51 protein-coding genes, 4 tRNA genes and 1 rRNA gene are annotated in these 43,181 nt (G+C 42.3%); 28 read left to right on the plus strand and 28 right to left on the minus strand.

What is annotated here, in order from left to right:
- Nucleotides 1-73: 73 nt before the first annotated feature.
- The 3 genes from rrf to B0184_RS08540 all read left to right on the plus strand — a co-directional run bounded on the left by rrf (nucleotide 74) and on the right by B0184_RS08540 (nucleotide 2,796).
- Nucleotides 74-189: ribosomal RNA gene (rrf, locus tag B0184_RS08530) — 5S ribosomal RNA — on the plus strand.
- 165 nt (nucleotides 190-354) lie between these two features.
- A complete protein-coding gene (tpiA, locus tag B0184_RS08535) occupies nucleotides 355-1,125 on the plus strand; it encodes a triose-phosphate isomerase (protein WP_005709110.1) in 771 nt (256 codons plus the stop codon).
- A 279-nt stretch (nucleotides 1,126-1,404) separates the two neighbouring features.
- Nucleotides 1,405-2,796 (plus strand): SLC13 family permease, encoded by a 1,392-nt coding sequence (locus B0184_RS08540; RefSeq protein WP_005709117.1) that lies wholly within the window; start codon nucleotides 1,405-1,407, stop codon nucleotides 2,794-2,796.
- Nucleotides 2,797-2,874: 78 nt separating this feature from the next.
- Here the strand turns inward: B0184_RS08540 and mutM are convergent, their stop codons facing one another.
- Both mutM and hemH read right to left on the minus strand, forming a co-directional pair.
- A complete protein-coding gene (gene mutM, locus B0184_RS08545; protein WP_005709142.1) occupies nucleotides 2,875-3,699 on the minus strand; it encodes a bifunctional DNA-formamidopyrimidine glycosylase/DNA-(apurinic or apyrimidinic site) lyase in 825 nt (274 codons plus the stop codon).
- 16 nt (nucleotides 3,700-3,715) lie between these two features.
- On the minus strand, nucleotides 3,716-4,675 hold the full coding sequence (gene hemH / locus B0184_RS08550; RefSeq protein WP_005709114.1) for a ferrochelatase: 960 nt from the start codon (nucleotides 4,673-4,675) through the stop codon (nucleotides 3,716-3,718).
- Nucleotides 4,676-4,881: 206 nt separating this feature from the next.
- Here hemH and rpmH point away from each other — a divergent pair, with 206 nt between their 5' ends.
- From rpmH to yidD, 3 genes are read left to right on the plus strand one after another with little or no spacing between them, the layout of a single operon-like run.
- A complete protein-coding gene (gene rpmH / locus B0184_RS08555) occupies nucleotides 4,882-5,016 on the plus strand; it encodes a 50S ribosomal protein L34 (protein ID WP_005599701.1) in 135 nt (44 codons plus the stop codon).
- Between the two features lie 38 nt (nucleotides 5,017-5,054).
- Entirely contained in the window at nucleotides 5,055-5,423 is a 369-nt protein-coding gene (gene rnpA / locus B0184_RS08560) for a ribonuclease P protein component (RefSeq protein ID WP_078177675.1), read from the plus strand.
- Nucleotides 5,378-5,722, plus strand: a complete 345-nt coding sequence (gene yidD, locus B0184_RS08565; RefSeq protein WP_078177673.1) for a membrane protein insertion efficiency factor YidD — start codon at nucleotides 5,378-5,380, stop codon at nucleotides 5,720-5,722. The genes rnpA and yidD overlap by 46 nt, the downstream gene beginning before the upstream one ends.
- Before the next feature lie 139 nt (nucleotides 5,723-5,861).
- Here the strand turns inward: yidD and B0184_RS08570 are convergent, their stop codons facing one another.
- The 4 genes from B0184_RS08570 to rplU form a co-directional block, all read right to left on the minus strand.
- Nucleotides 5,862-6,779 (minus strand): DMT family transporter, encoded by a 918-nt coding sequence (locus B0184_RS08570; protein ID WP_005709127.1) that lies wholly within the window; start codon nucleotides 6,777-6,779, stop codon nucleotides 5,862-5,864.
- Entirely contained in the window at nucleotides 6,776-7,708 is a 933-nt protein-coding gene (locus B0184_RS08575; RefSeq protein WP_005709101.1) for a DMT family transporter, read from the minus strand. Before B0184_RS08575 ends, B0184_RS08570 begins: the two co-directional genes overlap by 4 nt.
- A gap of 70 nt (nucleotides 7,709-7,778) precedes the next feature.
- Nucleotides 7,779-8,036, minus strand: a complete 258-nt coding sequence (gene rpmA, locus B0184_RS08580) for a 50S ribosomal protein L27 (protein ID WP_005705226.1) — start codon at nucleotides 8,034-8,036, stop codon at nucleotides 7,779-7,781.
- Between the two features lie 20 nt (nucleotides 8,037-8,056).
- Nucleotides 8,057-8,368: a 50S ribosomal protein L21 gene (rplU, locus tag B0184_RS08585; RefSeq protein WP_005709105.1), complete on the minus strand. Its 312-nt coding sequence runs from the start codon at nucleotides 8,366-8,368 to the stop codon at nucleotides 8,057-8,059.
- Between the two features lie 233 nt (nucleotides 8,369-8,601).
- Between rplU and ispB the strand changes: the two genes are divergently transcribed.
- The 5 genes from ispB to brnQ all read left to right on the plus strand — a co-directional run bounded on the left by ispB (nucleotide 8,602) and on the right by brnQ (nucleotide 13,629).
- The gene (gene ispB, locus B0184_RS08590; protein WP_005709124.1) at nucleotides 8,602-9,585 is read left to right on the plus strand and encodes an octaprenyl diphosphate synthase; all 984 of its coding nucleotides are present in this window, start codon (nucleotides 8,602-8,604) and stop codon (nucleotides 9,583-9,585) included.
- Between the two features lie 20 nt (nucleotides 9,586-9,605).
- Nucleotides 9,606-10,352 carry an epoxyqueuosine reductase QueH gene (locus B0184_RS08595; RefSeq protein WP_005709135.1) on the plus strand — a complete coding sequence of 249 codons (747 nt, stop codon included), beginning with the start codon at nucleotides 9,606-9,608 and terminating at the stop codon, nucleotides 10,350-10,352.
- 117 nt (nucleotides 10,353-10,469) lie between these two features.
- Entirely contained in the window at nucleotides 10,470-11,405 is a 936-nt protein-coding gene (fabD, locus tag B0184_RS08600) for an ACP S-malonyltransferase (protein ID WP_005709098.1), read from the plus strand.
- Between the two features lie 85 nt (nucleotides 11,406-11,490).
- Nucleotides 11,491-12,216 carry a 3-oxoacyl-ACP reductase FabG gene (gene fabG / locus B0184_RS08605; protein WP_005709139.1) on the plus strand — a complete coding sequence of 242 codons (726 nt, stop codon included), beginning with the start codon at nucleotides 11,491-11,493 and terminating at the stop codon, nucleotides 12,214-12,216.
- Nucleotides 12,217-12,336: 120 nt separating this feature from the next.
- Nucleotides 12,337-13,629: a branched-chain amino acid transport system II carrier protein gene (gene brnQ, locus B0184_RS08610; protein WP_005709116.1), complete on the plus strand. Its 1,293-nt coding sequence runs from the start codon at nucleotides 12,337-12,339 to the stop codon at nucleotides 13,627-13,629.
- Nucleotides 13,630-13,675: 46 nt separating this feature from the next.
- On the opposite strand, the gene B0184_RS08615 is transcribed toward brnQ, so the two are convergent.
- Genes B0184_RS08615 through metJ form a run of 4 tightly spaced genes read right to left on the minus strand, consistent with a single transcriptional unit; the run spans nucleotide 13,676 to nucleotide 16,129 of the window.
- Nucleotides 13,676-14,041, minus strand: coding sequence for a DUF4870 family protein (locus B0184_RS08615; RefSeq protein WP_005709112.1), 366 nt, complete (start codon nucleotides 14,039-14,041; stop codon nucleotides 13,676-13,678).
- A 28-nt stretch (nucleotides 14,042-14,069) separates the two neighbouring features.
- Nucleotides 14,070-15,512 carry a sodium/pantothenate symporter gene (panF, locus tag B0184_RS08620; RefSeq protein WP_005709119.1) on the minus strand — a complete coding sequence of 481 codons (1,443 nt, stop codon included), beginning with the start codon at nucleotides 15,510-15,512 and terminating at the stop codon, nucleotides 14,070-14,072.
- Nucleotides 15,513-15,515: 3 nt separating this feature from the next.
- Complete coding sequence (locus tag B0184_RS08625; protein WP_005709123.1) at nucleotides 15,516-15,752, minus strand: YhdT family protein; 237 nt, start codon at nucleotides 15,750-15,752, stop codon at nucleotides 15,516-15,518.
- Between the two features lie 59 nt (nucleotides 15,753-15,811).
- Nucleotides 15,812-16,129 carry a met regulon transcriptional regulator MetJ gene (gene metJ / locus B0184_RS08630; protein ID WP_005709104.1) on the minus strand — a complete coding sequence of 106 codons (318 nt, stop codon included), beginning with the start codon at nucleotides 16,127-16,129 and terminating at the stop codon, nucleotides 15,812-15,814.
- Nucleotides 16,130-16,286: 157 nt separating this feature from the next.
- On the opposite strand from metJ, the gene B0184_RS08635 reads away from it, so the two are divergent.
- A complete protein-coding gene (locus B0184_RS08635; RefSeq protein WP_005709130.1) occupies nucleotides 16,287-17,030 on the plus strand; it encodes an MlaA family lipoprotein in 744 nt (247 codons plus the stop codon).
- Between the two features lie 61 nt (nucleotides 17,031-17,091).
- Here the strand turns inward: B0184_RS08635 and ftsN are convergent, their stop codons facing one another.
- The 7 genes from ftsN to rluC form a co-directional block, all read right to left on the minus strand.
- Nucleotides 17,092-17,922, minus strand: a complete 831-nt coding sequence (gene ftsN / locus B0184_RS08640) for a cell division protein FtsN (protein WP_005709128.1) — start codon at nucleotides 17,920-17,922, stop codon at nucleotides 17,092-17,094.
- Between the two features lie 125 nt (nucleotides 17,923-18,047).
- Complete coding sequence (locus B0184_RS08645; protein ID WP_005709132.1) at nucleotides 18,048-18,812, minus strand: class I SAM-dependent methyltransferase; 765 nt, start codon at nucleotides 18,810-18,812, stop codon at nucleotides 18,048-18,050.
- A complete protein-coding gene (locus B0184_RS08650; protein WP_039851473.1) occupies nucleotides 18,812-19,504 on the minus strand; it encodes a M15 family metallopeptidase in 693 nt (230 codons plus the stop codon). The genes B0184_RS08645 and B0184_RS08650 overlap by 1 nt, the downstream gene beginning before the upstream one ends.
- Before the next feature lie 137 nt (nucleotides 19,505-19,641).
- Nucleotides 19,642-20,775, minus strand: coding sequence for a succinyl-diaminopimelate desuccinylase (gene dapE, locus B0184_RS08655; RefSeq protein ID WP_005709138.1), 1,134 nt, complete (start codon nucleotides 20,773-20,775; stop codon nucleotides 19,642-19,644).
- A 3-nt stretch (nucleotides 20,776-20,778) separates the two neighbouring features.
- Complete coding sequence (locus tag B0184_RS08660) at nucleotides 20,779-21,126, minus strand: ArsC family reductase (RefSeq protein WP_005709133.1); 348 nt, start codon at nucleotides 21,124-21,126, stop codon at nucleotides 20,779-20,781.
- 9 nt (nucleotides 21,127-21,135) lie between these two features.
- Nucleotides 21,136-21,981: a dihydropteroate synthase gene (folP, locus tag B0184_RS08665; protein WP_005709115.1), complete on the minus strand. Its 846-nt coding sequence runs from the start codon at nucleotides 21,979-21,981 to the stop codon at nucleotides 21,136-21,138.
- Nucleotides 21,982-22,002: 21 nt separating this feature from the next.
- Nucleotides 22,003-22,965 carry a 23S rRNA pseudouridine(955/2504/2580) synthase RluC gene (gene rluC, locus B0184_RS08670; RefSeq protein WP_005709106.1) on the minus strand — a complete coding sequence of 321 codons (963 nt, stop codon included), beginning with the start codon at nucleotides 22,963-22,965 and terminating at the stop codon, nucleotides 22,003-22,005.
- A gap of 86 nt (nucleotides 22,966-23,051) precedes the next feature.
- Between rluC and B0184_RS08675 the strand changes: the two genes are divergently transcribed.
- A complete protein-coding gene (locus B0184_RS08675; protein WP_005709121.1) occupies nucleotides 23,052-23,945 on the plus strand; it encodes a mechanosensitive ion channel family protein in 894 nt (297 codons plus the stop codon).
- A 52-nt stretch (nucleotides 23,946-23,997) separates the two neighbouring features.
- Here the strand turns inward: B0184_RS08675 and B0184_RS10565 are convergent, their stop codons facing one another.
- Nucleotides 23,998-24,138 (minus strand): hypothetical protein, encoded by a 141-nt coding sequence (locus B0184_RS10565; protein ID WP_005709134.1) that lies wholly within the window; start codon nucleotides 24,136-24,138, stop codon nucleotides 23,998-24,000.
- A gap of 133 nt (nucleotides 24,139-24,271) precedes the next feature.
- Here B0184_RS10565 and citC point away from each other — a divergent pair, with 133 nt between their 5' ends.
- The 7 genes from citC to B0184_RS08710 all read left to right on the plus strand — a co-directional run bounded on the left by citC (nucleotide 24,272) and on the right by B0184_RS08710 (nucleotide 27,026).
- The gene (citC, locus tag B0184_RS08680; protein ID WP_005709129.1) at nucleotides 24,272-25,327 is read left to right on the plus strand and encodes a [citrate (pro-3S)-lyase] ligase; all 1,056 of its coding nucleotides are present in this window, start codon (nucleotides 24,272-24,274) and stop codon (nucleotides 25,325-25,327) included.
- Nucleotides 25,328-25,344: 17 nt separating this feature from the next.
- Nucleotides 25,345-26,019 (plus strand): phosphoglycolate phosphatase, encoded by a 675-nt coding sequence (locus B0184_RS08685; protein ID WP_005709141.1) that lies wholly within the window; start codon nucleotides 25,345-25,347, stop codon nucleotides 26,017-26,019.
- A 169-nt stretch (nucleotides 26,020-26,188) separates the two neighbouring features.
- Nucleotides 26,189-26,275, plus strand: a tRNA-Leu gene (locus B0184_RS08690).
- An 18-nt stretch (nucleotides 26,276-26,293) separates the two neighbouring features.
- Nucleotides 26,294-26,369 (plus strand) — tRNA-Gly (locus B0184_RS08695).
- A gap of 11 nt (nucleotides 26,370-26,380) precedes the next feature.
- Nucleotides 26,381-26,467 (plus strand) — tRNA-Leu (locus B0184_RS08700).
- Nucleotides 26,468-26,487: 20 nt separating this feature from the next.
- A tRNA-Gly gene (locus tag B0184_RS08705) sits at nucleotides 26,488-26,563 on the plus strand.
- 169 nt (nucleotides 26,564-26,732) lie between these two features.
- On the plus strand, nucleotides 26,733-27,026 hold the full coding sequence (locus B0184_RS08710; protein WP_005707926.1) for a YfcZ/YiiS family protein: 294 nt from the start codon (nucleotides 26,733-26,735) through the stop codon (nucleotides 27,024-27,026).
- 55 nt (nucleotides 27,027-27,081) lie between these two features.
- Here B0184_RS08710 and B0184_RS08715 read toward each other — a convergent pair whose 3' ends face one another.
- The 3 genes from B0184_RS08715 to wecA all read right to left on the minus strand — a co-directional run bounded on the left by B0184_RS08715 (nucleotide 27,082) and on the right by wecA (nucleotide 30,284).
- Nucleotides 27,082-28,284 (minus strand): aromatic amino acid transporter, encoded by a 1,203-nt coding sequence (locus B0184_RS08715; RefSeq protein WP_005707921.1) that lies wholly within the window; start codon nucleotides 28,282-28,284, stop codon nucleotides 27,082-27,084.
- 83 nt (nucleotides 28,285-28,367) lie between these two features.
- Nucleotides 28,368-29,138, minus strand: a complete 771-nt coding sequence (locus tag B0184_RS08720; RefSeq protein WP_005707933.1) for a hypothetical protein — start codon at nucleotides 29,136-29,138, stop codon at nucleotides 28,368-28,370.
- A 75-nt stretch (nucleotides 29,139-29,213) separates the two neighbouring features.
- Nucleotides 29,214-30,284: a UDP-N-acetylglucosamine--undecaprenyl-phosphate N-acetylglucosaminephosphotransferase gene (gene wecA, locus B0184_RS08725; protein ID WP_005707915.1), complete on the minus strand. Its 1,071-nt coding sequence runs from the start codon at nucleotides 30,282-30,284 to the stop codon at nucleotides 29,214-29,216.
- A 170-nt stretch (nucleotides 30,285-30,454) separates the two neighbouring features.
- Between wecA and hemL the strand changes: the two genes are divergently transcribed.
- A complete protein-coding gene (gene hemL, locus B0184_RS08730; RefSeq protein ID WP_005707935.1) occupies nucleotides 30,455-31,735 on the plus strand; it encodes a glutamate-1-semialdehyde 2,1-aminomutase in 1,281 nt (426 codons plus the stop codon).
- 52 nt (nucleotides 31,736-31,787) lie between these two features.
- Here hemL and B0184_RS08735 read toward each other — a convergent pair whose 3' ends face one another.
- The 4 genes from B0184_RS08735 to argR all read right to left on the minus strand — a co-directional run bounded on the left by B0184_RS08735 (nucleotide 31,788) and on the right by argR (nucleotide 35,930).
- Nucleotides 31,788-33,515 (minus strand): protein-disulfide reductase DsbD, encoded by a 1,728-nt coding sequence (locus B0184_RS08735; RefSeq protein ID WP_005707923.1) that lies wholly within the window; start codon nucleotides 33,513-33,515, stop codon nucleotides 31,788-31,790.
- Between the two features lies 1 nt (nucleotide 33,516).
- The gene (locus tag B0184_RS08740) at nucleotides 33,517-34,473 is read right to left on the minus strand and encodes a calcium/sodium antiporter (RefSeq protein ID WP_005707928.1); all 957 of its coding nucleotides are present in this window, start codon (nucleotides 34,471-34,473) and stop codon (nucleotides 33,517-33,519) included.
- Between the two features lie 126 nt (nucleotides 34,474-34,599).
- Nucleotides 34,600-35,478 carry a TIGR01777 family oxidoreductase gene (locus B0184_RS08745; RefSeq protein WP_005707932.1) on the minus strand — a complete coding sequence of 293 codons (879 nt, stop codon included), beginning with the start codon at nucleotides 35,476-35,478 and terminating at the stop codon, nucleotides 34,600-34,602.
- Nucleotides 35,478-35,930 (minus strand): transcriptional regulator ArgR, encoded by a 453-nt coding sequence (gene argR / locus B0184_RS08750; protein WP_005707931.1) that lies wholly within the window; start codon nucleotides 35,928-35,930, stop codon nucleotides 35,478-35,480. The genes B0184_RS08745 and argR overlap by 1 nt, the downstream gene beginning before the upstream one ends.
- Nucleotides 35,931-36,155: 225 nt before the next feature.
- On the opposite strand from argR, the gene mdh reads away from it, so the two are divergent.
- From mdh to B0184_RS08790, 7 genes are all read left to right on the plus strand, one after another.
- The gene (gene mdh / locus B0184_RS08760; protein WP_005707924.1) at nucleotides 36,156-37,112 is read left to right on the plus strand and encodes a malate dehydrogenase; all 957 of its coding nucleotides are present in this window, start codon (nucleotides 36,156-36,158) and stop codon (nucleotides 37,110-37,112) included.
- Between the two features lie 73 nt (nucleotides 37,113-37,185).
- Nucleotides 37,186-37,518, plus strand: a complete 333-nt coding sequence (locus B0184_RS08765; RefSeq protein WP_005707930.1) for a hypothetical protein — start codon at nucleotides 37,186-37,188, stop codon at nucleotides 37,516-37,518.
- A 160-nt stretch (nucleotides 37,519-37,678) separates the two neighbouring features.
- Nucleotides 37,679-38,413 (plus strand): arginine ABC transporter ATP-binding protein ArtP, encoded by a 735-nt coding sequence (artP, locus tag B0184_RS08770; protein ID WP_005707913.1) that lies wholly within the window; start codon nucleotides 37,679-37,681, stop codon nucleotides 38,411-38,413.
- 29 nt (nucleotides 38,414-38,442) lie between these two features.
- The gene (locus B0184_RS08775; RefSeq protein WP_005707914.1) at nucleotides 38,443-39,165 is read left to right on the plus strand and encodes a transporter substrate-binding domain-containing protein; all 723 of its coding nucleotides are present in this window, start codon (nucleotides 38,443-38,445) and stop codon (nucleotides 39,163-39,165) included.
- Between the two features lie 3 nt (nucleotides 39,166-39,168).
- Entirely contained in the window at nucleotides 39,169-39,840 is a 672-nt protein-coding gene (gene artQ, locus B0184_RS08780; protein ID WP_039851003.1) for an arginine ABC transporter permease ArtQ, read from the plus strand.
- Nucleotides 39,840-40,505 (plus strand): arginine ABC transporter permease ArtM, encoded by a 666-nt coding sequence (gene artM, locus B0184_RS08785; RefSeq protein WP_005707918.1) that lies wholly within the window; start codon nucleotides 39,840-39,842, stop codon nucleotides 40,503-40,505. The genes artQ and artM overlap by 1 nt, the downstream gene beginning before the upstream one ends.
- Before the next feature lie 128 nt (nucleotides 40,506-40,633).
- Nucleotides 40,634-41,299, plus strand: a complete 666-nt coding sequence (locus B0184_RS08790) for a 7-cyano-7-deazaguanine/7-aminomethyl-7-deazaguanine transporter (RefSeq protein ID WP_005707916.1) — start codon at nucleotides 40,634-40,636, stop codon at nucleotides 41,297-41,299.
- 36 nt (nucleotides 41,300-41,335) lie between these two features.
- On the opposite strand, the gene B0184_RS08795 is transcribed toward B0184_RS08790, so the two are convergent.
- The 3 genes from B0184_RS08795 to aroQ form a co-directional block, all read right to left on the minus strand.
- Complete coding sequence (locus B0184_RS08795; protein WP_078177674.1) at nucleotides 41,336-41,563, minus strand: hypothetical protein; 228 nt, start codon at nucleotides 41,561-41,563, stop codon at nucleotides 41,336-41,338.
- Between the two features lie 244 nt (nucleotides 41,564-41,807).
- Entirely contained in the window at nucleotides 41,808-42,590 is a 783-nt protein-coding gene (locus B0184_RS08800; protein ID WP_005707925.1) for a glycosyltransferase family 32 protein, read from the minus strand.
- Nucleotides 42,591-42,663: 73 nt separating this feature from the next.
- Entirely contained in the window at nucleotides 42,664-43,101 is a 438-nt protein-coding gene (gene aroQ / locus B0184_RS08805; protein WP_005707922.1) for a type II 3-dehydroquinate dehydratase, read from the minus strand.
- Nucleotides 43,102-43,181: the final 80 nt, after the last annotated feature.

The raw sequence follows: 43,181 nt of genomic DNA on the forward strand, positions 1-43,181 counted from the left end.
AGCTTGTTTCGATTTTTAAGAATATTAAGTCAGAGCAGAGTAAGAAACGACGCTCAAGGCTAAAACAGAATATTCTGGCGACCATAGTGCGGTAGTTCTACCTGACTCCATTCCGAACTCAGAAGTAAAATGCCGTAATGCCGATGGTAGTGTGGGGCTTCCCCATGTGAGAGTAGGGCATCGCCAGATTGAATTTAAAGCGAAAGCAAAATAACCCCGTATCGTAAGGTACGGGGTTTTCGCTTTTGTAGCCAATAGAATTTTTCCAAGATAAATAAAATATCCTTATGCAAGGATACACAAAATTTGGTACACTTTCCTCGTTTGTATTTCTAATTTAACAGGAGAATAAAAATGGCACGTCGTCCACTTGTTATGGGTAACTGGAAATTAAACGGCAGCAAAGCATTCACAAAAGAATTAGTTGCAGGTTTAAAAGCAGAATTAGCAGATGTAAAAGGTTGTGATGTAGCAATCGCTCCACCAGTAATGTACTTGGCAGAAGCAGAAGTGGCATTAGCGGGGCAATCTGTGATTGCATTAGGAGCTCAAAACGTTGATGTAAATGTACAAGGTGCATTTACAGGTGATATTTCAACTGAAATGTTAAAAGATTTTGGGGCGAAATACATCATCATCGGTCACTCTGAGCGTCGTACTTACCACAAAGAGAGTGATGAATTTATTGCGAAAAAATTTGCTGCATTAAAAGCAGCAGGTTTAGTGCCTGTATTATGTATCGGTGAAACTGAAGCGGAAAACGAAGCTGGTCAAACTGAAGCTGTATGTGCACGTCAAATTGATGCAGTAATTGATGCATTAGGCGTAGAAGCATTTAACGGTGCGGTAATCGCTTACGAGCCAATCTGGGCAATCGGCACAGGTAAATCAGCAACTCCAGCGCAAGCGCAAGCGGTTCACGCTTTCATTCGTGGTCATATCGCAACGAAGTCTCAAGCAGTGGCTGATCAAGTGATCATCCAATACGGCGGTTCTGTAAATGATGCGAATGCAGCAGAGTTATTCACTCAACCAGATATTGATGGTGCGTTAGTAGGCGGTGCTTCATTAAAAGCACCTGCATTTGCGGTTATTGTAAAAGCCGCTGAAAAAACGAAAGCATAATAGACAATACGTTAGTAAAATTCTTTACTCTATATGTCATTTATCTAAGTAAGGTGGTTTTAAACCACCTTATTTTTTGGTCTAAAATTAAGCATTTTGAGAATTTTATCCCACTAACACCGCAAGTTCTTGCTTAGCATTCTGCATAGAAACTAGCTTATGGAAATAATACAAACGTTTACCCTAAATTTTCTAATGTTTGTTAAAAACTCTTTACATTTTTAAAATTTTTGTTATGTTCGAATTACATACAATTTTCTTTACTTATAGGAGCTTCGTATGTCAAGCACAACAAAAAAATCAACAAGAGGCTATATTATATTAGCCCTAGACTTTCTGCTGTTTTTAACCCTGATCAAGACGCTACCGTTCACCCCGATGGAAAATCGGGGCTTAGCGTTGTTGGTCTTTATTGGAATATTATGGCTCACGGAAGCTTTTAATATCACCGTTACATCTCTAATGGTACCCATTCTGGCAATTGGGCTGAATGTCTTGCCGACCAAAGCGGCGTTTGCGCCTTTCTCTGAACCCATCATTTTTATGTTCTTCGGTGGCTTCGTTTTGGCTGCGGTAATGAATATCCAAAAACTTGACCTCTGGATTGCCAACCATATTATCCGTCTCGCATCCGGAAATCTTAAACTCACAGTACTCTATCTTTTTGCCGCTACGGCAGGGCTTTCGCTGTTTATCAATAACACCGCGGTTGCCGCAATGATGTTACCTTTAACGCTCGGCATTTTGAAAAAAGTTGATCTTAAAACTAACCGAGATTTGTATGTCTTTGTGCTACTTGGTATTGCATTTAGCGCCAGCATCGGTGGTATTGGTACGCTTACAGGCTCTGCACCGAATGCCATTCTTGCTTCACAACTTAAAATTACCTTCTCAGAATGGCTCTTCTACGGAATGCCTGTCACAATTTTATTGATGATCGGAATGGTGTTTAGCCTACTGGTAATACTTCGCCCAAACTTCAACGTGCCGTTTGAAATTTCACTTGAAGAAATCCCAATGACGGGTAAACGCAAAATTACCCTTGCGGTGTTCGTGATCGCCGCTTTTTTCCTCGTTTTCGGCAGCTGGCTAGAACCAATGATCCGCTCGGCTTTAGAGCTTAGCCAACCCATCAAAAACTTCGATGCGGTAGTGGCAATGACCGCCGTCATCATCCTCTGCGTGACCCACACAGCAACTTGGTCAGAAATTCAAGACCGCACCGAATGGGGCGTGTTAATGCTTTTCGGTGGCGGCTTGGTGCTCGGCATCGTGCTTAAAGAAACAGGAGCAAGCAAAATTCTTGCCGATACTATCGTGAGTTACATCGGCGCGCAACATTGGCTTGTGATGACACTCGTGCTCACCGCATTTATTGTGTTCCTAACCGAATTTACCTCTAACACCGCAACGGCGGCATTGATGATCCCGATTTTTATCTCCGTTGCGGAAGGGGTGGGCTTGCCATCTGTTTCGCTTGCGGCAATCGTTGCGTGTAGTGCCTCTTGTGCCTTTATGCTTCCAATTGCCACCCCACCAAACGCAATTGTGTTCTCCACAGGCTACATTAAACAAAGCGAAATGGTAAAAGTCGGCTTCCTGCTGAATATCATCAGCACCCTTGTGATTGGTGGATTAACCTATTTCTTCTGGATCAATTGGGGCAAATAAATCGTAAAAAAACAAGCGGTGGTTTTTCTCTTAGAATTTGCAAATTCCAAGGAAAAAACACCGCTAGCTATTAGCTACCTATCTCGGCAATCGCTGACATTTCGGGCAGAAGTAAGTATTACGTTGTCCAACCATTTTCGCTTCAATCATTGTTCCGCAATCGTTGCATCCTTCGCCTTTACGTCCATAAACCTGTAGCACTTGCGTAAAGTAGCCTGGTTTGCCGTCGGGCTGGATAAAATCCTTGAGCGTAGTGCCACCTTGAATGATCGATTTAGTGAGCACCTCTTTAATGACCTTAACCAAGCGTTCGCACTGCTTCTGTGTGAGATTCTGGGCGGAAAGTTCAGGATGAATCCCTGCCATAAAAAGCGACTCGCAAGCGTAAATATTCCCCACGCCAACCACCACATCATTGTTCATAATAAAGTTTTTCACCGCTACGGTTTTTTTGCGACTTTTCTCGAATAAATAACTGATTGTGAATGTATCAGATAAGGGCTCAGGCCCAAGTTTTTGCAAAAGTTTGTGTTTGTCTGCCTTATCTGCCCAGAGCCAACAACCAAATTTGCGCGGGTCGGTGTAGCGTAAAATTATGCCTGATTCGGTGATTAAATCCACGTGGTCGTGCTTGCCAGCGTGCAGATTGTCACTCGTTTCTAAAATGCCTAGCGAGCCAGACATACCAAGATGCACGATAATATCGCCCTTGTCGGTATGTAAAATCAGATATTTAGCACGGCGAGAAAGTGAGAGAATTTTCGCCCCTTGCATTTGAGAAAGCTCTGCAGAAATTGTCCAGCGTAATTTAGGCGTGCGGGTGATAATCTGCTTGATGGTTTGCCCTTGTAAATAAGGCTCAACACCTCGTAGGCTAGTTTCTACCTCGGGAAGTTCTGGCATATTCGTTCCTTATGCGTTAGATTTTTTCTTCAATCAATTTCACCATCATTCTAATATGGTCGCCCGTCGCATTGAGTGCTGGAATATAGCGGTAGCTTTCCCCGCCTACATTGATGAAGTTTTCTTTATTCTCTTCGGCAATTTCTTCAAGCGTTTCTAAGCAATCGACCGAGAAACCGGCACAAATTACTGCCACTTTTTTAATGCCTTGACTTGGGAAGCTTTCGAGCGTTTCATCGGTGTAAGGCTGTAGCCACTCTTCATCGCCAAAACGAGATTGGAAAGTGAGTTTCCACTGTTCAGGCTTTAAGTTTAATTTTTGTGCGACTAATTCGGCTGTTTCTTGGCAATGCTGTGGGTAAAAATCGCCTTCGTCCGCATAGCGTTTTGGAATGCCGTGGAAAGAGAAAAGCAATAATTCATCTGCTTCAAGCGTAATGCTGTTTGCCAATGCTTCAATATAAAGTGGGTCGTTATGGTAGCTGTGGATAAACTCAAACGGCACCACACGGCGATGCTGTTTTAGGCTCTCTGCAAAGGCATCTAATACCGAGGCGGTCGTGGTGCTGCTATATTGTGGGTAGAGTGGTAATACGATGATTTTTTCGACAGCTTGTTTGATTAAGTTTTCGACCACTTGTGCCATACTTGGGTTGCCGTAGCTCATTCCAAGCTCCACGATGACATTTTTGCTTTTCACATTGAAATAATTTTGCAGAGCTTTTTGTTGTTCGCGTGAAATGGCAATCAGTGGCGAGCCTTCAGCTGTCCAGATCGCTTGATAAAGTTTTGCTACTTTAGGCGATCTTTTTGGCAATACGAAGCAATTTAAGATCGTTTGCCATTTTAGTTTGGGGAGATCGATCACTCGAGGATCGCTCAAGAATTGTTTTAAGTAACGTTTTACATCAGCAACGGTAGGGGCATCTGGTGTACCAAGGTTTGCGAGTAACACACCGATTTTTTTATTTTCCATATTTTTCTCTTCTTTTTCTCGTTATGAGCAAATAAAGTGTAGTTTGCTTGAATTTGTAGGGAATGACAAATAAAATTTGTGCAGATTTTAACATTTAACCGTGGTTTTCGCCTTGCCTTTTTATTTGTTTACCGTTAAAATGACGACCTCTTTTTATAGTCTTGAATTGGCATTTTGCCAATAACTTTTTATTAGGTAGATAAATAATGAAACGTACATTCCAACCTTCAGTATTAAAACGTGCTCGTACACACGGTTTCCGTGCTCGTATGGCTACTAAAAATGGTCGTCAAGTTTTAGCACGTCGCCGTGCTAAAGGTCGCAAATCTTTATCTGCATAATTTGCAGTTAAAGCAGCTAATCACCCACAATTGTGAAAGTGAAGACGCTAACTTTTTCTCGGGAGCTACGTTTGTTAGCTCCCGTTCAATTTAAAGCTGTGTTTGAAAACCCTTTTCGAGCCAGTACCCCTCAAATGACGCTGCTTGCTCGTTTAAATACAGCAGAAAATCCTCGTCTAGGCTTAACCGTTGCCAAAAAACACCTAAAACGTGCTCACGATCGCAATCGTATTAAACGTATTGTGCGAGAATCTTTTCGCTTAAAACAGCACGAGCTGCCAAATATGGATTTTGTGTTTGTGGCGAAAGGTGGCATTGGTAAATTGGATAACGTTACTCTTTTTGAAACGTTGGAAAAACTATGGGCAAGACACATTCGCCTATGCAAAACGGGCAAAAATCTGTAACCTCAAATGAAGTCTCAGACACAACCAACACAGGAAACGAAAAAATCAGCCTAGCATCTAAGATATTACTGCTGCCGATTTATTTCTATCGCTATTTTATTAGCCCTTTAATTGGTCCTCGCTGCCGATTTTATCCGAGTTGTTCCACTTATGCTGTTGAAGCAATTAAAATTCACGGAGCAATCAAAGGGGGATATTTAGCCTTCAAACGTATTTTGCGTTGTAATCCATTAAACGAAGGTGGCGAAGATCCTGTGCCAACAAAAGCGTGTTGTAAAAAATGTGAAAAAAATCATTAATTTTTTGAAATTTGGTGAACTTTCTTTTTTCCAATGAGTCTATTATTACGACCACTATTTATAGTCGTTATAAAGTTTTATTCATTATGTAGACCTCTCAAAATGGCTAGCAAACAAATTGCTAGCCATTTTTTCATCTCTATTTTCCAAAGATTTTATACCCTACCGTTGCCATCATCGCACCAAGCACTACTACAATTGCCCCCAAATAACTTATCCAGTTCATCTCTAAGCTGGCAAAAGTTTCCGGGAAAATCACGTGTCCTAAAATCGAAAAAAGCATCGTGAAAATGGGGATCATCGTGGTGACTACACTCACTTTGGAGGTGTCCCACAAATTCAGTGCCTCGCCATAAGAGCCATAGGCAATCAAGGTATTCAAACAGCAATAGATAAAGCAACCCCATACAAAAGGCGTGCTGATATTGCCAATTTGGGCGGGGTTCGCAAATGGGCTAAAGGAAATGCCACAGCAGAGATAAATCATCATCAGGATCTGTTGTGACTTAAATTGTTTGAGCAATAGTTTCTGAGCAATGCCATAGCAGACCCAAATCAGGCTGCCCGCCATACTTAATATCACACCTAGTGCATAAGTGTTCAGCTGCAAAAGTTCATTAAATTTATCGTTAAAAAATGCGATTAAGCCGATACTAAGCAATAGAAAGCCGACTTTTTGCGAAAGATTAAACGGTTCTTTAAACAAAACAACGCCTAAGAAAATCATCAAGAAAGGCGAAAATTGCCATAAAACTTGGGTTGTTGTGGGCGAAATATAATGTAATCCTTCTGCGACCAAAAAGAAATTGCCTGATAAACCAAGTGTGCCGAGCAACATTAAACCGAAATGTTTAGCATTACAAACGGTTAACTTTGGTAATTTTTTTGCAAAACCAAGCACAAGAAACAGCCCAATGCCTGCTACCCAAAATCTTGCCCAAACGAGGGTTTGAGCATCAAGCGAAACCAATACTTGTTGTGCTGCAATCGGTAGCGTACCCCACATCATCGTGGCAAGTAGTGCCAAACAAAAACCTAAGCCTGCATTTTTCTTCATTTTTTTACTCTTCTTCTATGTAATAATTTATGTCCTACGGCAGAGAATAACGCCCCAAAAACCACTAAACAAGCCCCTAAAACGGTTAAAAAGGTAAGATCTGGCGGTGTGAAACTTTCAGGTTTCCAGAAATATGCAATTTCTGAAAAAATCATCGTAGCAATGGGGATTAACGGCATCATAATACTCACTTTTGAAACATCCCAGCGGTTGAGTGCTTCAGCATAAGAGCCGTAGGCGATGATAGTATTCAAGCAGCAATAAACTAAACAGATTGCAGCAAAGGGGCTTAAATTGACCGCTTGTGAGAAATCAGAGAGGGGCGTGAACACAAGGCTACAACCGATATAAATCATAAACAGGATTTGTACTGAGTTGAAGCGTTTTAATAAGATTCGTTGTGAAAGCCCGTAGCCAATCCAGATAAAGCTGGCTAACGCCCCACATAAGATCCCGAAAGCGTAGCCATTCATTTGCGAAAAATCCGCAAAGCGATTATGGAAAAAGAGGATTAAGCCGATAATTACCACAATAAATCCTAATTTTTGGTTTAATCGGATGGTTTCTTTGAAGAGAAAAGCCCCGCATAAAATCATTGCAAAGGAAGAAAGAGGACTAATAACTTGGCTAGCTGTAGCAGGAATATAGCGTAATGCTACGTTAAAGAGGAAAAAATTGCCTGAAAGACCTAAGATCCCAATCACTAAAAGGGTAAGATCTTTCCGAGTTAAAGCGGCCGCTTTTGGTAATTTTTTTGCAAAGAAAAGCATAAAGAATACGCCAATCATCGCAACAATAAAACGAAACCAAACGATGGTTTGGGCGTTCATCTCTTTTAAGATAGGCTGTAGAGCTATTGGTAGTGTTCCCCACATCAATACTGCAAGAAGGGTGAAGAGGAAACCTGCTAGGGGTTGTTGTTTTTGCATAGGATTATTATAGATTTGAGGTATAAAAAAACCTCACATTTGTGAGGTTTTCTTGAAATTTTGCTTTAAATTACTCAGCAATGATACTTACGTATTGACGGTTTTTGTCGCCTTTTCTTTCGAATTTAACTTTACCATCTGCAGTTGCGAATAAAGTGTGGTCTTTACCCATACCTACGTTTGTACCTGCGTGGAATTTAGTACCACGTTGACGAACAATGATGCTACCTGCTAAAACAGACTCGCCACCGAAACGTTTAACACCAAGGCGTTTAGCTTCAGAATCACGACCGTTACGAGTTGAACCACCAGCTTTTTTAGTTGCCATCTACTTGATCTCCTCTGAAATTATGCTTGAATCCCAGTGATTTTCACTTCTGTGAACCACTGACGATGACCTTGTTGTTTACGGCTGTGTTTACGACGACGGAATTTAACGATTTTAACTTTCTCGCCACGACCGTGTGCTACTACTTCAGCCACTACTTTTGAACCAGCTACTACTGGTGTACCGATTTTAACATCTTCGCCATTAACGACCATTAACACTGAGTCGAATTCAACTTTCTCACCAGTTGCAACTTCAAGTTTTTCTAAACGAACTACTTGACCTTCGCTCACTCGGTGTTGTTTGCCGCCACTTTGGAAAACTGCGTACATATTTACTCCGCTAATTTGTGCCTTTTTCGCTCTGCGATAGGCACTTTTAAATTCATATAAAATAGGGTTGCAATTCTACGCAAAAAGAAAACAAAGAGCAAGAACGAATTTCAGAAAATTTGAAAAAATCTATTTTGTTCCTTTAAGGATCCTTTTCGATTTCTAACAAAATTTTGCAGCTTATCGAAAGTGCGGTAAAATCAACTCAATTTTTGGCTTTTAGATAAGAAAAGATGGCACAACAACTTACTCTCGACCAAATTCAAGCCTTAGCAGCCGACGATATGCAATTGGTGAATGCTGAAATTTTGGCTCAACTTAACTCGGAAGTACCGCTAATCAACCAGCTCGGTTTTTACATTATTAGTGGTGGTGGCAAACGCATTCGCCCACTCATTACTGTGCTTTCCGCACGTGCGTTAGGCTATCAAGGTAGCAAGCAAATCACCACTGCTGCATTTATTGAATTTGTGCATACAGCTACCCTTTTACACGATGACGTTGTGGATGAGTCCGATATGCGTCGCGGTCGTGAAACCGCTAATGCCGCTTTTGGCAATGCCGCAAGCGTATTGGTAGGGGACTACATCTATACCCGCTCTTTCCAAATGATGACCTCGGTAGATTCACTTGAAGTACTCAAGGTGATGTCGGCAGCTACAAATGCGTTAGCAGAGGGCGAAGTTCAACAGCTGATGAATGTGAACGATCCGAATACGACCGAAGAGAGCTATATGCGTGTAATTTACAACAAAACCGCCCGCTTGTTTGAAGCTGCGACCCAGTGTGTAGCGATCGTAGCCAATGCAGGCGAAGAAATTGAAACCGCACTCAAAAATTACGGCTGCTACTTAGGCACAGCATTCCAGTTAGTGGATGATATTCTTGACTACTCAGCCAATGCCCAAGCTCTCGGCAAAAATGTGGGCGACGACTATGTAGAAGGTAAACCAACTATGCCACTTCTGCACGCAATGCGTCACGGTAATGAAGAGCAAGCTAATTTGATCCGCCAAGCGATCGAAAATGGCGGGAATCGTGAAGATATCGATCAAGTGCTCTCTATTATGACTGAGCACAAATCGCTCGATTACACGATGGAAAAAGCTAAATCTGAAGCTCAAAAAGCAGTAGATGCGTTAGCGGTTTTACCTGAAAGCGAATATAAACAAGCGTTGATTTCATTGGCTTGGTTGTCTGTAGATCGGGATTATTAATAAAATAATAAGAATAAAAAATGACAGAACAAACATTCCAGCCTCAAGAACACAAAGAGGCATTACAACAAAAACGTAAACTCACCCGCAAAGGTAAAGATCCAAACGCTCCATTTGTGCGTCCAAAATTGGAACTACCAAACGGACATAATAAACTTCTGCTTCACTCTTGCTGTGCACCTTGTTCGGGCGAAGTGATGGAAGCGATCCTTGCCTCTGGGATCGAATTTACGATCTATTTTTATAACCCAAACATCCATCCGCTCAAAGAATATATGATCCGCAAAGAGGAAAATATCCGCTTTGCTGAAAAACATAACATTCCTTTTATTGATGTGGATGATGACTACGAAAATGACCGCAAAGAGTGGTTCAGAAAAGCGGAAGGGATGGAATGGGAACCCGAACGCGGTATTCGTTGCACAATGTGCTTTGATATGCGTTTTGAAAAAGCGGCACAATATGCCCATGAACATGGTTTTCCTGTATTCACGAGCTGTTTAGGCATCTCACGCTGGAAAGATATGAACCAAATTAACGATTGCGGACACCGTGCTGCCTCGCATTATGATGATGTGGTTTATTGGGATTATAACTGGCGTAAAGGTGGTGGCTCGCAACGTATGATTGAAATCAGCAAACGCGAACGTTTCTATCAACAAGAGTATTGTGGCTGCGTTTACTCTTTGCGTGACTCTAACAAATGGCGTTTAGAAACAGGTCGAAACCGCATTGAAATCGGCAAACTTTACTACTCACCTGATTAAATCTGCTCCGATGAGCCAAATTTCTCAAAACTGATACACTATTTCTATTTTCAAGCGGTTGAATTTCGCAAAATTTTTGCCAAATCTCACCGCTTCCATTTTACAAGAGGAACAACAATGTCTAATTTTGCAATGGTATTCCCAGGTCAAGGCTCACAAGCGGTTGGAATGCTTGCTGACCTTGCACCACAATATCCAATCGTGGAAGAAACTTTCAAACAAGCAAGCGATGTGCTTGGCTATGATTTGTGGGATTTAGTTCAAAACGGCACAGCAGAAGATCTTGGTCAAACGCAACGCACACAACCTGCGTTATTAGCTTCTTCTGTGGCACTTTTCCGCATTTGGCAGCAAAAATTCCCTGAAGCAAAACCATCTGTGATGGCGGGTCATAGCTTGGGTGAATACTCTGCGTTAGTGTGTGCAGGCGTGTTAGATTTCCAAGATGCAATCAAATTAGTTGAACTACGTGGCAATGCAATGCAACAAGCCGTGCCTGCAGGCACTGGTGCAATGTTTGCGATTATCGGCTTAGATAATGAAGCAATCATCAAGGCGTGCGAACAAGCAGCTAGCGAAACAAGTGAGATTGTTTCAGCAGTGAACTTCAACTCGCCTGGTCAAGTAGTGATTGCTGGTACGAAAACTGCTGCAACCCGTGCTGGTGAACTCTGCAAAGAAGCGGGTGCAAAACGTGCTTTACCATTAGCAGTGAGCGTGCCTTCGCACTGTGCGTTGATGAAACCTGCGGCAGAAGAACTTTCTAGAGCATTGCAAAACATCACACTAAATGCACCGCTTGTGCCCGTGATTAACAACGTGGATGTAGCAATCGAAACCGATGCAGATAAAATCTGCGATGCGTTAGTCCGCCAGCTTTACAGCCCTGTTCGTTGGACAGAAACCGTTGAAAAAATAGCAAAAGATGGCGTAACCACTTTATACGAAATCGGTCCCGGTAAAGTCTTAACCGGCTTAACCAGCCGTATCGTCAAAGAGCTTTCAGCAAAAGCGGTGAATGATGTGGAGTCGTTTGAGGCAGTCGAAGCGTAATTCGTAGGGTGGGATTTATCCCACCATTAATATAATTAAGATCTCAATTGGTGGGATAAATCCCACCCTACAAAAGGAAAACACAATGCAAGGCAAAATCGCATTAGTCACAGGGGCAACTCGTGGTATTGGACGTGCAATCGCAGAAGAATTAAGTGCAAAAGGTGCATTCGTAATCGGCACGGCAACCTCTGAAAAAGGGGCAGAAGCTATTTCAGCTTACTTAGGTGAGAAAGGCAAAGGCTTAGTATTAAACGTCACTGAGCCAGAATCTATTGATGCTGTTCTAGCCCAAATCAAAGCAGAAGTGGGCGACATCGACATTCTGGTAAACAATGCAGGCATTACCCGAGATGGTTTGTTAATGCGTATGAAAGACCAAGATTGGTTCGATATCATCCAAACTAACCTCACCTCGGTTTACCGCTTATCCAAAGCCGTGCTTCGCCCAATGATGAAAAAAGGTGGCCGCATTATCACTATCGGCTCGGTAGTTGGCTCAATGGGTAACCCAGGTCAAACCAATTATTGTGCAGCGAAAGCAGGCTTGATTGGCTTCTCAAAATCGTTGGCGAAAGAAGTGGCTTCACGTGGTATTACCGTGAACGTGGTTGCTCCAGGTTTTATCGCCACCGATATGACAGACGAGCTGAATGAAGCACAAAAAGAAGCAATCTTAAGTCAAATCCCAGCAGGTGAATTAGGTACGGCACAAGACATCGCCAAAGCCGTGGCATTCTTAGCCTCTGATGATGCCCGTTACATCAATGGCGAAACCCTCCACGTGAATGGTGGTTTATATATGAACTAATCGCTAAAAGCGGTTCAATTTCTACCGAATTTTGCTATTATTGTTCTCAATAAATGCAAAATTCGGTTTTTTTTGCTTTTATTCCCTTTTATTTTTTACTTTTTATTTGTGTGTGTAATTATGACTAAAAATACATTTGTTGTTGGCTTTATGCTCTTTGCCATCTTTTTCGGAGCTGGCAATCTTATTTTCCCACCTAAGCTTGGCTTTGAGAGTGGAGAACATTTCTTTCCGTCTATTTTGGGCTTTATCACTACGGGGGTAGGCTTACCTTTACTCGGGATTATTGTCAGTGCCTTTTACGAAGGTGGCTACAAAGCAGCACTAAACCGCATCCATCCTTGGTTCTCGCTAATTTTCTTGGCGGCAATTTATCTTTCTATTGGTCCATTCTTTGCTGGTCCCCGTACAGGTGCGACAGCTTATGAAATGGCGGTTGTGCCATTTTTAGGCGAAGATGTGGGCAATTTACCGCTGTTTATCTTCACGTTTATTTATTTTGCGATCACAATGTGGTTAAGCCTAAACCCATCAAAAATGGTAGATCGCGTGGGAGCAATTTTAACACCAGCGTTGATTTTAACCATTATCGCTTTGGTTATTCGTGCCTTTTTCTTATTCGATCAACCCCCTGTGGCGGTAACCGTACAAGAAGAGTCCTGGGTGTTTAAGGGGGTAATTGAAGGCTACTTCACAATGGATGCGCTGGCTTCATTAGCATTCTCGGTGATTGTATTAAATGCGATTAAAGCCAAAGGTGTTAGCCCATCAGCATTGATTAAACAGACCGTCTTTGCTGGTATTATTGCAGCGGTTGCATTAGGATTTATCTACTTTTCTATTGGTTGGATTGGCAACCACGCACAACTGAACCCAGAAACTTTGACCGCGCTTGCAGAACGCAAACAAGACCTCGGTACTTATATCCTCAATAACGCAGCCCAACAAGCCTTTGGCGAATACGGACGAATGGTGTTAGGGGTTATCGTTTCACTTGCGTGCTTAACCACTGCAGTGGGTTTATGTACCTCAGTCGGCGAATACTTCAGCGAAGTTTTCCCGAAAATTAGCTACCGTACTTACGTGATTCTGTTCTGTGTGATCAGCTTTGCCATTGCAAACCTTGGTTTAAAAGCGGTAATCGAAAAATCCGTACCGATGCTGTTAATCCTCTATCCAATTGCGATGACAGTGATCTTAGTGCTTGGTATTAACGCCTTACACCGCATCCCATTATTAGGGCAACGTTTAGCGTTGGGATTAGTAACCATCGTCTCAATTCTATCTGTTATCGGCACAGGCTTTACCGACAATCTACCGTTTAAATCTTACTCCATGGAATGGTTGCCATTTGCAGTGCTAGGTTTGATTGTGGGTTATATCGGACATTATTTGATTAAGAAAAAGCACTAATCATTTAAAAAGGGGATTGAATATTCAATCCCCTTTCTGTTATTAGCTACATAAACCAACCTGTTGTAGTGACGGATTTCTCATCCATCAATTTTACGAAGCCGTAAATCACACGGAAAAGATACCAAATTCCTACCGCAAAAAGTACCAAAATGCCAATGCCGATAAAGCTAAGGATAAATCCTATCACCGTACCCGCGACTGAGCCCCAGAAGGTTCGGATCAGAAAGGTAAGATGGTTATGGTAAAGTGAATTTGGCAACATATCTTGTCGTTTAATATAAGCCAAAATCACGCCTGCAATAGCGGGTAAGCCACCGAAAATCACACCTAATCCAAATAGCACATACACAACAATCATAATAGTACGTTGATTTGGGTCGTGCGGGGGTTGCAATAATGGTTCGTTCATCATCATTCCTATTTGTAAAAAAATCTGATTATTTGACCGCTTGGCTCTTAGATGGTTGCCCGAATCGATTCCCAATCAAGAACGCAATCAAGCCGAAAACAAGCGATGGCACAATGGCGTGGAAACCGAAAATGCTGATTTTAAAGCTGGCGATAATGACATAGCTGATTAAGCCCACGAGCATTGAGCTGATTGCGCCTGTCGCATTCGATTTATCCCAATAAAGCCCGAGCACGATTACCCATAAGAAGGTTGCCTCTAAACCACCGAGTGAGAGTAAGTTCAGCCAAATTAGCATATCTGGTGGATTAAGAGCAGCAAACACAAGCAAGAAAGTAAAGGTGAGCGTGGTGAGCGTTGAGAACAGTTTGAGTTTACTCTCGTTATGCACTGCACTTGGTTTTACCGCAAGGTATAAATCTTTAATCAATGTTGAGGAAGATTGAATAAGTAGTGAGTCGATGGAAGACATAATGGCTGCCATCGGTGCGGCTAAGAAAATCCCCGCAACTAGTGGTGGAAGCACTTGCACCATCAGCGTTGGAATCACTTGATCAGGAATTTTTAGATCGGGCACCACGGCACGTCCAATTACGCCTGTGAGGTGCATTCCCAGCACAAGAATCGAGACCACGAGTGTGCCGATGACCAAAGCACGATGAAGCGATTGACTATCTTTATACGCCATACTGCGCACTGCAAGCTGAGGTAAGCCAATCAATCCAAAGCAGACCAACACCCAAAATGAAGTCATAAAAGTGAAGTCGAGCGGACGCTCATCAATGCCATACGGGGCAAGCAACTGCGGGTTGATGTTGTTTAAGGTTTCCATCGCATTTTCTAGTCCGTTTGCGGCATAAATCACACCACCTAGCAAGAATAGCGTGCCAATAAGCATTACCAAGCCTTGCACAGTATCGGTCATTACCACAGCACGGAAGCCTCCGATGAAGGTATAAATACCCACGGTAACCGCAAAAATAATCACTGCCAGTTTGTAGTCCATTCCGAGTGTGGTTTCAAGAAGACGCCCCGCTCCGATAAATTGTACCGTCATCATCGCAAAGAAAGAGAGCAATAATGCAAGGCTTGCAATCCAAACCACAAAACGGTTTTGGTAGCGAGCAAGTAATAAATCGTTGATGGTTACGGCTTTATGTTTACGTGCGAAAATTGCGAATTTTTTGCCGAGTACGCCCAAAGCAAGCAACACCGCAGGCACTTGAATCATCGCGAGTAACACCCAGCCTAGCCCGTATTTGTAAGCTGCGCCAGGTCCGCCGATAAACGAACTTGCACCAAGATAGGTGGCTGCGGTAGTCATTGCCAATACAAAGCCAGACATTGAGCGGCTACCGACATAATATTCAGATAGGAAACTGCTGCCCTTACGTTGTCGGTAAGCATAATATGCCACGCCAAATACAAACAAAAGATAGGCAATCAGTGGGATAACCATTTCCATATTCATCGCTTATTCCTCCACGTTGCCGTCTAAGTCGATATTTTGATACACCTTTTTCACCACGATGTACACCAACAGGGTAAACAGAAGCGGTAGAAAAACGCAAGAAAGTTCGAACCAAATCGGTAAACCTAGAATGCCTAATTTCACAGGGAAAAAGTAGGCTAAGATAATCCAGCCGAACATATAGAGTACGGTTAAGCCCAAAGCCCATTGAGCCTCTCTCGTCAGTTGTTTTGTTTGCATAAAAACTCCTTTTGTGCTTTTGTCATAGTGATAAAAAACCCCACAAACGTGGGACTTGATTAGTATTGCCAATTCTCAGGATCAATGCCAAGCTCACGCATTTTTTCTTTTGCTTGCTCTGGAATCTCATCGCTGCGTTCTTTCATTAAATCCTCATCGGTTGGCAAAGGCTGCCCTGTGAACGCATGTAAAAAGGCTTCACAAAGTAGTTCGCTATTAGTGGCGTGACGCAGATTTTTAATCTGACGGCGCGTACGCTCATTGGTTAGAATTTCCAATACCTTAATTGGAATTGATACAGTGATCTTCTTCACTTGTTCACTTTTTTTGCCATGTTCTGCATAAGGGCTAATGTATTCGCCACGCCAATCTTTCATATATTTTCCCCGCTAAAAATGGCGTTATTGTAATCAAATCTGAACTATATCGCAATCTAGACGTCTAGATTTCTATTGTGATTTTATGCAGAAAGCTGTTGGTCTTTTAGGCGTCGAACAAGTATAATAACCGTATTGAATTTAACAAGGAAACATTATGAAATTAAAAGCAACTGCATTGGTAACTGCAAGTCTATTATTGACCGCTTGTTCATCTGCTATCGATCCGAACACGGGCGAACGTAAAGATTCACTCGAAGGGTTTAACCGTGCGATGTGGAATATAAATTACAACTATCTTGATCCTTATGTGGTTAAACCAGTGGCAAAAGGTTGGCGTGACTACGTGCCAAGCCCTGTTAAAACAGGTTTAGTGAATGTAGCGAATAACTTGGATGAGCCAGCGAGTTTCGTGAATCGCTTACTTGAAGGTGAAGTGAAAAAAGCGATGATTCACTTCAACCGTTTCTGGATTAACTCCGTATTCGGTATTGGCGGTTTAATCGACTGGGCAAGCAAAACACCAGACTTAAAACTTGATAACGGCAACCGTGAATTTGGCGAAACGCTTGGGCACTATGGCGTGGGCACAGGGGCATATATTATGGTGCCAGGCTACGGACCAACCACTCCACGACAAGCGGTCGGAAAAGTAGTAGATTCTGCATATCCTGTGCTTTCACTTTTAACTACCCCTTGGAGTATTGCAAAATTTAGCGTTCAAGGCATTAATACCCGTGCTAACTTACTTGACCAAGATGCGTTAATCAAACAATCGCTCGACCCTTATGTGACGTTCCGCGAAGCTTATTTCCAAAACTTGGAGTTTAAAGTAAACAACGGTAAAGCAAATGAAGAGAAAGAAACATTATCGAAAGATGAGTTGAAGGGGATTGATTAAACGAAAAATGGGTAAGAATAAACTTAATTATTCTTACCCATTTATTATTTAATATTCCTAATTACATCGCTACAATCACACATTCTGCCACACTTCTTGCATTAGATTGGGCAGTTGCAGCTGCTGTACGGTTTCCGATAGGGCCGACAAATACGCGATTCCAATCTGCTCCACTAACAATACGGGCATTGAAACCTGCCATAGCAAGGCGGGCTTGCATATTTTCAGCTTGTGCTTTGTTTTTGAATGCACCACATTGAAGCCCGAAACTACCTGCTTTAGGTTGTGAAGCGGTCGGTTTTTCTTCCACTTTTGCAGGCGTTGCTTTTACTTGTTCTGCTTTTTCTTTTGTTTTCTCGGCTTCCGCTTTTTTCGCTAATTCTTGCTGTTTTTTCAATTCTGCTTGTTTGCGTTTTTCTTCAGCTAGTTTTTGCTCATGAGCCTTTTTGGCTGCAATCTCAGCATCAGACGGTGCTACTGGTTGTTCTGCTACAATTTCTGGTTTAGCAGGTTGCTCTGTGGCAACTGGCTGTTCTGTTGTAAGGCGTGCGGTTTCTTCTTGTTTACGCTTTTCTTCTAATTGTGCCAATTGTTCTTTAGAAAGTTGAGCCGATTTGGGTTGCCCTTTGTTTGGATCAGTAACGACTTCGCGAGTTTCTAGATCACGAATATAACTGTAAACTTCTTCTGGGCGACTTGGTAATGTCGTATTTTGTGTTATAGGTTTTACTGCGACTTGGTTAGGTGCAGCAGTGGTAGGTGTTGGAGCGTTTTCCTTTAGTAACCATAATCCCAATCCTAGTGCTAAAAATAGCACAATTACGATAGATAATATGGTAGAAACACTCATTCCTTTACTTTTTTTAGGGCGAGCCATTGAGCTTCGAGACATATTTGTATAAACCTTAAAATAAAATAATCATAGTAGTAAATTCTACTGAAAAATATCTCGCTTGCCTATCAATTGGGCAAGTTCAATTTTAAAATTTTTGTAAATTTTTGTTAAATTTACTGATTTTAGTCTGATTTCGCTGATAAATGTGATAAATAGACGTCAAATCGGTGATTTTTGGTCGTTTGACTGAAATCAGGTTTTTGCTCTGCAATAAACGGTGCATAATCAGGGCGTTTGACTACCATGCGTTTGCGAGCCGCTTGTTTTGCAGGCTGGAAAAAATCATCCGAGTCTAAATCCGCTCCCACCAAGTGCTGGAACACACGCATCTCTTTTTTGACTAAAGCACTTTTTTGTTTGTGCGGAAACATTGGATCGAAATAAACCACATCAACAGTATCTTCATTTGCTGCAGCATATTCACTAATGGTATGAAATGGCAATAAAACCATCCGTGATTGCATAAATTCGCCAATCTCAGGATCTAGATAAGCCCGCTTTAAGCCATCTTCCAACAAAGCGGAAACCACGGGGTTACGCTCGATCAATTGTACTTTACAACCAATAGAGGCAAGTACGAACGCATCTCGCCCAAGCCCTGCGGTAGCATCAATTACAGTGGGTAAGTAGTCGCCTTTAATGCCAACCGCTTTCGCTATCGCTTCGCCCCGTCCACCGCCAAACTTACGGCGATGTGCCATCGTGCCATCCACAAAATTAACCGCAATTGCTCCTAATTTGGGTTCGTCTAATTTGCGTAATTCCAAGCGTTCAGCGGTTTGCACAAGGGCTAAAATCGCATCTGGATTGTGGCTTAATTGCCATTTTTCACAAACGGCTTGAAAGACGTTTTCATCGCCATTTTCGTTAATCAATTGAATTGTCATTACAAAATATAATCTTTAAAAAGTGTGTCAAAATGGGTAAGAAGCGTCTCTTTACCTGCAATCTCTTCCGCTTTCCATGCTTGTGTTAAGTGGTTTGCATCGAATTGTTGTTGATAGAGCTCCGCAATCGGAAAATAGCTGATATGCCAAGGCTCAACGCCAATTAGCTTGTCTTCTCTGTTTTCAGGGATAAACGGGAAGAAAAACCCAAACGTTTCAGCATTTGCCAACAACCAGTTGGTTAAACGCTGGAAGTAACCGCCTGTTTGGTATTCCCAAGGCTCAAGCATCAATTTTTTGCCCGCAGGCAGCACATCAGGATCGAAGAAATCGATCTCCGTGCCCCAATGATGGCGGCTTGCCCCTGGTACAGCAGACCAGCGTAAAATTGCTTGGCATTTTTGCCAATCACTTAGGCCTTCCAGCTCAATGGCATTGCCTTTATCATTGTGCACTTTACGCTCGCCATTAAATTTGGCGTTCCAAATCAGTTTCTGGCGTTCAAAATCGCGGAAAGTGCTGGCAGGTTGTAAATTAAAGCCTGCTTTTTGGGCGACTTGTTGCAGCTGTAAAAAAGCTTGCACAGCCTCAGGCTGCAAGGCGTGTTTGTTCGACAGTGGATTCGGCAGAGTAATTAAATGCTCACGGCTTTTGCCTGTAAGAATTTCCGTTAAATTTGCAAAGTTTGGCATTTTTTTGACCGCTTGTTGGTTATATAACAAGATTATAAATGTAGTAACTATGTTGCTCTAGCGTAGGGGCGAATTACATTAGTCCTGATATTCCTTTGATGTTTTAGGGTAAATGTGATTTGCCTCTACAATAAATGCTACTTTGAGAGCAACATCTCCGCAATCTGGTAATAAATCTCCCCACATTTGCCTAAATCGTCCACATTTACACATTCATTCACTTTGTGAATGGTAGCGTTGAGTGGACCGAACTCCACTACTTCTGCCCCCATTAAGGCGATAAAACGTCCGTCTGATGTGCCGCCGCTGGTGTCTAGGCAAGGTGTAATTTGAGTCACGTTTTCGATTGCTTGTTGGGCGGCTTGGACTAATTTTCCGTTACCTGCTAAAAACGGTTTTCCCGATAAATTCCAGCTAATTCGATGCGTTAAGCCGTGTTTTTGCAGCATTTCGGAAACTTTTGATTTAATGACTTCATCTGTTACTTCTGTGCAATAGCGTAAGTTGAATTGCACATAAAGCTCCCCTGGGATCACGTTATTGCTGCCTGTACCTGCTTTAATGTTGGCGATTTGCAGACTGGTCGGCGGGAAAAATTCGTTGCCTTTATCCCATTCATAGGTGGTGAGTTCGGTTAAGAATCCAAGCGAAGTATGCACAGGGTTTTCGGCAAGATGTGGATAAGCAACGTGTCCTTGCACGCCTTCAATGTAAAGCTCAGCAGTGATTGAACCGCGGCGGCCATTTTTAATTACATCTCCCAGCACTTTACCACTTGAAGGTTCGCCCACTACAGCATAATGGATGGGTTCATTGCGTGCCATTAAGGTTTCAACTACTTTTACTGTGCCATCTTTGGCGGCGGCTTCTTCGTCGGAGGTAATGAGCAAAGCAATTTTGCCAGCATGGTTTGGGTTATTTTTTACAAAATTTTCTGCGGCAACTACAAGGGCTGCGAGCGAGCCTTTCATATCGGCAGCACCTCTGCCATAGAGAATGTTATCCACAATACGTGACTCAAATGGGGGGTAAGTCCACGCATTTTCATCGCCTACAGGCACAACATCGGTGTGGCCTGCAAAGGCAAAGCAAGGTTCACCTTTACCGTGTGTTGCCCATAAATTGAGCGTGTCGCCAAATGGTAGCCATTCGATGTTGAATCCGACCGCTTGCAAGCGTTCCGCAATCACTTGTTGGCAGCCTTCATCTTTGGGGCTGGTGGAAGGGCGTTGGATTAAGTTTTGAGCAAGGGAGATGATTTGTTGTTTCATTTTTTATTTCCCAAAGGCTGCCTTATATTCTGCTTCATTAAACCCAATCAACGCTTTGCCATCTTGTAAGATAATCGGGCGTTTGATAAGGGTTGGTTGTTCGGTGAGTACTTTAAGCGCAGTGGTACGAGCGAAGTTCTCTTTAACCGCTTGATCGAGGTTGCGCCATGTAGTTGAGCGTTTATTAACTAACGCTTCCCAGCCAAAGGCTTGTTCTGCTTGTTCAAGCCAAACTGTGTCTAAACCATCGACACGATAATCGTGCAATTGATGTGCGATTTGGTTGTCTGCCAGCCATTTCAACGCTTTCTTAACGGTGTCGCAATTTTTAATGCCATATACTTTAATCATTTTTCTTCCTTATTCTACGCTATTCATCGCTTGCCAAATACTCAAAGCTTCAGCCGTTTCGGCAACATCGTGCACGCGGACGATCTTTGCTCCGTTTTGAACCGAGAGTAATGCCCCCGTTACGCTGCCAATTACGCGCTGATCCACAGGTTTGCCCGTAATTGCCCCAATCATTGATTTTCTGGAAAGCCCTGCTAACACAGGGAAGCCAGAATCAACAAAGGCTTTGAGATGTTTCAATAATTGGTAATTATGTTCAACAGTTTTGCCAAAGCCAAAGCCAACATCTAAAATAATATGCTCTTTAGGAATACCCGCAAGCGTACATTCTAAAATGCGGTGGTTCAAAAAATCTGCCACTTCTTCGACGACATCCTCATAATGTGGGGCTTGTTGCATCGTTTGCGGCGAGCCTTGCATATGCATAATGCAGACAGGTAAATCAAGTTCTGCGGCGGTCTCTAGTGCATTCGGTTCGGTTAAGGCACGAATATCATTGAGAATATCCGCCCCTGCTTTTGCTGACTCGCGGAATACTTCTGCCTTTGAACTATCTACTGAAATCAAGCAATCAAAACGACTTCTAACGGCTTCAACAAGCGGTACAACTCGCTCAATTTCTTGCGAAACGGTCACAATTTCCGCATTCGGACGGGTAGACTCCCCCCCAATGTCGATAATATCTGCCCCGTCATTAAGCATTTTTTCAACTTGGAAGAGGGCTTTGTCCAACGAAAAAAACTTGCTTGAATCCGAGAAAGAATCGGGCGTGAAATTCAAAATGCCCATAATATTCGGGTGAGTTAAATCCAACAAGCGGTCAGATTTTTGTTGGTTTTTGAAATGGATTTGCATTTTGTTCTCCTTTTTCAACCGCTATTTTTCCGCTCGTAACTTCGCCAATACCGCTTTCATTTTTTTATCAAGCGGTGCGGTAATCACCATTTCTTCACCCGTTTTTGGGTGTTCAAAACGAATAGCATAAGCGTGCAAGAACAGGCGATTTAAGCCCATTTGTTGCATTTTCTGGTCGAAATTACGGTCGCCATATTTATCATCACAAGCTATTGGGTGCCCAGCGTGTTGGGTATGCACGCGAATTTGGTGGGTTCGCCCAGTCACAGGTGATGCTTTTACCAAGGTCGCTGACGGATAGCGCTCTTCAATCACAAAACGGGTTTCCGACGGCTTGCCCGCTTCGCTCACTTTTACCATTCTTTCACCGCTTGCAAGTTCATTTTTGAGTAGTGGTGCTTTCACTACTTTGACGTGTGCTTGCCATTGCCCTCGTACTAATGCCAAGTAATCTTTTTGCACCACTTTTTCACGCAGTTGCTCGTGTAAATTGCGTAATGCTGAGCGTTTTTTAGCAACGAGCAGAATGCCCGATGTGTCACGGTCGATGCGGTGCACCAATTCCAAGAAACGTGCTTGCGGACGTAATGCACGCAAGGCTTCAATTACGCCAAAACTCAAACCGCTTCCGCCGTGCACGGCAATGCCAGAAGGCTTGTTGATAACTAACATCACTTCATCTTCATACAAAATTTGGCTCTCTAATTCCGCCACTTTGTTGAGTTTGGTTGAAACGGGTACTTCGCTTTTCTCTGCCACACGCACAGGTGGCACACGCACGACATCATCTTCTTGAAGTTTATATTCTGGCTTAATTCGCCCTTTATTGACGCGCACTTCGCCCTTACGCACGATGCGATAAATCAAACTTTTCGGCACACCTTTCAGCTTCGCCAAAAGAAAATTATCCAAACGTTGTCCCGCTTCATCATCGGAAATGGTAAAAAATTGCACGCTGGCACTGATTACTTTTTCTGTTATCATAAAATGTGAAATTTAGAGATAATATTGCTCTAAATTCTATCACAAACGCCCTCTTTTTCGGGCAAATTCAACAAAAAGGATCAAAAATGTCAGAAACAGCTCAAACAGCAACGCAAAATATTGATGTGGTAGCGACCACCGAGAAGGTACTTAAAAAAGTCGATTCGATGAGTTTCGATGCCATCTTAAATGATTATATGATTCCGTATGGCACAAAAATTATCCTAGCAATCGCGATTTTTGTGATCGGGAAATGGTTGGCAAAAGCGATCAGCAAGCTACTCAGCAAAGCGGTGTTAGCTTCCACCAAAGATGAGATGCTACAAAGTTTCATACGCTCAATCAGCTATTTCTTGCTGCTACTGATTGTCGTGATAGCCTCACTTTCTCAACTTGGAATTAACACAAGTTCATTGGTCGCATTAATTGGTGCTGCGGGCTTGGCGATTGGTTTATCGTTGCAAAATTCATTACAAAATTTCGCGGCGGGTGTGATGTTACTGATTTTCAAACCGTTTCAAAAAGGCGATCAAATTGAAACGGGTGGCACAGTCGGTACGATACAACAGATGGGGATTTTAGTGTTAGAGCTTCGCACATCTGATAATAAAACAGTACTTATTCCTAACAGCAATGTGTTTTCTGGCAAAATTACTAACTACTCAGCAAACGATACCCGCCGTCTTAATTTTGTATTTGATATTGCCTATGATACAGATTTGAGAAAAGCCAAAGAGATTATCCTCCAAATTCTCACGAATGAAGGCAAAGTGCTTTCAACACCCGCCCCTGATGTCTCTGTGAGTGAGTTAGCTGCAAATAGCGTGAAATTAGGCGCTCAAGCGTGGGTAAACACATCAGATGCCTCTTCTGCTTATAGCAGCGTGTTGGAACAAGTTAAACTGGCTTTTGACGAAGCGGGCATTGTGATTCCGTTTAACCAGTTGGATGTGAATTTGATGGGAACAGATAAGTTATAATAAATAGATAAAACCTTGGAGAAATCCAAGGTTTTGTTTTAGATAAGGACGTTTAAAATTCTACTGGGCGGCGCTGTGCTTTTGAGCGTGGTGGAATTTCAAGTTCAATATCTGCAATGTTTTTTCTAGGTTGAGAATCTTGCTTTTGTATCTGTTCTTTTTGCGAATTATATTCTTGATTTTCTGTATTCATCGCATTTTCTCCTATCGTGGGTATATTTGTGTATTATATTGAAACGAGTTAAAAATAAACAATAAGAAATTTCCCACAACCCTTTTGGCATTTTATTTTCTGGCGTGTAGAATAATTCAACAAGGAGAAATAGATGGCAGATTACCCAATTGACCGTGTGATGGCGTTTGATAAGCGGGCTTATCAGGCGATTGATAAATTGTTAGCTGAGGAAGGGATTAAACGCGACCCGAATTTAGATTACACCTGTGCGATGTATGATGAAGAGGGTGAAATTATCGCAACGGGAAGTTGTTTTGCCAATAGTTTGCGATGTTTGGCAGTTTCCTCAGTACATCAAGGTGAGGGGCTGATGAATGCGATTGTGACCCATTTGATTAACGAGCAATACGAGCGGGGTAATTCGCATATTTTTCTTTACACTAAATGTAATTCCGCAAAGTTTTTCCAGAGCTTAGGTTTTTATGAAATTGCACGTATTAAAGATAAATTGGTGTTTATGGAAAATCAACGTAAGGGCTTTGCAAATTATTTAGAAAATCTGACCGCTTGCGTGCCCAAAATGCAGGCAGGGCAGCGAGTTGCAGCGATTGTGATGAACGCCAATCCGTTTACGCTTGGCCACCAGTATTTGGTTGAAAAGGCTTCATGTGAGAATGATATCGTGCATCTGTTTGTGGTGAGCGAAGATAAAAGCCTCGTGCCATTTTCAGTGCGTAAGCAGTTGGTAGAAGCGGGTGTGGTGCATTTACCAAATGTTTATTGCCATGAAACTGCGTCTTATATGATTAGTTCTGTAACCTTTCCAAGCTATTTCCAAGAGAATGAAAATGCGGTGATTGAGAGTAATGCATTGCTTGATTTGCAGATTTTCAGTCAGATAGCCAAAGCATTGGGAATTCAACGCCGTTATGTGGGTGAAGAGCCATTTAGCCGTGTAACTAACCTTTACAATCAGATTATGCAAGCAGAATTGCCGAAAGCGGGGATTGGGTGTGTGGTTGTGCCACGTAAGGTGATCGAAGGGCAGGCAACTAGTGCCTCTAGCGTACGAGCAGCGATACAAGCGGGCGATTTTGAGAAAGTTTCTGCAATGTTGCCTGAGAGTAGTTACCAATTTTTATTGAGTGCGGAAGGGCAAAAGGTTGTACAACGCATTCAGCAAGCAGAGAACGTGATTCATTATTAATTTTTAAGGGGATAAAAATGGCTTTTAAATATAAAGTAATTGGTTTTGACTTGGATGGTACGCTAATTAACACCTTGCCTGATTTAACGTTGGTGGTGAACTCGATGTTCTTAGAGCACGGTTTGCCAACGGTAACGCAGGAAAAAGTGCTCAGCTGGGTGGGGAAAGGTGCAGATATTTTCTTCCAAAATGCGGTAAATTACACGGGCAAACTGTTTGATGCAATGCAATTGACCAGTATGCGTGCGAGCTTTGATAAGTTTTATGCCACTTATGTGTGTGAAGAGAGCACGCTCTATCCTAATGTTAAAGAAACGCTGGAAGCCTTGAAAGCCAAAGGATTTACACTGGTAGTGATTACCAATAAACCAACCCATTTGGTTGAGCCTGTGTTAAGAGCATTTGGGATTTATTCACTCTTTAGTGAAACCTTAGGTGGTCAATCATTACCAAAAATCAAACCAAATCCAGACCCGATGTGGTTTATTTGCAAGAAATTCGGTATTCAGCCAAGCGAATTGCTATTTGTGGGTGATTCTGAAAATGATGTGATTGCTTCAACAAGAGCGGGCTGTGATGTGGTTGGTTTAACTTACGGCTACAACTATAATGTGCCAATTGAGCAGGCAAATCCAACATTTGTGACGTCAAATTTTGCAGATGTGTTAGAAATCGCGACAAAAGAAATCTAATTTTTTGAGGTGCGAGAGAGTAAAAGGGTATTTTTGTCTAAAAAATGCTTATTTTGAACTTAATTTGTGCAATGTTAAAGATGTTTTTAAAAATATGTTTGACTTAATTTTAAGATTCTCTATAATACACCTCGTTATTCAGTTTTACTGAATGATGCAATGAAAAGTTGCCCGAGTGGCGGAATCGGTAGACGCAAGGGATTTAAAATCCCTCGCCTTTCGGGGCGTGCCAGTTCAAGTCTGGCCTCGGGCACCATTTTAAAGCAACTTAAATGCGGGAATAGCTCAGTTGGTAGAGCACGACCTTGCCAAGGTCGGGGTCGCGAGTTCGAGCCTCGTTTCCCGCTCCATTTTAAAATATGCCCGAGTGGCGGAATCGGTAGACGCAAGGGATTTAAAATCCCTCGCCTTTCGGGGCGTGCCAGTTCAAGTCTGGCCTCGGGCACCATTTAAAATAACTAAAATTATGCGGGAATAGCTCAGTTGGTAGAGCACGACCTTGCCAAGGTCGGGGTCGCGAGTTCGAGCCTCGTTTCCCGCTCCATTTCTTACAATAGAAAATAAATGATAGCACCTTGAGGTGCTTTTTTTATGTCTAAAATTTTCCTATCTACGTTATTGTTTTTTCTTTAATTTGTTCTCTAATCTTTTGCCTCATTTCTTATGTGAGCGTACTATAATGGTATTTGTTTTTATTGATTGAGGAATTTAAAATGTCAAAAACACTCCAACAAAAAGCGGACGAAGCCCGCAATATGTGTAAATTAAAAGGTGACTCAATGTTAGACAATGCTGATCGCCAAATTGCCTTTGAGGCTGTTTATGATAGCGAAGCACAAGCAAAACAAGCGGTCGAATTTTTCACGCAAAAAGCAAAATCGGTGGAAACAGAGGCTTGTCAAATTAAGTCAGAAATCAAACCGCTTGCAGATGGCTTTTTAATGCAGATGTGGATTGAATTTAGCTGTCAAGCAGAAGTGGTGTTATTCCAAATGGCGGTGAGATAAACGTAAAAGGCTGAAATGATGTAAATGAACCCTTTCAGCTTTTGTTATTTTCATGCTAGCCCTTAAACATCGGCAATTTTTCTGCCATCGCCAACAAATGGAAAATTGCGGTGCAGATGCCGAAAATAAAAACTAAAAAAATGACCGCTTGATTGCCTTTTTTCGTTTTGTAAGCCAGCCACGCGGGGATAATACAAGTCCAAAGTGTTGCAATGGCGCCCGCATAGCCAATCGCTTTTAAAAAGCCAAGTGGTGAGAGCAGCGAGAAAATCAATGGCGGTAAAAAGGTAACCGCCCAAGATTTGGTTCTGCCCGCTTTATCATCAGCAAAGCCAAAGAAATCCGCCAAGAAATCAAAAGTACCAAGTCCCACGCCAATAAATGAGGATAAAATCGCGGCAATCGAAAAAGCATGCAAGGTTTGCGAAATTTGCCCCACTTCGATCTGTTCGCCAATATGTTGTAACAGCACGCCTAAATCGCCATTGCTTGCCAAAATTGGGGCAAAATTTTCACGTGGCAATACGCCAAAAATGCTGATGACCCAGAGTAAATAAAGCACCAGCGCAATAAAAGTGCCGCCCGCAATCGCCCATTTTGCCTTGCGTTCTTCGCCATAATAGGCTCGCATGGAAGAAACTGAGTGATGGTAGCCAAACGAAGTCAGTGCAATCGGCAACACCGAAAGGCTGTATTTGGCATATTCGCTGTTCTCATTCGGTAAATCCCACAGCGTGTTCAAATTGATATGGTTAATCAACCCTGAAATGCTTAAGTAGAATGAAATCGCCATAAAGGAAATTAGTACAATTGAGATGCGATCAACCAAACGGGTGGAGTGCCAAACGAAAAATGAAAAAATCACGACGAAAATGACCGACCAAATTCGAGCGCTTACCTCGCCAAAATCAAGATATGGCTTGGCTAAGTTTTGCAGAATATCGCCTGAAGCCGTGATATAGGCGTAGAGCAAAATACCACCAACAAAATAGACTGCCAGATTGTTAATAATGTTAATAGGCTTGCCTAGCACTGCTTGGGTGACGGTGTTAAAAGAAGAGCGAATGGGATGGTCTTGATATACTTCCAGCAATAGCCAGCCTGAGAGCGTCATCGTGATCATCGTCAGCGTAATCGCCGCGAGCGTCCAGCCCGTCCACGCCCCCGCACCAGACATCGGCAAACCGAGCATTCCAGCCCCCACGCAAACGCCCGTAATGATGCACGCACCACCAAAAAGAGAAGGTTGTTTTTTCACAAAAATTCCTATCAAAAGAAAACGCAAGCGGTCGTTTTTGGTAATTTTTTACTAAAAACGACCGCTTTCCATTGCGTATTTAATTAACTTACTTGTTTTTTCGTTCTTACGTTTAACATAGCCAATGCAATCAAACTCATTATAAAGCCTGCAATGGCGCCTAATCCTGCAAAAATCAGATAAGGTTTCGGAATGGCATTTAGGCTAGCATTTTTCGCAAAATGGAAGGCAACAAGGTTATTGTCTAGCGGTTGAACCGATTGCATCATTTTGAGTTTGTTTTCCCAAGAGGCATCTAATTTTGCTTCTGCCGCCGTTTTAACTTGTTGGAATAATGCTTTCCATTTGTTGATAAGTTCGTTGTTCAATGCGGTGCGAGTTGTGGCATTTACGCTTTTTAAGTATTCCACAAATAAGTTATCCACATCGGCGAGGTTATATGAAGAAAAACTTACATTTACCGCATTTCCATTCACGCTGCTTTGGAAACCTTGTGCTAATTTTTCGGCATAGGCTTTTGCGGATAATCCTTCTAATTCGGCACGTTGTTGTACACTTGGCTGTTGACTTAAAAAGGCAATGCGTGGCTCGCTAGCGGTTAAATTTTGCGAGAAAATTGCAAATGTCGTTTGGGTTGCTTTGCTTTCCATTTTGCTGACATCCACCGCCTCTGCATCACCAGAAACCAGTTGGAAGGTGGAAAAAAGGGAAAAATAGTTACCTAATTCCTCCATTTTCGGGGCAGTAAATTGAGCTTGGACTTGCCATTGCGTAGGCTGATAATGGGCGGTTGTTGCGCCTAAACCTGCACCGATAGCGGTGAGTAAAATTGTGTTTAGAATTTTTTTAAACATAGGATTATCCATCTTGAAAAGAAACAGCCCCATCGGGGCTGAATTATGCGTAACCTAGGACAAAAGCCCTAGGTGCTAAGAATGCTTCACTGAATTTTTTCTTACTCTCCGCTTCAATCGTCTGACAAAGCGGGTGATTTTCCACGCACGCACGATGCTGTAAGCGTAAAGGAAGAACAGTGCGATAAAGCCAATCACCATTGAAGATTGATCCCAATAATTCACTTCGCCAAGTACGCCAATGGTGGCGCAAACGGCTGCCCAGAAGGTGATCACAGCAAGCGCTTGGCGGGAGGTTAAACCTGCACGCATCAGCAAGTGGTGCAAGTGCAAGCGGTCGGGTCTGAAAGGACTTTTACCTTTTTTCAAACGGCGGAAAATCACCGCCACCATATCAATCAACGGCACGGCAATCAGCCATAAACCTGTGATTGGGCTGATGGCATGCCCTTGCCCTTGGGTGCTTAATAGCAACATCCAGATGATGGTAAAGCCAATCAGCGTGCTGCCTGAGTCGCCCATAAAGACTTTCCATTTCGCGCCGAATACGCTTAAGTTAAACATCGCATACGGAATAAGTGTGAGTACAATTGCTAAACACCAGTAAGCGATGGCATGTTCGCCGTTAATCCACATCAACGCACCGATGCCCGCAAAACTTACGCTAGAAAGCCCTGCAAGTAAACCGTCAATGCCATCTACCATATTGAACGCATTGATCACGCCAATGGTGATAAACACGGTAAAGAGTAAGCTGAAAAAGCCAAGTTTGATGCTAAATGGAGCAATGATTTGCCCTAGGCTTTCGAGTTCTAGGCCGCTGTAAATCATTGCACCTGCGAGCACGGCTTGAATGCCTGCACGCAATGCGGGGCTGATGTCAAAGCGGTCGTCCAATACGCCGATAACCAACAAAATGGTTACTGAAAGCAGGTACAAACCTGGCAACGGCATGGTGTCATATTGAAATGCGTAATAGGTTAAATTGCCTAAAAAAAGTGCAATACCGCCGATTAATGGAATCAATCCTTGATGGCGTTTACGGAAATTAGGTTTATCTACCAAGCCGATTTTTTCTGCCACAGGGCGCATAAAAATCAGCGAGGCAAAGGAAACGATTACAACGGCTACAAAGGTCAGCCACATCATATTTTTTCCTAAAATAGTGTGATAAAAAATTATGCGAAGAATAGCACAAAGGTGAAGATCTTGAAAATTTTTTGCAAGATTATGCCGAAAAATAACCGCTTATTGATTATTCCCGCCCTGCTTATTTTTCAGTAAAATAGCCCCGAATTTATTACGAGGAATTTATTATGTCAAAATCAGAACAACTCTTTGAAAAAGCGCAGAAAGTCATCCCTGGCGGGGTAAACTCGCCTGTGCGTGCATTCAAAGGTGTAGGTGGTACGCCTGTTTTTATTGAGAAAGCAGAAGGTGCATATATTATCGACAGCGATGGCAAACGTTATATCGACTACGTTGGCTCGTGGGGCCCGATGGTCTTGGGGCACAACCACCCCACAATTATTGATGCCGTGTTAAAAGCGGTGCCGAATGGTTTGAGTTTTGGTGCTCCAACCGAGAGTGAAATCACGCTCGCTGAACTTGTTTGTAAACTTGTGCCTTCTATTGAATTAGTGAGAATGGTAAGTTCGGGCACAGAAGCGACAATGTCGGCAATTCGTTTAGCACGCGGTTATACTGGTCGCGATAAAATTATTAAATTTGAAGGCTGCTACCATGGGCATTCAGACAGCTTATTAGTGAAAGCTGGTTCAGGCGCATTAACTCTTGGTCAGCCAAGCGGGCCAGGCGTGCCAGCAGATTTTGCGAAGCATACCATTACTTGCATTTACAACGATTTAGATTCGGTAAAACAAGCATTCGAGCAATATCCAAATGAAATTGCTTGTTTGATCGTAGAACCTGTGGCGGGCAATATGAACTGCGTGCCGCCAAAAGCAGGTTTTTTACAGGGTTTACGTGAGCTTTGCGACCAATATGGCACGGTATTTATTATCGATGAAGTGATGACAGGCTTCCGCGTTTCACTTGGTGGAGCACAAGCTTACTACAATGTGAAACCAGATTTAACTACGCTCGGTAAAATTATTGGCGGTGGGATGCCAGTAGGTGCATTTGGTGGTAAACGTGAAATTATGGAAGCAATTGCCCCAACAGGGCCTGTTTACCAAGCGGGCACACTTTCAGGCAACCCAATCGCAATGGCGGCGGGCTTAGCTTGCTTAACCGAGCTTTCCAAAGCAGGCAATGAAGAAAAATTAGCCGAGAAAACTAAAACCTTAGCAGCAGGCTTAAAAACATTGGCAGCCAAACACAATGTACCATTTGTGGTGCAATATGTGGGTGGGATGTTCGGTTTATTCTTTACCGAGCAAACTGAAGTAACTAGCTTCCAAGAAGTGATGAAATGTGACGCAGCAAAATTTAACCGCTTCTTCCACTTAATGCTTGAACAAGGCATCTATCTTGCTCCATCTGCATTTGAAGCAGGCTTTATGTCGCTTGCTCATTCAGATGAGGATATTGAAGCGACGTTACAAGCGGCAGATAAAGCATTCTCTGCGTTATAACAAAAATAGCAGCTGTTTTTGCAGCTGCTATTTCGTTTCCATGCCTACTTTGTTATTGATTTAGCCAATTCAAAAATTGTTCAGCATCTAAAAATCCTGTTACGCGCATTCGGCTAATTTCTTGCCCTTGTTCATCAAAGAACAAAATTGTTGGTAAGCCTAAGATTTGGAAGCGTTGCATAATGGCATCGTTTTCAGCGGAGTTACGGGTCATATCTACTTGGAGCACCACCATTTTGCCCAATTTTTGTTGTACTTTGGCATCTGAGAATGTGTACTTTTCGAACTCTTTACACGCCACGCACCAGTCGGCATAAAGATCAAACATCACTTTTTTGCCCTTGGCTTCAGCAAGTTGTGCGTCCAATTCAGCCAATGAACTAATGCGGGTAAATTTCAGGTGTGATGTGGTTTCTATAGCCTGTGAGCCATTGCTCCATACAAGATTTGCCCACGGGTAGGCAGATAAAGCAAACAGTGCAAACAAACCAATGCGAATCGCATTTTTTAACACACCTGTAGCAGGAATAACGCTAATGAGCCAACCTAAGAATACCAATGCTAAAGTAGACCAAAGTAAGGGTTCAATTTGAGTTGGTAATAAGCGGGCAATTAGGAAAATCGGTAACGCTAACATTACAAAACCGAAGGCGGTTTTTACTTTTAGCAACCAATCGCCCGATTTTGGCAGAATTTTGTTACCAAAGAGAGTGATCAACACTAGTGGAATACCCATTCCAAGTGCGAGCAAATAAAGTGCTAAGCCACCAGTGAATAGATCTCCACTTTGAGCCACGTAAAGCAATGCACCTGAAAGTGGGGCAGAGGTGCATGGTGAGGCAACCAAGCCTGCGATTATCCCCATGATAAACACGCCACCGAATGCACCACCCGATTGTTTTTGGCTGAGTGCATTCAACTTTTGTTGCCACGCATTTGGCAAGCGAATTTCAAACAAACCAAACATTGAAGCCGCCAGCAAAGTAAATAAAATCGCCAAACCGATCAGCACAGGTGGGCTCTGCAAGGCAATTTGGAATGGCAAGCCGATTGCTGCCACTACTAAACCGAGCAAGGTATAAGTCAGAGCCATACCTTGAACATAAGTTAGGCTAAGTAATAAGGCTTTTATATTGTTCGGACGTTCTTGATTACCAATGACAATGGCTGATAGCAACGGCAACATTGGCAAGACACACGGGGTAAATGCCAAACCTAAACCTAGTACGAAAAACCAAACGATCGATAAGCGATTTTCAGACAGTTGGCTTGCTAGCTGGTCTTGTTGGCTAATCACCGTAGGGTGAGAAGCGGTCGAATTTTCAGTAGGATTTGCAAAATTTTGAGCAGAATTAACCGCCTGTGTGTCCAGGTTTTGTAGTGGTACGTTTACCGTTTCAGGCGGGTAGCAGAAGCCTTTGGTGCACCCTTGGTAATGAATTTCAACTGAGCCATTTTGGGCTGATTTTAGCGGAATCTGTAACGCCAATTCGTTGCGGAAAATTTCCACATCGCCGAAAAATTCATCTTGATGGCGTTCCGCTGGCGGAAATTGCCATTCGCCCAATTCGGCTTGTGTTGGGATAATTTGCATCTCTTTTTGGTAGAGGTAGTAGCCATCTGCAATCTGCCAATTTAACGCTAATTGGTTGTCCGTTTGCTTGGCTTCAAATTGGAAAGCTTGTTGGCTTGTAAGGAAAGTCGGTTTTTTATCAAATAAGCCTGCCTGACCATTGAGCGAGAGGCAGAGACTTACGAGAAGTATCAGAATACGTAACATTTTAAATCACACTTTTAAGTAAATAGAGAGTATAGCCTACAAAACAGAGTATCAAAAGAAATCCCTCAAAGCGGGTAATTTTACCTTGTTTTTTGCGACTGAATGGATAGCAGCAGAGAGCGAGTAGCACTGTAAGTGCAGACATCACCAGCATATCGCGGCTGAAAATATCAGGCTCAACGTGCATTGGGCTAATTACTCCTGCAATGCCAACTACCACCAAGGTATTAAAGAGGTTTGAGCCGACAATATTGCCGAGGGCTAAATCAGATTCGCCTTTGCGTGCTGCGATAATGGAAGATGCTAGCTCAGGTAAAGAGGTACCCACCGCTACAATGGTTAAACCAATAACTAAATCGCTCACGCCCAATTCTTTGGCAAGCGACACTGCACCGACTACCATCAGTTTTGAGCTTGCCATTAACAGCAATAAGCCGACTACAAGCCAGAATACCGATTTTTTAAGCGAAACGGGCACTTGGTTTTCTTCTTCCTTAGCCGCATCAGGCGATTTTCTCGCCTCCCAAATTCGCCAACCCATATAAATGACAAAAACGACCAATAAAATGACCGCTTCTGTTTGAGTAACTGTCGCATCAGTTAAAAAATAGGCAGAAAGTGCGGTAATCGCCAGCAATGCAGGCAGCTCTTTTTTGAGCACATCTTTTGCCACTAAAATGGGCGAGATCACCGCGGTTGCTCCTAAGATCAGCGCAATATTGGCGATGTTCGAGCCATAAGCGTTGCCTAACGCTAAGCCAGATGCTCCGTCTAATGCGGAAGATGCAGAGACGAGCATTTCAGGCGTGGATGTGCCAAAGCCTACGATCACAATGCCGATAAGTAGAGGCGAAAGCCCCAAGTAGCGTGCAGTGGCAGATGCGCCGTCCACAAATTTATCGGCACTCCAAACAAGGAGAATTAAGCCGATGGCGAGGTAGAGGATGTCGAGTAGCATAAATATTCCTAGGTGTTGTGACTTAATTTCTTCGTTAATAGATACCACCAAATCTCTCCTACCATTTCACAAAGAGGGGGTAGGGAGATTTGGCAGAAGCAAAGGCGAAGAAATTAGCTAATAAATTTACGAAAATTTTATATTTAAAAAATTCAAATCAGGGTATTTAAACCCAAACCCATCCGCCAACAAATGTGTTGGTACAAGTGGTTGATTATCCAACAAGATTGCCGAACGTTCGCCAAGTAGCCATTTCAATACAAAAGCAGGCACGTGGCAGAATGCAGGTATACGACACCGCTTTGCCATCCAGCAATTGAATTCCGCATTGGTCACAGGATAAGGCGAAACGAAATTATACACCCCAACGCAGTTCGGATTTTCCAATAAGAAACATAGGGCACGTAAATAATCCTTTAATGCAATCCATGCCCAATGCTGTTTGCCATTGCCTAATTTCCCTCCAAGCCCTAAGCGATAAAGTGGGAGCATTCTTTTTAATGCCCCACCTTGTTCGGAAAGTACAATGCCCGTGCGGATAAGGCAAAGCCTTGTAGTGGCTGCTGTTTTTAATGCCTCTGCCTCCCACTGTTTGCATAATTCTGCTGTAAATCCACCGCTTGAAGGTGTGTTTTCATTACCATATTCGTCTGTTGGTAAATTGCCATAAAAGCCTGTGGCAGAGCTAGAAATAAACACGGCAGGCGGCAGTGTGCTTTTGGCAAAGAGATCGGCAAGCTGAGCAGTCAGTCGCACGCGACTGTCGAGCAATTTTTGCTTCTGCTTTTCTGTCCAACGTTTATCAAAAATCGGTTCGCCCGCGAGGTTAATCACGGCATCAAATTCATTTAAATCACTAAAATTTGCAAGAGTTTGCACAAATTTGACCGCTTGATCTATCTGTTTTTTTCGGCTGAGTAGCGTGAGTTTATGCCCTTTTTCTAGCAAAAGCGGGACTAAATGAGAGCCGATAAACCCCGTGCCGCCAGTGAGTAAAATCTTCATTAGAACGAGCTTTCAAACAAGGTGCGGACAGTTTGCATTAAGTCGTCGATGTCCGTGCCACGCGTTGGGGTAATAAAAATAGTGTCGTCACCAGCGATTGTGCCTAAAATGCCTTCGCTTTTGCCGATGGAATCGAGCAGCCGTGCAATCAACTGTGCCGCCCCAGGACTAGTTTTCACTACGATCAACAGATCATTATGATCGATATCCACAACCAAGTTTTTCAATGGGCTGGAGGTGGTCGGCACGCCCAATTCATTCGGCAATTGGTAAACCATTTCCATTTTGGTGTTGCGGGTACGAACTGCGCCGAATTTAGAGAGCATTCGAGAGACTTTAGATTGGTTAATGTTTTCAAAGCCTTGATCTTGTAAAGCGGTCACAATTTCACTTTGTGAGCCAAATTTTTCTTCTTTTAACAGGGCTTTAAATGCTTCGGAAAGTTTATCCATGGGTTTCCTTTTTGATTAAAAATTCAATTTATATGCAAGATTTTTGCGTATCTATGCAGAAAAAGCAATTTATTCCGTTAACTTTCTCTGTGAAGAAAATCATTATCTTGCAAAAGCTTGATTTAGATTATATTTTCAACGGAACAAATCCCCCTTACTAGGTAAAAATCTGTTAAAATTAACCTAATTTTGAAATTAAATTCTTTTATTTAATAGGAGTTTCTTATGAAATTAACCCTTTTAGGTGCCGCAGGCGGTATCGGTCAAACGCTGGCATTATTGTTAAAATTACGCTTACCAGTGGGAACAGAACTTGCTCTTTATGATATTTCACCTGTGACGCCAGGTGTTGCAGTAGATATTAGCCATATTGCAACCTCTGTAAAAGCCATCGGTTATGCAGGCGAAGATAACTTAGCGGCTGCATTAAAAGATGCACATATGGTGCTTGTTACGGCAGGTGTAGCTCGTAAACCTGGTATGACCCGTGCAGATTTATTCAACATCAACGGTAACATCATTAAAAATCTTATCGAAAAAGTGGCTGATGTTTGCCCAAATGCCTGTATTGGTATCGTAAGTAACCCTGTAAATACTTTAGTGCCATTAGCAGCAGAAGTATTACGTAAAAAAGGTGTATACGACAAACGTAAATTATTTGGTGTTTCCACTTTAGACGTTGTGCGTGCGAAAAGTTTCGTGTCTGAATTAAAAGAAAAACACGCTGAAACCGTGAAAGTGCCTGTAATCGGTGGTCACTCTGGTCCAACCATTCTTCCACTGCTTTCTCAAGCGTTATCTGAAGGTCGTAAAATTGATTTTACTCAAGAAGAGATTGAATCTTTAACTTATCGCATCCAAAATGCTGGTACAGAAGTGGTTGAAGCTAAAGCTGGTGGCGGATCAGCAACTCTTTCTATGGCAGAAGCGGGTGCACGTTTTGCTGTAGCAGTATTCAAAGCATTACTAGGTGAAGACTGTGTTCGTTACGCTTACGTAGAAAGCAAAAAAGACAGTGGCTACCCAGAGTTCTTTGCTCACCCTGTGCGTTTCGGTTTAACGGGGGTGGAAGAGTTGCTACCAATTGGTCAGTTAAGCGAATATGAGCAAGAAAAATTAAAAGCATTAGAAGAAGTGTTAGAAGCGGATATTAAGTTAGGCAAAGACTTTGTGAATGCTTAGTTTACCCTATATTTGAGGATTGATCTTTTCAACTTTTTTTCTATTATTGAATGGAATAAATAAGGAGTTTAGTATGAATAAAGCATTTTTATTTGGTTTAGCTGGTTTAACGATGATGCTGGTAGGGTGTAGCAACCAACCTGTTTCTGTAGCAAAAGGAAATGTAAGTGTTGTTGGTGCAGCTGAAACAAAAACATCAGATAGAAATATTCACTTTAGTGAAGATAATGTAAATGGAAAAACTTCAATTGTTCAATCTCAAACTACTCAAAAAGAGGTTGTTATGATACCTGAGAAATCCACCGCAATTTGCAATGATGGCACTTTCTCTATGGCTATTTTAAATGAAGCTTGCTTGAATAATGGTGGTGTGAAAGAGGCAATTTCGAGATATTATTCGGAATAATATTCATCTCTAACCTATATTTAGCCGAGGGTTCATTACCTTCGGCTTTTGCGTTTATATTCTTCCCTTCAAAAAATTTCCTCAAAAACTTCTTGCATAATTATGCAAAAATTCATAATATTCATTCAATTCATTTAGTTTACTTAACAGGATTTAACGAATGGCAATTCGTCTTCATCACGTCAATTTTTTCTATGGCAGTAACCAGGCACTTTTTGATATCAATTTAGATATTGAAAAAGGCGATGTGGTTGTGTTGCTTGGTCCGTCTGGGGCAGGGAAAAGTACGTTAATTCGCACACTGAATTTATTGGAAGTGCCTCAAGAGGGCACACTTGAAGTGGCAAAACACAGCTTTGATTTATCGTCAAAAATGGATGCTAAACAAATCGCTTTACTACGTCGTGAAGTGGGAATGGTGTTCCAACAATACCATTTATGGAACCATTTAACCGTGCTACAAAATCTGATTGAAGCTCCAATGAAAGTGTTGGGAATATCGAAAGAAGAAGCGATTACACAGGCAAAAAACCATTTAGAACGCTTACGTTTAGGCGAATTTGTTGAGCGTTTTCCGCTACAACTTTCTGGCGGTCAACAACAACGTGTGGCGATTGCTCGTGCTTTGATGATGCAACCGCAAGTGTTGTTATTTGATGAACCAACCGCAGCACTAGACCCAGAAATCACTGCACAAGTGGTTGATATTATTAAGGAATTAAAAAATACAGGCATCACGCAGGTAATTGTGACGCACGAAGTGGGCGTAGCTCGCAAAGTAGCAACCAAAGTGGTGTATATGGAGAAAGGGCATATTATTGAGCAAGGCGATTCAAGTTGTTTTGAACAGCCAAAAACCGCAGAGTTTGCTCAATATCTTTCTCACTCTGAATAATTAAACACACATTTAATAAGGACTTTCTTATGAAAAAATTACTTATCGCATCCTCTATTGCATTCGCAACTTTCTCCGCACAAGCAAAAGATTTAACTTTCGCAATGGAACCAAGCTACCCACCGTTTGAAACCACCAACGAAAAAGGTGAAATCATCGGTTTTGACGTCGATATTGCCAATGCAATTTGTAAAGAAATCCAAGCAAACTGCTCATTTAAAAGTCTCTCTTTTGACGGCTTAGTGCAGGCGGTAAAACAAAAACGTATTGATGGTGTAATTTCCGCAATGGACATCACCGAAGCACGTAGCAAACAAGTGCTTTTCTCTGATGTCTATTATGATAGCTCAGCAAGTTTCATTGCCCTAAAAGGTAAAGCAGACTTAAACACAGCGAAAAACGTAGGCGTACAAAATGGGACAACTTTCCAACAATATGTTGTAGCCGAAGCAAAACAATACGCTCCTAAAGCGTATAACTCAATTCAAGATTCAATCTTAGACTTAAAAAATGGGCGTATTGATTTAATCTTCGGCGATACTGCCGTATTAGCCGATATGCTTTCAAAAGAAACGGATTTAACCTTTGTGGGTGAAAAAGTGACTAACCAAAAATACTTTGGTAATGGTTTGGGGATTGCGATCAACAAAGGCAACAAAGATCTTGTAGATGAGTTAAACAAAGGTTTAGCAACTATTAAAGCGAACGGCGAATACCAAAAAATCTACGATAAATGGATGACAAACAAGTAAGCTATGTTTACCGAATATCTTCCTTTAATTTACAGTGCAACGCTCATGACGCTTGGGCTTGCACTGGCGTCGCTTGTCGTTGGCTTATTACTTTCCATGCTTTTTGTAAGTTTGGAGATGAATAAGACCGCTTGCATCAGCAAACCAACCACGGTTTTTCTCACTTTAATGCGTGGTTTACCTGAAATTTTGGTCGTGTTGTTAATCTATTTCGGTTCAACTGAGCTGATCGAAAAAATCACAGGCGAATACATCGAATTTAGTGCCTTTAATAGCGGTGTGCTGGCGTTAAGCTTAATTTTTGCTTCCTATGCTTCACAATCACTGCGTGGGGCAATTCAAGCGATTCCGAACGGACAGTGGGAAAGTGGTGCGGTGTTAGGTTTAAGTCGCCGTTACACTTTCATTCACATCATTATGCCTCAAGTGTGGAGACACGCTTTGCCTGGTTTAAGTAACCAATGGCTCGTGTTGTTAAAAGATACTGCGCTGGTTTCCCTCATAGGAGTGGATGATTTAATGCGTCAAGCGGACTTAATCAACACTAACGAACATCAACCCTTTACGTGGTATGGTTTTGTAGCATTGATTTACCTTGCAATTACCTTGATTAGCCAAATGATTATTCGCCGTCTTGAACTGCGTTTCACTCGTTTTGAGCGAGGAGGCAAATAATGTGGGATTATTTCTTAGTTATCGCACAAGGTATTCCAACTAGCCTTAGCTTAATGGCGGTGTCGTTAATGATTGCATTTGTGTTGGCGATCATTTTCACATTCTTGCTTTCAATGGAAAATAAATTCGTGAAAAGCTTAGTCAATGGCTATTTGATGCTCTTTACAGGCACGCCGCTATTAGTGCAATTTTTCTTAATTTACAGCGGGCCGGGTCAATTTGAATGGCTCACACAAAGTCCACTTTGGGCATTATTTTCTGATGCGTGGTTTTGTGCAGTATTGGCTTTAGCACTAAATAGTGCGGCATACTCAACGCAACTTTTCCACGGAGCAGTAAAAGCGATTCCGAAAGGGCAATGGGAAACTTGTGCAGCATTAGGTTTAAGCCGTTTAGATACGCTCAAAATCTTGATCCCGTATGCATTAAAACGAGCGTTACCTTCTTACAGCAACGAAATCATTTTGGTTTTCAAAGGCACATCACTTGCCTCCACGATCACGATTTTAGATATTATGGGCTACGCTAAACAGCTTTACGGCACAGAATATGATGCAATTAGCATTTACGGTATTGCTGGGGCGATTTATCTTGTGATCACTGGCATTATGACTGTGCTGTTGCGTAAATTGGAACATAAAGTACTGGCATTTGAGCGAGTGTAGTTTTCTACAAGCGGTCAATTTCTAGCATAAATTTGCAACATTGCTTGATCTTTCACACAAAGGGCGTATTATTCGCCCTTTGTTTTTTCTGGGTTCCCTAACCCCAATCTCTACTAAAAAGGAAAATTATGCATTACCCAATCCCATTTTCTGATCCGCAAAAGCGATCTTCTCTGAAACTTTTAGCCTTTTTCCATATTTTTATCTTAACTATCAGCAATTTCTTAGTACAACGCACCTTTGAAATCACTGTACCCTTTACCGGTTATGTCATCCCAACTACCTGGGGCACATTCACATTCCCATTTATCTTTTTAGCAACAGATTTAACGGTGCGGGTATTTGGCGCTGAGCTAGCACGCAAAATTATTTTCGTGGTAATGTTCCCTGCCTTACTGATCAGCTATGTGATTTCAGTGCTGTTTTTTGAAACACAGTTCCAAGGTTTCTCCGCACTAAGCGAATTTAATTTCTTTGTATTCCGCATCGCACTAGCCAGTTTCAGCGGTTATGCTGTAGGTCAGATTTTAGATATTTTGGTGTTTAATCGCCTACGCCAAGGCAAATCGTGGTGGCTTGCACCAACTTGCTCGACCATTTTCGGTACGATGATCGACACCTTCGTCTTCTTTGCAGTTGCTTTCTATCAAAGCGAAGACGTTTATATGGCAGAGCATTGGTTCACCATCGGTACGGTAGATTATGCATTCAAGCTTTTTGTCAGTCTGCTGCTATTCTTACCACTTTATGGAGTGGTGCTAAAATTTATTATGCAAAAATTCCATTTGAAATAGATATTTCAACCGCTTGTAGGGCTTGCATTGCTCGCCCTACATTTCATTTTCTATGCTTTTTTCAAACTTTTGCCCTGCGGTTTTCGCTGAAATAAAGAAAAATGAACCGCCTAATAAACATATTGCACCAAGCAAAAAATGACGATTAAACGCCCGCTTACGCCCATCTGCAAAAGTGAATACCGCTACGATAACCGCCAAGGGCATTGCCAACGCATTAAACAAACTGCCAGAAAGTGGTAAAATTCTTCCCGAAACTTGCAAATACAAATGGCAAGAAAGAGCAAACTACCTGCCAAAGCACGTACGGAATTGTTGTTGAGCAGATCAAACTGAAAGATCATAAAGCGAACGATGGGATAGTTTATTCCCATCAGTAAGGTGTAGGAAAGTAAGGCGATAGGCGAATTTATAGCGTTAATCCATAGAAAACGAATATCACTGGTTATTTTATAGGCATAATGGACAAAAAGAGTTGGTTTTTGGCTAATTATGCCTTTATTTCTACCTATTTGAGCAATTCCTCATTCTTTTTGTAATTCCACTTACTACGTGGTTTGTCGATATATTGGAAATGCTCGTTAGTGAATGTGCCTTGAGTGCAAGTAATTTTGTCGCGGCGGGTATTTACCGTTTGAGTACCAATCACTGCATTTAATGTTTCTGGCCCCGTCATCGCAAAAACGCCGCCGTCAATACGACGGTTTTCAATATTTTCCACAATTAAATCTAACGTGGCTTTCATAATCGGATGCCCTGCTTCGCACGCTAGGAAGAAGTTGGTGTATTTATCTCGGCGTTTGATTAGCACTTCCGAATCTTGCTCTGCAATAATTTGTGAGAGAGGGAAAACCAAATGCCCATCGATATCAATGTAAATGCCACCTTCACGCCAAAGAGTAAAGACACGCCAAAAATCTGCTTGGGCGGCACCATCGGTAAGCTGGCTGTAAGCGGCAAAAACGTGTGGTTCAGCGTGGGCTTTAATGTATTCTTCGCGTGCTTCGGTGCTGACGTAGCGGTAATCGTAGCTGAGCGACATCAAGCGGTTGAACAAATAGTTGCAATACATTGGCAAGGTCACTTTGTTGGAATAGTTGGTCTGCCAAATAGTGCGGTTAATTTTGTCTTGACGAGAGGTCTTCAACTTCGCAGGGCTAAATTCTGGAATGGTAAAGCGTTTTTTCGGAAATAGGGCGTGGAACGGATAGCCCGAGATTTTCACAATGTTGCCCAACAAGCGAGAAAGCCCGTTGCATAGCACGATAAATTTTTCGTATTTGACTGACATTTTTATTCTCTTGTAGGGTGGGATTTATCCCACTGATTAACATTTCAATAATTTTGGTGGTATAAATCCTACCCTACGATTCCAACTGTGAAATCGCAAAATCAAGCGCGTAATCATACCCTTTTGCACCTAATCCGCAAATCACGCCTTTTGCGACATCGCTCAAATAAGAGTGATGGCGAAAAGGTTCACGGGCGTGAACGTTGGACAGATGCACTTCCACAAAAGGAATTGCCACCGCCAACAACGCATCTCGCAAAGCAATGCTGGTGTGGGTGAACGCTGCAGGGTTGATGATGATAAAATCCACGTTGCCAAAGGCTTGGTGAATGCGGTTTACAATTGGTTCCTCGCCGTTGGCTTGGAAATAATCTAGTTCATAACCACGTTTTGCCGCCTCATTTTGTAGGTGTGTTTCAATATCGGCAAGCGTTTGTGAGCCGTAAATTTGTGGCTCGCGTTTGCCCAACATATTGAGGTTAGGGCCATTTAATAGGAGGATTTTTTTCATGGTTTATTAAGCTCATCTATGTTTTTTTACTCTCTCCCCTTGTGGGAGAGGGACAGAAAAAAGGTACAACCTGATAACAT

The organism is Haemophilus paraphrohaemolyticus, assembly GCF_002015045.1.
Taxonomy (GTDB): domain Bacteria; phylum Pseudomonadota; class Gammaproteobacteria; order Enterobacterales; family Pasteurellaceae; genus Haemophilus_A; species Haemophilus_A paraphrohaemolyticus.

Coding starts and splice junctions, on each gene's coding strand:
- B0184_RS08615 (WP_005709112.1), bottom strand. CDS start 14,041: ATGAACGAACCATTATTGCAACCCCCGCACGACCCAAATCAACGTACT.
- argR (WP_005707931.1), bottom strand. CDS start 35,930: ATGGATAAACTTTCCGAAGCATTTAAAGCCCTGTTAAAAGAAGAAAAA.
- brnQ (WP_005709116.1), top strand. CDS start 12,337: ATGACTAAAAATACATTTGTTGTTGGCTTTATGCTCTTTGCCATCTTT.
- B0184_RS08650 (WP_039851473.1), bottom strand. CDS start 19,504: ATGCCAAACTTTGCAAATTTAACGGAAATTCTTACAGGCAAAAGCCGT.
- mutM (WP_005709142.1), bottom strand. CDS start 3,699: ATGCCAGAACTTCCCGAGGTAGAAACTAGCCTACGAGGTGTTGAGCCT.
- mdh (WP_005707924.1), top strand. CDS start 36,156: ATGAAATTAACCCTTTTAGGTGCCGCAGGCGGTATCGGTCAAACGCTG.
- B0184_RS08745 (WP_005707932.1), bottom strand. CDS start 35,478: ATGAAGATTTTACTCACTGGCGGCACGGGGTTTATCGGCTCTCATTTA.
- ftsN (WP_005709128.1), bottom strand. CDS start 17,922: ATGTCTCGAAGCTCAATGGCTCGCCCTAAAAAAAGTAAAGGAATGAGT.
- artQ (WP_039851003.1), top strand. CDS start 39,169: ATGTTTACCGAATATCTTCCTTTAATTTACAGTGCAACGCTCATGACG.
- B0184_RS08720 (WP_005707933.1), bottom strand. CDS start 29,138: ATGTTTAAAAAAATTCTAAACACAATTTTACTCACCGCTATCGGTGCA.
- rpmH (WP_005599701.1), top strand. CDS start 4,882: ATGAAACGTACATTCCAACCTTCAGTATTAAAACGTGCTCGTACACAC.
- B0184_RS08710 (WP_005707926.1), top strand. CDS start 26,733: ATGTCAAAAACACTCCAACAAAAAGCGGACGAAGCCCGCAATATGTGT.
- hemH (WP_005709114.1), bottom strand. CDS start 4,675: ATGGAAAATAAAAAAATCGGTGTGTTACTCGCAAACCTTGGTACACCA.
- rpmA (WP_005705226.1), bottom strand. CDS start 8,036: ATGGCAACTAAAAAAGCTGGTGGTTCAACTCGTAACGGTCGTGATTCT.
- B0184_RS08675 (WP_005709121.1), top strand. CDS start 23,052: ATGTCAGAAACAGCTCAAACAGCAACGCAAAATATTGATGTGGTAGCG.
- B0184_RS08635 (WP_005709130.1), top strand. CDS start 16,287: ATGAAATTAAAAGCAACTGCATTGGTAACTGCAAGTCTATTATTGACC.
- B0184_RS08595 (WP_005709135.1), top strand. CDS start 9,606: ATGACAGAACAAACATTCCAGCCTCAAGAACACAAAGAGGCATTACAA.
- dapE (WP_005709138.1), bottom strand. CDS start 20,775: ATGAAACAACAAATCATCTCCCTTGCTCAAAACTTAATCCAACGCCCT.
- B0184_RS08800 (WP_005707925.1), bottom strand. CDS start 42,590: ATGTCAGTCAAATACGAAAAATTTATCGTGCTATGCAACGGGCTTTCT.
- fabD (WP_005709098.1), top strand. CDS start 10,470: ATGTCTAATTTTGCAATGGTATTCCCAGGTCAAGGCTCACAAGCGGTT.
- panF (WP_005709119.1), bottom strand. CDS start 15,512: ATGAATATGGAAATGGTTATCCCACTGATTGCCTATCTTTTGTTTGTA.
- artP (WP_005707913.1), top strand. CDS start 37,679: ATGGCAATTCGTCTTCATCACGTCAATTTTTTCTATGGCAGTAACCAG.
- wecA (WP_005707915.1), bottom strand. CDS start 30,284: ATGTGGCTGACCTTTGTAGCCGTTGTAATCGTTTCCTTTGCCTCGCTG.
- B0184_RS08775 (WP_005707914.1), top strand. CDS start 38,443: ATGAAAAAATTACTTATCGCATCCTCTATTGCATTCGCAACTTTCTCC.
- B0184_RS08625 (WP_005709123.1), bottom strand. CDS start 15,752: ATGCAAACAAAACAACTGACGAGAGAGGCTCAATGGGCTTTGGGCTTA.
- folP (WP_005709115.1), bottom strand. CDS start 21,981: ATGCAAATCCATTTCAAAAACCAACAAAAATCTGACCGCTTGTTGGAT.
- citC (WP_005709129.1), top strand. CDS start 24,272: ATGGCAGATTACCCAATTGACCGTGTGATGGCGTTTGATAAGCGGGCT.
- B0184_RS08740 (WP_005707928.1), bottom strand. CDS start 34,473: ATGCTACTCGACATCCTCTACCTCGCCATCGGCTTAATTCTCCTTGTT.
- metJ (WP_005709104.1), bottom strand. CDS start 16,129: ATGAAAGATTGGCGTGGCGAATACATTAGCCCTTATGCAGAACATGGC.
- yidD (WP_078177673.1), top strand. CDS start 5,378: ATGGGCAAGACACATTCGCCTATGCAAAACGGGCAAAAATCTGTAACC.
- B0184_RS08660 (WP_005709133.1), bottom strand. CDS start 21,126: ATGATTAAAGTATATGGCATTAAAAATTGCGACACCGTTAAGAAAGCG.
- B0184_RS08540 (WP_005709117.1), top strand. CDS start 1,405: ATGTCAAGCACAACAAAAAAATCAACAAGAGGCTATATTATATTAGCC.
- fabG (WP_005709139.1), top strand. CDS start 11,491: ATGCAAGGCAAAATCGCATTAGTCACAGGGGCAACTCGTGGTATTGGA.
- B0184_RS10565 (WP_005709134.1), bottom strand. CDS start 24,138: ATGAATACAGAAAATCAAGAATATAATTCGCAAAAAGAACAGATACAA.
- artM (WP_005707918.1), top strand. CDS start 39,840: ATGTGGGATTATTTCTTAGTTATCGCACAAGGTATTCCAACTAGCCTT.
- tpiA (WP_005709110.1), top strand. CDS start 355: ATGGCACGTCGTCCACTTGTTATGGGTAACTGGAAATTAAACGGCAGC.
- B0184_RS08765 (WP_005707930.1), top strand. CDS start 37,186: ATGAATAAAGCATTTTTATTTGGTTTAGCTGGTTTAACGATGATGCTG.
- ispB (WP_005709124.1), top strand. CDS start 8,602: ATGGCACAACAACTTACTCTCGACCAAATTCAAGCCTTAGCAGCCGAC.
- rplU (WP_005709105.1), bottom strand. CDS start 8,368: ATGTACGCAGTTTTCCAAAGTGGCGGCAAACAACACCGAGTGAGCGAA.
- B0184_RS08575 (WP_005709101.1), bottom strand. CDS start 7,708: ATGCAAAAACAACAACCCCTAGCAGGTTTCCTCTTCACCCTTCTTGCA.
- B0184_RS08790 (WP_005707916.1), top strand. CDS start 40,634: ATGCATTACCCAATCCCATTTTCTGATCCGCAAAAGCGATCTTCTCTG.
- B0184_RS08570 (WP_005709127.1), bottom strand. CDS start 6,779: ATGAAGAAAAATGCAGGCTTAGGTTTTTGTTTGGCACTACTTGCCACG.
- B0184_RS08685 (WP_005709141.1), top strand. CDS start 25,345: ATGGCTTTTAAATATAAAGTAATTGGTTTTGACTTGGATGGTACGCTA.
- B0184_RS08645 (WP_005709132.1), bottom strand. CDS start 18,812: ATGACAATTCAATTGATTAACGAAAATGGCGATGAAAACGTCTTTCAA.
- B0184_RS08735 (WP_005707923.1), bottom strand. CDS start 33,515: ATGTTACGTATTCTGATACTTCTCGTAAGTCTCTGCCTCTCGCTCAAT.
- rluC (WP_005709106.1), bottom strand. CDS start 22,965: ATGATAACAGAAAAAGTAATCAGTGCCAGCGTGCAATTTTTTACCATT.
- hemL (WP_005707935.1), top strand. CDS start 30,455: ATGTCAAAATCAGAACAACTCTTTGAAAAAGCGCAGAAAGTCATCCCT.
- aroQ (WP_005707922.1), bottom strand. CDS start 43,101: ATGAAAAAAATCCTCCTATTAAATGGCCCTAACCTCAATATGTTGGGC.